Annotated in this window: 50 protein-coding genes (1 of these 50 only partly in view); 29 read left to right on the top strand and 21 right to left on the bottom strand. The window is 73.6% G+C overall.

Translation table 11 applies throughout. The features are described from left to right. The 9 genes from lanKC to ACWDCZ_RS11820 all read left to right on the top strand — a co-directional run. Positions 1-1,242, top strand: the final stretch of a protein-coding gene (gene lanKC / locus ACWDCZ_RS11860; RefSeq protein ID WP_449815857.1) for a class III lanthionine synthetase LanKC. Its footprint begins 1,326 nt before the window's first position; the window shows 1,242 of its 2,568 coding nt (coding positions 1,327-2,568); its start codon lies off the left edge, out of view; it ends in the stop codon at positions 1,240-1,242. A 2-nt stretch (positions 1,243-1,244) separates the two neighbouring features. Beyond that, positions 1,245-1,334: a class III lanthipeptide gene (locus tag ACWDCZ_RS11855; RefSeq protein ID WP_220450056.1), complete on the top strand. Its 90-nt coding sequence runs from the start codon at positions 1,245-1,247 to the stop codon at positions 1,332-1,334. 50 nt (positions 1,335-1,384) lie between these two features. Beyond that, positions 1,385-1,474 (top strand): class III lanthipeptide, encoded by a 90-nt coding sequence (locus ACWDCZ_RS11850; protein WP_198959315.1) that lies wholly within the window; start codon positions 1,385-1,387, stop codon positions 1,472-1,474. Between the two features lie 391 nt (positions 1,475-1,865). Continuing rightward, the gene (locus tag ACWDCZ_RS11845) at positions 1,866-3,815 is read left to right on the top strand and encodes an FtsX-like permease family protein (protein WP_449815856.1); all 1,950 of its coding nucleotides are present in this window, start codon (positions 1,866-1,868) and stop codon (positions 3,813-3,815) included. Continuing rightward, positions 3,812-5,086, top strand: coding sequence for an MFS transporter (locus ACWDCZ_RS11840; protein WP_049659081.1), 1,275 nt, complete (start codon positions 3,812-3,814; stop codon positions 5,084-5,086). The genes ACWDCZ_RS11845 and ACWDCZ_RS11840 overlap by 4 nt, the downstream gene beginning before the upstream one ends. Beyond that, positions 5,079-7,214 (top strand): prolyl oligopeptidase family serine peptidase, encoded by a 2,136-nt coding sequence (locus ACWDCZ_RS11835; RefSeq protein WP_449815855.1) that lies wholly within the window; start codon positions 5,079-5,081, stop codon positions 7,212-7,214. Before ACWDCZ_RS11840 ends, ACWDCZ_RS11835 begins: the two co-directional genes overlap by 8 nt. 35 nt (positions 7,215-7,249) lie before the next feature. Further along, positions 7,250-8,077 carry an ABC transporter ATP-binding protein gene (locus ACWDCZ_RS11830; RefSeq protein ID WP_079271858.1) on the top strand — a complete coding sequence of 276 codons (828 nt, stop codon included), beginning with the start codon at positions 7,250-7,252 and terminating at the stop codon, positions 8,075-8,077. A gap of 41 nt (positions 8,078-8,118) precedes the next feature. Then, complete coding sequence (locus ACWDCZ_RS11825; protein WP_449815854.1) at positions 8,119-10,161, top strand: thioredoxin domain-containing protein; 2,043 nt, start codon at positions 8,119-8,121, stop codon at positions 10,159-10,161. Between the two features lie 109 nt (positions 10,162-10,270). Then, positions 10,271-11,131 (top strand): GNAT family N-acetyltransferase, encoded by an 861-nt coding sequence (locus ACWDCZ_RS11820; RefSeq protein WP_449815853.1) that lies wholly within the window; start codon positions 10,271-10,273, stop codon positions 11,129-11,131. 5 nt (positions 11,132-11,136) lie between these two features. Here the strand turns inward: ACWDCZ_RS11820 and ACWDCZ_RS11815 are convergent, their stop codons facing one another. Next, positions 11,137-11,505 (bottom strand): hypothetical protein, encoded by a 369-nt coding sequence (locus ACWDCZ_RS11815; RefSeq protein WP_387821713.1) that lies wholly within the window; start codon positions 11,503-11,505, stop codon positions 11,137-11,139. Between the two features lie 68 nt (positions 11,506-11,573). Here ACWDCZ_RS11815 and ACWDCZ_RS11810 point away from each other — a divergent pair, with 68 nt between their 5' ends. Together ACWDCZ_RS11810 and ACWDCZ_RS11805 are read left to right on the top strand one after the other, a co-directional pair. Beyond that, the gene (locus ACWDCZ_RS11810; protein WP_449815852.1) at positions 11,574-13,301 is read left to right on the top strand and encodes an alpha/beta hydrolase; all 1,728 of its coding nucleotides are present in this window, start codon (positions 11,574-11,576) and stop codon (positions 13,299-13,301) included. Between the two features lie 29 nt (positions 13,302-13,330). Next, complete coding sequence (locus ACWDCZ_RS11805; RefSeq protein WP_449815851.1) at positions 13,331-13,918, top strand: hypothetical protein; 588 nt, start codon at positions 13,331-13,333, stop codon at positions 13,916-13,918. A 12-nt stretch (positions 13,919-13,930) separates the two neighbouring features. Here the strand turns inward: ACWDCZ_RS11805 and ACWDCZ_RS11800 are convergent, their stop codons facing one another. Next, positions 13,931-14,863: a hypothetical protein gene (locus tag ACWDCZ_RS11800; RefSeq protein ID WP_049658495.1), complete on the bottom strand. Its 933-nt coding sequence runs from the start codon at positions 14,861-14,863 to the stop codon at positions 13,931-13,933. 283 nt (positions 14,864-15,146) lie between these two features. Between ACWDCZ_RS11800 and ACWDCZ_RS11795 the strand changes: the two genes are divergently transcribed. From ACWDCZ_RS11795 to ACWDCZ_RS11785, 3 genes are all read left to right on the top strand, one after another. Beyond that, positions 15,147-15,887 (top strand): papain-like cysteine protease family protein, encoded by a 741-nt coding sequence (locus ACWDCZ_RS11795; RefSeq protein ID WP_449815850.1) that lies wholly within the window; start codon positions 15,147-15,149, stop codon positions 15,885-15,887. A gap of 8 nt (positions 15,888-15,895) precedes the next feature. Further along, positions 15,896-16,816 (top strand): hypothetical protein, encoded by a 921-nt coding sequence (locus ACWDCZ_RS11790; protein ID WP_449815849.1) that lies wholly within the window; start codon positions 15,896-15,898, stop codon positions 16,814-16,816. Between the two features lie 283 nt (positions 16,817-17,099). Then, positions 17,100-17,741: a hypothetical protein gene (locus tag ACWDCZ_RS11785; protein WP_074001321.1), complete on the top strand. Its 642-nt coding sequence runs from the start codon at positions 17,100-17,102 to the stop codon at positions 17,739-17,741. 90 nt (positions 17,742-17,831) lie between these two features. Here the strand turns inward: ACWDCZ_RS11785 and trhA are convergent, their stop codons facing one another. Next, positions 17,832-18,506, bottom strand: a complete 675-nt coding sequence (gene trhA, locus ACWDCZ_RS11780; RefSeq protein WP_049659028.1) for a PAQR family membrane homeostasis protein TrhA — start codon at positions 18,504-18,506, stop codon at positions 17,832-17,834. Between the two features lie 284 nt (positions 18,507-18,790). Here trhA and ACWDCZ_RS11775 point away from each other — a divergent pair, with 284 nt between their 5' ends. Next, positions 18,791-20,617, top strand: a complete 1,827-nt coding sequence (locus ACWDCZ_RS11775; RefSeq protein ID WP_049659026.1) for a phosphoenolpyruvate carboxykinase (GTP) — start codon at positions 18,791-18,793, stop codon at positions 20,615-20,617. A gap of 191 nt (positions 20,618-20,808) precedes the next feature. Here the strand turns inward: ACWDCZ_RS11775 and ACWDCZ_RS11770 are convergent, their stop codons facing one another. After that, positions 20,809-22,023 (bottom strand): pyridoxal phosphate-dependent aminotransferase, encoded by a 1,215-nt coding sequence (locus ACWDCZ_RS11770; RefSeq protein ID WP_074001322.1) that lies wholly within the window; start codon positions 22,021-22,023, stop codon positions 20,809-20,811. Positions 22,024-22,281: 258 nt separating this feature from the next. On the opposite strand from ACWDCZ_RS11770, the gene ACWDCZ_RS11765 reads away from it, so the two are divergent. Continuing rightward, a complete protein-coding gene (locus ACWDCZ_RS11765; protein WP_079271861.1) occupies positions 22,282-23,001 on the top strand; it encodes a hypothetical protein in 720 nt (239 codons plus the stop codon). A gap of 241 nt (positions 23,002-23,242) precedes the next feature. Here the strand turns inward: ACWDCZ_RS11765 and ACWDCZ_RS11760 are convergent, their stop codons facing one another. Then, positions 23,243-24,856: a chitinase gene (locus ACWDCZ_RS11760; protein WP_074001323.1), complete on the bottom strand. Its 1,614-nt coding sequence runs from the start codon at positions 24,854-24,856 to the stop codon at positions 23,243-23,245. Between the two features lie 421 nt (positions 24,857-25,277). Between ACWDCZ_RS11760 and ACWDCZ_RS11755 the strand changes: the two genes are divergently transcribed. The 4 genes from ACWDCZ_RS11755 to ACWDCZ_RS11740 all read left to right on the top strand — a co-directional run bounded on the left by ACWDCZ_RS11755 (position 25,278) and on the right by ACWDCZ_RS11740 (position 30,955). Continuing rightward, the gene (locus ACWDCZ_RS11755; protein ID WP_181970663.1) at positions 25,278-26,072 is read left to right on the top strand and encodes an isoprenyl transferase; all 795 of its coding nucleotides are present in this window, start codon (positions 25,278-25,280) and stop codon (positions 26,070-26,072) included. A 309-nt stretch (positions 26,073-26,381) separates the two neighbouring features. Further along, positions 26,382-27,716, top strand: a complete 1,335-nt coding sequence (locus ACWDCZ_RS11750; protein ID WP_049657856.1) for a PhoH family protein — start codon at positions 26,382-26,384, stop codon at positions 27,714-27,716. 449 nt (positions 27,717-28,165) lie between these two features. Beyond that, the gene (locus ACWDCZ_RS11745; protein WP_049657857.1) at positions 28,166-28,906 is read left to right on the top strand and encodes an aggregation-promoting factor C-terminal-like domain-containing protein; all 741 of its coding nucleotides are present in this window, start codon (positions 28,166-28,168) and stop codon (positions 28,904-28,906) included. Positions 28,907-29,401: 495 nt separating this feature from the next. Beyond that, positions 29,402-30,955, top strand: a complete 1,554-nt coding sequence (locus tag ACWDCZ_RS11740) for an AI-2E family transporter (protein ID WP_387968473.1) — start codon at positions 29,402-29,404, stop codon at positions 30,953-30,955. Positions 30,956-31,051: 96 nt separating this feature from the next. Here ACWDCZ_RS11740 and ACWDCZ_RS11735 read toward each other — a convergent pair whose 3' ends face one another. Next, complete coding sequence (locus ACWDCZ_RS11735; protein WP_049659817.1) at positions 31,052-31,594, bottom strand: alkyl hydroperoxide reductase; 543 nt, start codon at positions 31,592-31,594, stop codon at positions 31,052-31,054. A 3-nt stretch (positions 31,595-31,597) separates the two neighbouring features. Beyond that, the gene (locus ACWDCZ_RS11730; RefSeq protein WP_074001325.1) at positions 31,598-32,149 is read right to left on the bottom strand and encodes a peroxiredoxin; all 552 of its coding nucleotides are present in this window, start codon (positions 32,147-32,149) and stop codon (positions 31,598-31,600) included. A gap of 191 nt (positions 32,150-32,340) precedes the next feature. Here ACWDCZ_RS11730 and ACWDCZ_RS11725 point away from each other — a divergent pair, with 191 nt between their 5' ends. Beyond that, the gene (locus ACWDCZ_RS11725) at positions 32,341-33,291 is read left to right on the top strand and encodes a LysR substrate-binding domain-containing protein (RefSeq protein WP_082346232.1); all 951 of its coding nucleotides are present in this window, start codon (positions 32,341-32,343) and stop codon (positions 33,289-33,291) included. A gap of 13 nt (positions 33,292-33,304) precedes the next feature. On the opposite strand, the gene ACWDCZ_RS11720 is transcribed toward ACWDCZ_RS11725, so the two are convergent. Further along, entirely contained in the window at positions 33,305-33,964 is a 660-nt protein-coding gene (locus ACWDCZ_RS11720; RefSeq protein ID WP_449815848.1) for a TetR/AcrR family transcriptional regulator, read from the bottom strand. 124 nt (positions 33,965-34,088) lie between these two features. On the opposite strand from ACWDCZ_RS11720, the gene ACWDCZ_RS11715 reads away from it, so the two are divergent. Beyond that, a complete protein-coding gene (locus ACWDCZ_RS11715; protein WP_449815847.1) occupies positions 34,089-36,272 on the top strand; it encodes an MMPL family transporter in 2,184 nt (727 codons plus the stop codon). Between the two features lie 52 nt (positions 36,273-36,324). Here ACWDCZ_RS11715 and ACWDCZ_RS11710 read toward each other — a convergent pair whose 3' ends face one another. The 3 genes from ACWDCZ_RS11710 to ACWDCZ_RS11700 all read right to left on the bottom strand — a co-directional run bounded on the left by ACWDCZ_RS11710 (position 36,325) and on the right by ACWDCZ_RS11700 (position 42,518). Beyond that, entirely contained in the window at positions 36,325-38,049 is a 1,725-nt protein-coding gene (locus ACWDCZ_RS11710; RefSeq protein ID WP_416876265.1) for an ATP-binding SpoIIE family protein phosphatase, read from the bottom strand. Positions 38,050-38,318: 269 nt separating this feature from the next. After that, the gene (locus tag ACWDCZ_RS11705) at positions 38,319-38,990 is read right to left on the bottom strand and encodes a class I SAM-dependent methyltransferase (RefSeq protein ID WP_380737674.1); all 672 of its coding nucleotides are present in this window, start codon (positions 38,988-38,990) and stop codon (positions 38,319-38,321) included. A 573-nt stretch (positions 38,991-39,563) separates the two neighbouring features. After that, the gene (locus ACWDCZ_RS11700; protein ID WP_049651713.1) at positions 39,564-42,518 is read right to left on the bottom strand and encodes an AfsR/SARP family transcriptional regulator; all 2,955 of its coding nucleotides are present in this window, start codon (positions 42,516-42,518) and stop codon (positions 39,564-39,566) included. 214 nt (positions 42,519-42,732) lie between these two features. Here ACWDCZ_RS11700 and ACWDCZ_RS11695 point away from each other — a divergent pair, with 214 nt between their 5' ends. Next, a complete protein-coding gene (locus ACWDCZ_RS11695; RefSeq protein ID WP_449815846.1) occupies positions 42,733-43,017 on the top strand; it encodes a hypothetical protein in 285 nt (94 codons plus the stop codon). 253 nt (positions 43,018-43,270) lie between these two features. Here ACWDCZ_RS11695 and ACWDCZ_RS11690 read toward each other — a convergent pair whose 3' ends face one another. Beyond that, positions 43,271-43,474 (bottom strand): hypothetical protein, encoded by a 204-nt coding sequence (locus tag ACWDCZ_RS11690; RefSeq protein ID WP_049651715.1) that lies wholly within the window; start codon positions 43,472-43,474, stop codon positions 43,271-43,273. 137 nt (positions 43,475-43,611) lie between these two features. Between ACWDCZ_RS11690 and ACWDCZ_RS11685 the strand changes: the two genes are divergently transcribed. After that, positions 43,612-44,370 (top strand): GntR family transcriptional regulator, encoded by a 759-nt coding sequence (locus ACWDCZ_RS11685; RefSeq protein ID WP_049651716.1) that lies wholly within the window; start codon positions 43,612-43,614, stop codon positions 44,368-44,370. Positions 44,371-44,394: 24 nt separating this feature from the next. On the opposite strand, the gene ACWDCZ_RS11680 is transcribed toward ACWDCZ_RS11685, so the two are convergent. The 3 genes from ACWDCZ_RS11680 to ACWDCZ_RS11670 form a co-directional block, all read right to left on the bottom strand. Beyond that, positions 44,395-44,655 carry a Txe/YoeB family addiction module toxin gene (locus tag ACWDCZ_RS11680; protein WP_380778971.1) on the bottom strand — a complete coding sequence of 87 codons (261 nt, stop codon included), beginning with the start codon at positions 44,653-44,655 and terminating at the stop codon, positions 44,395-44,397. Beyond that, positions 44,652-44,924, bottom strand: coding sequence for a type II toxin-antitoxin system Phd/YefM family antitoxin (locus tag ACWDCZ_RS11675; protein WP_387968461.1), 273 nt, complete (start codon positions 44,922-44,924; stop codon positions 44,652-44,654). Before ACWDCZ_RS11675 ends, ACWDCZ_RS11680 begins: the two co-directional genes overlap by 4 nt. 150 nt (positions 44,925-45,074) lie before the next feature. Next, complete coding sequence (locus ACWDCZ_RS11670) at positions 45,075-46,742, bottom strand: fumarate hydratase (RefSeq protein ID WP_049651719.1); 1,668 nt, start codon at positions 46,740-46,742, stop codon at positions 45,075-45,077. Positions 46,743-46,888: 146 nt separating this feature from the next. On the opposite strand from ACWDCZ_RS11670, the gene ACWDCZ_RS11665 reads away from it, so the two are divergent. Beyond that, positions 46,889-47,659 (top strand): DUF1707 SHOCT-like domain-containing protein, encoded by a 771-nt coding sequence (locus ACWDCZ_RS11665; RefSeq protein ID WP_234348375.1) that lies wholly within the window; start codon positions 46,889-46,891, stop codon positions 47,657-47,659. A gap of 316 nt (positions 47,660-47,975) precedes the next feature. Further along, a complete protein-coding gene (locus ACWDCZ_RS11660; protein WP_049651731.1) occupies positions 47,976-48,353 on the top strand; it encodes a WhiB family transcriptional regulator in 378 nt (125 codons plus the stop codon). Positions 48,354-48,484: 131 nt separating this feature from the next. On the opposite strand, the gene glpX is transcribed toward ACWDCZ_RS11660, so the two are convergent. Further along, a complete protein-coding gene (gene glpX / locus ACWDCZ_RS11655) occupies positions 48,485-49,525 on the bottom strand; it encodes a class II fructose-bisphosphatase (RefSeq protein WP_049651720.1) in 1,041 nt (346 codons plus the stop codon). 215 nt (positions 49,526-49,740) lie between these two features. Between glpX and ACWDCZ_RS11650 the strand changes: the two genes are divergently transcribed. Continuing rightward, positions 49,741-50,277 carry a DUF4245 domain-containing protein gene (locus ACWDCZ_RS11650; protein WP_310593165.1) on the top strand — a complete coding sequence of 179 codons (537 nt, stop codon included), beginning with the start codon at positions 49,741-49,743 and terminating at the stop codon, positions 50,275-50,277. A 105-nt stretch (positions 50,278-50,382) separates the two neighbouring features. On the opposite strand, the gene ACWDCZ_RS11645 is transcribed toward ACWDCZ_RS11650, so the two are convergent. The 4 genes from ACWDCZ_RS11645 to ACWDCZ_RS11630 form a co-directional block, all read right to left on the bottom strand. After that, entirely contained in the window at positions 50,383-50,985 is a 603-nt protein-coding gene (locus tag ACWDCZ_RS11645) for a malonic semialdehyde reductase (RefSeq protein WP_449815845.1), read from the bottom strand. Between the two features lie 110 nt (positions 50,986-51,095). Then, the gene (locus tag ACWDCZ_RS11640) at positions 51,096-51,353 is read right to left on the bottom strand and encodes an exodeoxyribonuclease VII small subunit (RefSeq protein ID WP_049651723.1); all 258 of its coding nucleotides are present in this window, start codon (positions 51,351-51,353) and stop codon (positions 51,096-51,098) included. 32 nt (positions 51,354-51,385) lie between these two features. Further along, positions 51,386-52,600, bottom strand: coding sequence for an exodeoxyribonuclease VII large subunit (gene xseA, locus ACWDCZ_RS11635; protein WP_375874164.1), 1,215 nt, complete (start codon positions 52,598-52,600; stop codon positions 51,386-51,388). 99 nt (positions 52,601-52,699) lie between these two features. After that, positions 52,700-54,076, bottom strand: a complete 1,377-nt coding sequence (locus ACWDCZ_RS11630; RefSeq protein ID WP_449815844.1) for an APC family permease — start codon at positions 54,074-54,076, stop codon at positions 52,700-52,702. Between the two features lie 120 nt (positions 54,077-54,196). Between ACWDCZ_RS11630 and ACWDCZ_RS11625 the strand changes: the two genes are divergently transcribed. Both ACWDCZ_RS11625 and ppgK read left to right on the top strand, forming a co-directional pair. Next, positions 54,197-55,171 (top strand): 4-hydroxy-3-methylbut-2-enyl diphosphate reductase, encoded by a 975-nt coding sequence (locus ACWDCZ_RS11625; RefSeq protein WP_049651726.1) that lies wholly within the window; start codon positions 54,197-54,199, stop codon positions 55,169-55,171. A gap of 148 nt (positions 55,172-55,319) precedes the next feature. Next, positions 55,320-56,066, top strand: a complete 747-nt coding sequence (gene ppgK / locus ACWDCZ_RS11620) for a polyphosphate--glucose phosphotransferase (protein ID WP_074001336.1) — start codon at positions 55,320-55,322, stop codon at positions 56,064-56,066. A gap of 99 nt (positions 56,067-56,165) precedes the next feature. On the opposite strand, the gene ACWDCZ_RS11615 is transcribed toward ppgK, so the two are convergent. Beyond that, positions 56,166-56,601, bottom strand: a 436-nt coding sequence (locus tag ACWDCZ_RS11615; RefSeq protein WP_449815843.1) for a DUF6542 domain-containing protein, incomplete at its 5' end; no start/stop codon positions are given.

Raw genomic sequence — 56,601 nt, 5'->3', positions numbered from 1 at the left:
GGCGGGCTGCTGGACCTCGTCGCGGAGTGCTTCCCGACGGTGCCCGCCGGCTTCGCCGAACGGATGACGGGGCGGCTCGCCCTCTCCCCGGCACTGCGCCCCCACCTCGGGGCCCGGCCCGCGGCCGGTGCCCGGGCGGAGCTCACCGCCGCGGCCCTGCTGCGCGGCATCGACGCGGCGGCGACCCCGGAGCGGGAGGACCGCCTCCACCCCGGCGACGTGGCCGGGCTGCGCCCCGGCGGCGCGCTCGGGCTGGCGTACGGTTCCTCCGGCGTGCTCCTCGCCCGGCACCTGGCCGGGGCCGCACCGGGCGGGGAACAGCTGGACTGGCTCGCCGCCGCCGTGCGGCGCGCCCCCGCGGACACGCCCGTCGGGCTGTACGACGGGTTGGCCGGAGCCGGCTGGCTGTTCCACCGGCTCGGGCACCCGGACGCCGCGAACGTGGTGGACCGGCTGCTGGCCGGCCCGCCGCCCTCCTCGCTCGGCCTGTACGGCGGCCTGACGGGCGTCGCCCAGCTGCTGCTGGAGGCCGGAGCGACGGACGAGGCGCTCGCCCTGGCCGCCAAGGCCGCCGGGCGGATCGGTGAGGCCGGGCTGCTGGACCGCCCGGGTCTGCTGCGCGGCTGGTCCGGACCGGCGGTGCTGTTCGCCCGCTGCGCCCGCCTCACCGGCGACACGGCCTGGGCCGAGGCCGCCGAACGCGCCGTCCGCTGCGACCTGCGGCACGGCCGGCTGGTCGACGACATGCTGCAGACGTACAGCTCGGGCCGGCTGCTGCCGTACCTGGCGGAGGGCTCGGCCGGAGTGGCGCTCGCCGTCCTGGCCCTGCCCGCCGCGCAGGCCGAAGCCCTCGACGCCGAGCGGGTGCTGGAGGCCGCGGCCCGGGCCGGCGCGGTCCGCGTGGTCGTCCAGGGCGGGCTGTTCAACGGCCGCGCCGGGCTCGCCTACACCCTGTTCCAGGTCGCCGCCCGCCTGCCGCGCTGGCGGGCCGAGGCGGAGGAGCAACTCCGGCTGGTGGACCTCCACCTGGCCCCCCATCAGGACGGCAGCGTCCTGCACGGGGACCAGCTGATCCGGCTCTCCACCGACCTGGCCACCGGCTCCGCCGGCGCCCTGCTGGCGCTGGCCGCCGCCAAGAGCCCCGGGCAGTGCCTGCTCCCTGGCGCCCACCCCGTCCACGGGTGGACGCCGGAGCGGGCCGAGCCCGGTACCCCGTCCCGGCGAGACGACGAGGGGAGGTGACTGTGATGGCCAACATCCTGGCGCTTCAGGAGCTCGACGAGGAGATCGTCGTCGACGCCCCGTTCAGCTCGGTCAGTGCGTTCAGCTGCTGATGTCCGTGGCCTGGTGCCGCGTTCCGGCGAGACGACGAGGGGAGGTGACTGTGATGGCCGACATTCTGGCGCTTCAGGAGCTCGACGAGGAGATCGTCGTCGACGCCCCGTTCAGCTCGCTCAGCTACTGGAGCTGCTGATCCCGGCAGCCCGGTGCCGTGTACCGGCGAGGCGGTGAGGAGGAGGTGATTGTGATGGCCGACATCCTGGCGCTTCAGGAGCTCGACGAGGAGATCGTCGTCGACGCCCCGTTCAGTTCGTACAGCGCGTTCAACTGCTGACCCCTGTGGCCCGGTGCCGCGTTCCGGCGAGACGGTGAGGAGGAGGTGATTGTGATGGCCGACATCCTGGCGCTTCAGGAGCTCGACGAGGAGATCGTCGTCGACGCCCCGTTCAGCTCGTACAGCGTGTTCAGCTGCTGACCCCCTGGGTCCGGCAGTACCGGGTGACAGAGAGGGGAAGGCCGCGGCACATGCGGCCTTCCCCGGCTCTGCATTCTGTTTACCGTTTTGGGGTGAGTTAACCGTGGCCGTGGCATCAGAACCGACTACCCGTCCGAGCGGACCGCTCGGCGCGCTGCGACTGTGCGTCGCCGAGGTACGGGCGTACCCGGGGCGGGTCATAGGTGTCGCGGTCGCCTGCGCGCTCACCGCCACCGGCGTGGGCGCCTGCCTGCTGCTGCTCGCGGCGGTCAGCGGCCCGTCCTACCCGGAGGGTTCGTCCGCCGCGGCGGCGGCCAAGGACGCGCAGAACCTGCTGGGCCTGCTGCTGACGATGCTGCTGATGTCGGCGGTGCTGGTGACGGGGTCGACGGTCGCGCTCTGGACCAACCAGCGGCTCGGGCAGTTCGCCGTGCTGCGCGCCCTCGGGGTGACGGCCGGCCGGCTGCGGGCCCTGGTCGTCGCGGACGTCGCGCTGGTCGCGCTGGCCCCCTCCGCCGTCGCCGCGGTGGCCGGGACGGTCCCGGTGGCCGGGTTCGGCCGGCGCCTGCTGATCGAGCGCGAGCTGTTCCCCGCCGCGGTCGACCTGCCCTCCGCCGGGCAGACCTGGGCGATCGCGATCGGCGCCTGCCTCGGCACCTGCGCGGTCGCGGTGCTGGCCGCGCTGGCCAGCGTGCTGGCGGCCGGCCGGGTCCAGCCGATCGACCTCCTCAAGGACCAGTCGCTGGCCCTGGCCCCGCCCCGCCGCAACGTCGGCCGGCTGGTGGCGGGCATCGCCATGGTCCTGATGCTCTGCGGGCCGCTCGTGGCCCTGATGGTCGTGATGGACCTGCCGCCGGTGCTCCAGGGCGCGCTGGTGATGGGCCTGGCCACGGCCGTCATCCCCACGCTCGCGGTGCTCGCGCCCTGGTTCGTGCCGCTGCTCGTCGGCCCCTGCTGCGCGGTGCTGCTGCTGCTCGACCGCAAGGCCGGCCGGATCGCCGCCGCGGGGCTGCGGGCCGCGCCCGCCCGGACGGCCGCGATCGCGGTGCCCGTCCTGCTGGCCGTCGGCACCGTGGTCTGCCTGCTCGGTTCGGGGGCCACCATCGGGGCCGCCGTGCAGCAGCAGACCGAGCAGGCGCTGCGGGCCGACGCGGTGGTGACGGCCGAGCCGGGCCACCAGCTGCCCGCCCGGCCCGCCGGCCTGCCCGGCGGGACGGCCGTCGCGCCGATCGCGACCAAGGTGACCGCGCCGCCCAGCTTCTACGACGACAAGCCCAAGCCCACCCGCGCCTGGGGCGTCGACGGGGCGGCCCTGCGGAGCGCCCTGGACCTCGGCGAACAGCAGGGCCGGCTGGACGAGTTGGCTCCCGGCACGTTCGCCGCGGGCAGCACCGAGGCCACCGCGCGCCACTGGAAGCTCGGCCAGGACGTCACCTTCACGCTCGCCGACGGACAGCAGGCGCAGCTGCGGCTCGTCGCCGTCTACCAGCGGGACCTGGCCTTCCCCTCGTACGTCCTCCCCGCCGACCTCGCCCTCGAACACACCCCGGCCCCGTACGCCGACCGGGTGCTGCTCCGCGGTGACCCGGGCGCCTGGGAGCTCCGGCCCGGCCAGCGGCTCGCCACGCGGGCCGACTACCTGGCCCACCTGCGGCCGCGCAACGTGCAGGACGACATGGCCTCCCGGCTGATCGTCGCCGTGGTGGGCGGGTACGCGCTGCTCGCCCTCGCCAACACCTGCGCCATCGCCCAGCGGGACCGCCGTTCCCAGCGCGCCCACCTGCGGGCCCTCGGCCTCGGCCGCGGGCAGCTGCTGCGCTGCGTGGTGTACGAGGTGCTGGCCTCGGCGCTGGTCGGGACGGTCCTGGCGGTGGCGACGGCCGGGATCTGCCTGGTGCCGCTGGCCCGGGCCGTCGGGCAGGGGGCGCTGCCCGCCCTGGACGTGCCGTGGACGGTCGGCGTCCTGGTCGGGGTGCTGGTCGCCACCGCCGTCCCGGCGGCGCTGGCGGCCCGTCCGCTGCGCGGCATCCGGCGACAGTTCGCGACGGGGTCGGCGTGAGCGCGGCGGCCGCCGGAGGGCTGGGGCGGTCGTTCTGGCTGCTCTACGGCGGCGAGTCCGCCTCGGCCCTGGGCACCGCCGCCTCGGTGATCGCCCTCCCGGTGGTCGCGCTGCGGGCCGGCGGTGACATCCGGCAGGCCGGACTGGCCGGTACGGCGCTCTCCGTCGGGGTGCTGCTGGCCCGGCTGCCGGCCGGCGTCCTCGCCGACCGCCGCGAGCGGCGGACGGTGCTGCTGACCGGCAACGCGGCCGGCGCACTCGTCCTGGCCGCGCTGGCCCTGTCGGCCTCCGGCGGCATGCCGCCGCTGTGGGCGGTGCTGGTCGCCGCCCTGCTGCTCGGCGCGGTGGGCAGCACCCTGGCACCCGTCGAGAACGTGGTGGTGCGGTGCTTCGTGCGGCCCGAGCACCTTCCCCGCGCGGTCGGCCTGCTGCAGAGCAGGACGGCCGTCGCGGCGATGGCCGGCCCGGTGGCCGGCGGTGCGCTGCTGGCCGTCCACCCGTCCTGGGTGTTCGCCGTCGACGCCGGCAGCTACCTGGCGGCCGTCTGCTGCGTGGCACTGCTGCCGAAGGGGAGGCGGGAGCGCCCCGGGGACGAGCCGGCCGCGCCCGGCGTCCGGGCCGCGCTGGCCGAAGGCGTCCGGTTCATCTGGCGGGTGCCCTTCCTGCGCTACGCGGTGGTCAACGCGGCCGTGCTCAACCTGGTGTTCAACGGGCTGCTGATCGTGGTGGTGGCCTCGGGCGGGGGCGCCGTGCACATCGGGGTGCTGACCGCGGCCCTGGGCACCGGCGGGCTGGCCGGATCGCTGCTCGCACCGGCGCTGGCCCGGCGGCTGCCGCCCGCCCGGGGCATCGCCCTCGGCACGGCCGTGGTCGCGCTCGCCCTGCCCGGCTTCACCCTGGCCCAGGGGCACTGGACGGCGGTCCTTCCGCTGGCCCTCGCCGCGGCCGCCGGGCCGGTGGTCACCGTGCTGATCGCGGTCACCCAGATGGAGGTGACCCCGCCGGGTCTGCAGGGCCGGGTGCACAGCGGCATCGGCTTCCTCGCCCAACTGGTCGCGCCCGCCGGGCCGACCCTCGCGGGCCTGTGCGCCCACGCGTTCGGACTGACCGGCACGGTGGCCGGCGCGGCCGTGGTCGTGGTGGTCCTCGCCGCGGTCGGGCTGGCCGCCACCGCGGGCCGGACCGGTGGTGGGCCCGCCGCCGGTCCGACCGGGGCCGGGGGTGCCCCGGAACGACGGAACGACAACCCCGCGGAGGCCGTCCATGGCTGACCTCGACCACCGGGCCGTGCCCCCCGGGCCGGCGGCGCCGAACCCCGTGCCGGCGGACCTGCACCTCACGCCGGCGGACCCGTACCGCTGGCTGGAGGAGGCGGACACCCCGCGCACCCGGGCCTGGCTCACCGAGCAGCGGCGCCTGCTGGCCGCCCGCCCGCAGCGCTCCGACGAGCCCGCCTGGGCCGCCCTGCTCGACCGGGTGGAACGGGAGACGCCCGACCGGACGCCCACCCCGCCCGCCGAGGCCGGCGGCCTGCTCTTCCGCCACGAACGCGGCCCGGACGGCGACGTCCTGACCGTCCGGCACCCCGACGGCACCCGTCGGACGCCCACCGAGGGCGTCGTCGGCCCCGGCGACCGGATCGCCGGCTGGCAGCCCGAGCCGCACGGCCGGTTCATCGCCGTCCAACTGCACCGGGACGGAGCCGAGAACGGCGGCCTGCACCTGCTCCCCACCCGCCCGGGCGACCGGCCCCACCACCTGCCCGACGCGGCCCCGTACGCCACCCTCGCCTTCACCGGCGAGGCGCTGGTGTACACCGCCGGCACCCGCACCGAGCACACCCTGGCGGCCCGCCACCCGGACGGCGGCCCGGCCCGTCGGCTCGCCCTGCCGGTGCCCGGCCCGGTCCGGCTCACCCTCCACGGCGGTCCCGGCGGGAACCTGCTGCTGCGCACCCGCCCGCAGCCGTCCGGCCCGGCGCGCTGGTGGGCCACCCGGTGGACCGGCCGGGCGGTGCCCGACTGGCAGCCGCTCGACCTCGACGGACGGCGGGTCACCGCCCTGGACCTGAACGAGACGGTCTGCTTCCTCGCCGCCGACGAGCTGCTCGCGCTGGACCTGGACGAGCTGGCCCGGGGCGCCACCGGGCGGCCCGCCGTGGTCGCGCCGCCCGCCGTCGGTGAACCGCCCGCCGTCGGTGAACCGCCCGCCGCCGGTGAAGCACAGGCGGGCCCGGTCACCGCCCTGCGGGTGCTCGGCCCCGGCCGGAGGCCCGGCCTGGCGCTGCTCCGCCGGCTGGGGACCACCCACCGGCTCGACCTGCACCGGCCGGGCGGTATACCGGGTGGGGAACCCGGCGGGGCGCCGGTTGAGGTACCTGGCGGCGGCGCCACCGCACTGCACTGGCCCGCCCGGCTGCGCCTCGGCGCCACCCCGTACGACCGGCACGGGCGGGTCGGCGGGTCGGTCTGGCTGCTCGCCGACGACCCCCGGTACGGCACCTGGACCAGGAGCCTGGACGGCTCCGGCCCGGTCGAACCCCCCGAGCGCCGCGCCGCGCTGCGCACCCTCACCGCCATCGGCCGGGACGGCGCGCCCGTCCCGGTGACGGTCTGCGACCCCGGGCCGCGGGACCGCGGCCGTCCCGCGCCGACCCTGCTCACCGTCTACGGGGGCTTCGGCCTCCCGCTGGAACCCTCCTGGGACCCGGCCATGGAGGCCTGGCTGCGGGCCGGCGGCCGGATCGCCTGGGTGCACGCGCGCGGCGGCGGCGAGCTCGGCCCCGCCTGGGCGGCCGCCGGCCGGGGCCCCGGCAAGAGCGCCACCGTGGACGACTTCCGGGCCGCCGCCGCGATGCTGGTCGAACACGGCGAGGCCCCGGCCGGCGGGCTGGGCGCACTGGCCGCCAGCAACGGGGCGCTGGTGGTCGCCGCCGCGCTCACCCGGGAGCCCGGTCTGCTGTCCGCCGCGGTGTGCGTGGCCCCGCTCACCGACCTGGCCCGCTACCAGGTCGGCGGCCTCGGCCGGCTCTGGGCGGAGGAGTACGGCGATCCGGCCGACCCGCGGGCGCTGCGGGCGCTGCTCGACTACTCCCCGTACCACCGGGTGGTGCCCGGGACGGCCTACCCGGCGGTGCTGCTCGCCACCGGGGCGAACGACGCACGGGTGCCGCCCTGGCACGCCTGGAAGCTCTGCGCGGCGCTCGGACGGGCCTCCACCGGGGCGGCACCGGTCCTGCTCGACCACCACGACAGCGGCGGCCACCAGGGCCGTCCGGCCGCGGCCGGACGGGAGCTCGCGGTCCGCTCCCTCGCCCTGCTGGCCGCCGGCACCGGCCTGCTGCCACCCGCCGACCTGCCCGCCGGTCCGCCCGGCCCCCGGCCCAGACCGCAGTCCTGACCTCAGCCCGTGTCCAACCGAGGAGAGCACCACCGATGACCGAGCCCCAGTCCCTCGCGGGAGGCCCGTCCCGTCCCGGAGGCCCCCGGGCCGCCGCGAACCACGCCCCGGCCGCCGCGTCGGCCGTCGACCTGACCAAGGTGCACGGGTCGGGCGACGCCCGGGTGGTGGCACTGGAGCGGGTCTCGGTGTCCTTCCGGGAGGGGGAGTTCGCGGCGATCATGGGCCCGTCCGGCTCCGGCAAGTCCACCCTGCTCCAGTGCCTCGCCGGACTGGAGTCCTGCACCTCGGGCGCCGCCCGGATCGGCGACACGGACCTCACCCGGCTGAGCGACGGCCAGCTGACCAGGCTCCGCCGCGACCACGTGGGCTTCGTCTTCCAGGCCTTCCACCTGATCCCCACCCTGACGGTGTCGGAGAACATCGCCCTGCCGCTGACGCTGGCCGGCCGCACCCCCGACCGGCAGTGGCTGGACACCCTGGTCGAGGCGGCCGGCCTCGGCGCCCGGCTCGGCCACCGCCCGGCCCAGCTCTCCGGCGGCCAGCAGCAGCGCGTCGCCTGCGTCCGGGCGCTGGCCGGCCGGCCCCGGATCGTCTTCGCCGACGAACCGACCGGCAACCTGGACTCCCGCTCCGCCGCCGAGATCCTCGCGCTGCTGCGCCGGTGCGTCCGGGAACTCGGCCAGACCGTCGTGATGGTCACCCACGACCCGGTGGCGGCCTCGTACGCCGACCGCGTCGTCTTCCTCGCCGACGGCCGCATCGTCGACGAACTCCTCGGCCCGACCCCCGACCAGGTGCTCGGGCGGATGCGCACCTTCGACGCCAACCTCGGCATCAGCTACTGGTCCGGACCGGCCTGACCTGCCGCGCGCCGACCGCCGGATGCGCGAGGATGGGGGGCATGCCGAACCGTCTCGCGGACGCGACCTCGCCGTACCTGCTCCAGCACGCCGACAACCCCGTGGACTGGTGGCCCTGGACGCCGGAGGCCTTCGACGAGGCGCGGCGCCGCGGTGTGCCCGTTCTGCTGTCGGTCGGTTACGCCGCGTGTCACTGGTGTCATGTCATGGCTCACGAGAGCTTCGAGGACGCCGGGCTCGCCGAGTACCTCAATGAGCGGTTCGTCGCGGTCAAGGTGGACCGGGAGGAGCGGCCGGACGTCGACGCCGTGTACATGGAGGCGGTGCAGGCCGCGACCGGGCAGGGCGGGTGGCCGATGACGGTGTTCCTCACGCCCGACAAGGAGCCGTTCTACTTCGGCACCTACTTCCCGCCGCAGCCCCGGCACGGGATGCCGTCCTTCCGGCAGGTGCTGGAGGGTGTGGAGGCCGCCTGGCGGGACCGGCGGGAGGAGGTCGGTGAGGTCGCCGGACGGATCCGGGCCGATCTCGCCCAGCGGGCCGCCGTGTACTCGGCCGGTGCCCACAACCCGCCCGGCGAGGCGGATCTGCACCAGGCGCTGGTGGCCCTCAGCCGGGACTTCGACCAGAGCCGTGGCGGCTTCGGCGGCGCGCCGAAGTTCCCGCCGGCCATGGTGCTGGAGTTCCTGCTGCGCCACCACGCCCGGACCGGCTCGGAGGCGGCCCTGGAGATGGCCGTCCGCACCGGTGAGGCGATGGCCCGCGGCGGCATCCACGACCAGCTCGGCGGCGGCTTCGCCCGGTACGCGGTGGACGCCGGCTGGGTGGTGCCGCACTTCGAGAAGATGCTGTACGACAACGCCCTGCTGCTGCGCGCCTACCTGCACCTGTGGCGGGCCACCGGATCGGCCCTGGCCCGCCGGGTCGCGCTCTCCACGGCGGACTTCCTGCTGCGCGAACTCCGCACGCCCGAGGGTGCGTTCGCCTCGGCCCTGGACGCCGACAGCCTGGACGAGGAGACCGGGCAGTCCGCCGAGGGCGCGTACTACGTGTGGGAGCCCGGCCAGCTGGTCGACCTGCTCGGCCCCGCCGACGCGGCCACCGCCGCCCGGCTGTTCACCGTCACCGCCGAGGGCACCTTCGAACACGGCACCTCGGTGCTCCAACTCCTCGCCGACCCCGAGGACTTCGCCGAGTACGAGACGATCCGGGCGCGGCTGGCCGAGGCCCGGGCGGCCCGCCCCGCCCCGGCCCGGGACGACAAGGTGGTCGCCGCCTGGAACGGCCTGGCCGTCGCCGCGCTCGCCGAGACCGGCGCGCTGCTGGACCGCCCCGACCTGGTCGAGGCCGCCGAACGCGCCGCCGACCTGCTGCTGGCCGTCCACCTCACCCCCGACGGCCGGCTGCTGCGCACCTCCCGGGACGGCCGGGCCGGTGCCAACGCCGGCGTGCTGGAGGACTACGCGGACACCGCCGAGGGCTTCCTCGCGCTGTACGCCGTCACCGGCGACGCCTCCTGGCTGCAGCTGGCGGGCGGCCTGCTCGACACCGTGCTCAAGCACTTCACCGACGAGGCCTCCGGCGCGCTGTACGACACCGCCGACGACGCCGAGGAGCTGATCCGCCGCCCGCAGGACCCGACCGACAACGCCACCCCGTCCGGCTGGACGGCCGCCGCCGGCGCCCTGCTCACGTACGCCGCGTACACCGGCTCCGACCGGCACCGCACGGCCGCCGAACGGGCCCTCGGTGTGGTCGGCGCCCTCGCCGGCCGGGCGCCGCGGTTCATCGGCTGGGGCCTCGCCGTCGCCGAGGCGCTGCTCGACGGGCCGCGCGAGGTCGCCGTGGTCGGCCCGGACGGCGACCCGGCCACGGCGGCGCTGCGACGGGCCGCGCTGCTCGGGACGGCGCCGGGAGCTGTGGTCGCGGTCGGCGCGCCCGGGGAGCCCGAGGTGCCGCTGCTGGCCGACCGGCCGCTGGTCGGCGGCGCCCCCGCGGCGTACGTCTGCCGGCACTTCGCCTGCGACGCCCCGACCACCGATCCGGCGGAACTGGCCGGGAAGCTGGGCGTGGCGGTCGAGTAGCGGGCGCCCCGGCGGGGGCGGGCAAGCCGTCGACGGTGGGGCGGGCAGGGGTTCGACGGCGGTCGGATAATCGTTGGCGAGCGGGGTCCGGCCAGGGCCACCATGGGCCATGGCCTGGACTTTCAGCACCTCCCTCGACGAGTTCCGCGACCAGGCGGGCGCCTTCCTGGCCGCCCGCCCCGCCGAGAACACCGTCCTGCTCACCATCGCGCACCGGCTGGCCGAGTCCGGCCTGACGGTGTTCGGCGAGCCGCCGGTCTTCGGCTGGTGGCGGGCCGAGCAGGGAGGTCCGGTCGCGGGCGCCTTCCTCCAGACGCCGCCGTTCGCCCCCCGGCTCTCCTTCATGCCGCCGGCCGCGGCCGCCGAGCTGGCGACCGGCCTGGCCGCCGCCGGAGCCGGCTTCACCGCGGTGACCGGGGTCGGCGGGGGAGCCGAAGCGGTCCGCGCCTTCGCCGCCGCCTGGACGGCGGCCACCGGCACCGAACAGTCCGTCCGCGTCGACGAACGGCTCTACCGGCTCGGCGAGTTGACCGACCCGCCGCGCCCGCCCGCAGGCCGCCACCGGCTGGCCGAACCGGCCGACCGCGAACTGGCGATCCGCTGGTACCAGGAGTTCCTGGCCGAGGTCGAGGTCGAACTCCCCGACGTCCCAAGGGCGGTGGACGAGCGGACCGCGAACGGCTGCCTGCACCTGTGGGAGGACGACGGCCGCCCGGCCGCCCTGGCCGGCAGCAGCCCGGTGCTCGCCGGCATGTCCCGCATCGGCCCGGTCTACACCCCCGCCGAAAGCCGCGGCCACGGCTACGGCACCGCCGTCACCGCCGCCGTCTCGGCCCACCTCCTCGCCCACGGCGCCACCGAGGTCCTGCTCTACACCGACCTCGCCAACCCGACCAGCAACTCCATCTACCAGCAGATCGGCTATCTGCCGGTGGAGGACTCCCTGATCGTGGACTTCCGGCCCCGGTAACGGAGTTACGCGTCCCTGGTCAGATGCACACCCGCCACCCCGGCCACCTTCGTGCCGAAGGGATCGGTGGCGGCCGCCGCGGTGGCGGGCGCGGGCAACCGGTCGGCGCCGAGGTACGTCTGCGCGCAGGTGAGAAGGTTGCCGCCGGCCGACTTCATGTCGCCGGCGAGCCCGTCCAGCAGCGACTTCCAGGCGGTGCCGCACCCCTGCAGCGCCGCCCCGCTCTGCCACCCCGCCAGCCCCCCGGCCGCCTTGTCGCCTGGCTCCGCGAGCTTCGCCGTCTCCTCCGGAACCTTCCCGGCCACCGCCAGCGCGTTGTTCCCGGCGGCGGTCAACTCGCCTGGTTTGACAGTGAATCCCTTGCCGTCACCCATCGCTCTTCCCCCAATGCCGCTGTGGCAGACGTGGGTTATGGTAGCGGTGAGTATCGGGGGGAGCACTCATGGCTGATCCGGATCAGCGGGCCGGCGCGGGCCGACTCGACTTCGCGAGCCTGAAGAACGCCAGACCGGGGGACCTCCACGCGGCCGGCGACGCGTACGACGCACTCCACAAGGCGTTCGCGCAGCACACCGCCGACTGGAAGCGCGGCACCACCGACCGGGTCCACGGGTCGGGCTGGAGCGGACCGGCCGCCGACGCCGCGATCCCCTCACTGGACGGCACGACCACCCAACTGCACGCCGCCGAAACCGAACTGGCCGCACTCGGCCAGACCCTGCGGGACTACGCCGACCTCTTCGGACTCGCCCAGTCGAAACTCCGGCAGGCCGTCGTCGACGCCGGTGCCAAGGGCCTGACCGTCAGCGACAACGGCACGGTGAGCTGGCCCGCGCCCACCGGCCCGGTGGACGCGAACTGGGAGACCAAGCAGAAGGCGGCGGCCGAGGAGATCGCCAAGCGGATCACCGCCGCCCTCACCGAGGCCGGCACGGCCGACCAGACCCTCGCCGGGCTGCTCAGGGGCTTCACCCAGCACGCCACCAGCAAGTCGGGCCTGACCCTCGCGGTCGCCGAGGCCGACCAGCGGACGGCGAACGGGTCGGGAGCCCCGTACCTGAGGGACATGCCGGCCGTGGGAGCGCCGCCCACCGAGGTCAACAGCTGGTGGAACGGCCTCGACCCGGCGGGCCGGCAGTGGTTCATCGACCACCACCCGGAGAAGGTCGGGAACCTGGACGGGATCCCGGCGGACGTGCGGGACCAGGTCAACCGGAGCTACCTGGACAAGCGGCTGAGCGAGCTCAAGGGCAAGCAGCGGACGAAGGAAGAGGAGGCGGAGCTCAAGAAGCTGCAGCCCATCTGGGACCGCCTCGATCAGGACGGCGGGGCGACGGACGGTCGTCCCCGCACGTATCTGATCGGTATCGGTGCCGAAGGCCAGGGACGCGCGATCCTCTCCTACGGGAACCCGGACACCGCCACCGACATCGCCGCCTATGTTCCCGGCGTCACCACGGATCCCAGTTCTCTCGGCCCGGCCAAGCACGGGGACACGCCGGGCACCAACGAGTCGGAGAACGCGCTGAACGTCTGGCGCGAGGCCAACAAGAAGGTCAAGCCCGGCGGTTCGGTGGCCTCGATCGTCTGGCTGGGCTACGACCCGCCCGGCGAGGACCTGAACGCGGCCGACCCGAAGGCGGCGGTCAAGGGCGCACCCGACTACGCGAGGTTCGTCACCGGGCTCCGGACGACCAACAGCAGCGGCCAGTGCCCGCACATCACCTCGATCGGACACAGCTACGGCTCGGTCGTGGTCGGACTGGCGACGAAGGCGGCCACGCACCAGGGGAACTACACGCCACCGGATGATGTGGTGTTCATCGGAAGCCCCGGCACCGGTGTGGATCGCGCCTCGGAGCTCCGGCTGCCCGGGCACGTCTGGGCCGGTGCGGCGGACAACGACGTCGTCACCCACGCCTCGTCGCCCCGAGGTCTCGTCCCGTGGCCCCTCGGCGCTCACCCGGACGAGAACTGGTACGGACGGGATCCGGCGAGCGAGTCCTTCGGTGGCAAGCGCTTCACGGTCTCCGAGTACAGCCAGGGGGCGAACCTCGTGGGTGCGCACACCAAGTACCTCACCCCGGAGTTCGGTGGCCCCTCGCTGGGCAACATCGCCTCCATCGTCACGGGCAAGGGCGGCGACGTCCATGTGACGGGTGGCCGATGAGGGCCCGCTGGAAGCTGGTCGGATCGGTCGTGCTGGCCTTCGCCGTCGTGGTGACCGCCTGTTCGGTGCTGTTCTTCAACGGGTACGGACCGCTGGCGTTGGCCGATCGGCGGTCGCGGCTGTCACCCGGAGCGGCGAAGGTGCGGATCGACCATGCCCTGCGCACCACGATGGGGGCGGTCTCTCCGTCGTTGGCCTTCGCGGGTGCCTATTTCGAGGTGCGCAGGGAACGGGACCGCTGGGACGGCGAGCCGAGCATGGTGTCGGCGGTCACCGAGGTCGTCGTCGGTCGGACCGCGGTCGCGAGTACGAGGCTGCCGGCCCTGATGGACCAGGTGACTCAGGCCTGGCAGGGACTCGGAAGCACCGTGGTCCATCGGTCGAACCCCTCCGACGAGATCCAGTCCTTGCACGGGGTCGGGGAAGCGGGCGGCGAGACGTTCCTCCTGTTCCTTGCGGCGGCACAGCCGGACTCGACGTACCGGGTGAAGTTCCTGGTGGAGGCCTACGGGGTGCTGTACCAGCCCGCCCACGAATACGAGCCGGTGTCCCCACTCGCCAGGACATCGCTCGCCACGATGGGCGACCCCGTCGACGACCCGTACTGGTCGCACTGACCCCCCACCCCCTCACTCCCAGTCCCACCGGATCCCCAGGAGGCACGGCCGTACCGCCGTCGCCACCAGGTGGACGCAGTGGTGCCCGTCGAGGGTGAGTTCCTCGGTCTCGTACGGGGCGGCGCCCGGCGAGTGCAGGGCGAAGCGGTGGCAGCGGACGGGGAGGGCGGCGGGGTGGAAGGTGACCTGGAGGACGTACTGGCCGGCGCCGGAGTTGAAGCCGCGGACGTATTCGCAGCTGGGGTCGGGGGAGGGGGCGTCGTCGAAGCCGTAGCCGAGCAGGTGGGTGTCGCCGGCGCGTAGGCGGCGGTCGAGGAGGAGTTCGGCGGCGAGCAGGTGGTGGGCCTGGTCGCGGCGGATGCGGCCGGGGCGGCAGTTCTCCTCGGCGCGGACGCCGACGCGGGTGATGTCGCTGCCCGGGTCGCCCTGGTAGAGGGCGAGGTAGCGGTCGATGCCGTCGCGGTGGGCGCGCAGGGCGTGCTGGGAGTCGCGGCGGGCGAGTTGGCGGTCGGGGCCGACGCGGATGCGTTCGATGTGGGTGATGGTGTGCAGTCCGGTGTCGCGCGGGCCGGCGAGGGTGGCGAGCAGGTCGTCGACGGCGACGGCGGGGGAGATGAGGTCGCGGTAGGGGCGGACGGGCGGGCCGGCGGGGGCGGGGCCGGCGGCGCGGCGGGGGCCGAGCAGCCGGGTGAGGGAGTGCTCGGGCAGGTCGAGGACCTCTTCCAGGGCGGCGACGGCGCGCAGTGACTCGGTGCGTTCGGGGCGGCGGCGGCCCTGCTGCCAGTAACTGAGGCTGGTGAGGCCGACGGTGACGCCGCGCAGGGCGAGGTGGCGGCGGATGCGGTGGAGGGCGAGGCCCCGGGCGGAGATCGCGGTGCGCAGGGCGAGGTGGAAGGGGCCGGTGCGCAGGGCGGCGGCGAGGTCGGCTGGGTCGCTCTTGTGGATGGCGGCCTCCTGGGGGACGGGCGGACCGGCGTGCGGGCGGCTCGGACGGAGCGGCGTTTGACCGTGAATATTCACATCGGTGCGGTGGTTTGTCACCGGTCCGGGCCTGCTGCGCGGTGGTTCTCCGGGCGCCGTTCACATCCGCGTCCGCCCGTTCACACCTCAGTCGGGCCCCGCGGAGGGCCGTTGACCTGTCCCTGACGAGGCGCGATGCTCGGGGCGCGATCCGGACCGCGCCCCCACACAGCACCTCGCTCCACTCGTGCAAGGAGGCTTTCCCGCCATGCCAGTTCCACGAATACGGCTGCGCCGCGCGGTCTCGCTGCTCGCCCTCGGCGTGCTGGGCCCGGCGCTCACCGCCGCGGTGGCGGCGCCCGCGATCGCCGCCCCGGCCGGGCAGCCGGCCCCGTACCAGGCCCAGGCCCAGGCCCAGTACCAGGACCAGGACCGGACCCAGGCCCAGACTCAGGCCGAGGCCCAGGACCGGGCCGCGCACCAGGTCCGCCAGGCCGCCGCGCCCGGCAGCACGGCCGACCTGGCCGGCACCTTCAAGAAGCTCAACATCACCATGCAGCAGCAACAGCAGACCAACTGGTGCTGGGCGGCGAGCGGGAACACCATCGCCACCTGGTTCGGCTACAACTACAGCCAGAACCAGTTCTGCAACGCCGCGTTCGGCCGCTCCGCCAACTCCAGCTGCCCCAACAGCCAGGCCACGCTGGGCGACGTGCAGAACGGGCTGAACTGGGTCGGCATCAACCCGGGCTCGTACGTCAACGGGTACCTGAACTACGGCACCGTGCAGTCCGAGGTGAACGCGGACCGCCCGATCGAGACGCGCATCCAGTGGAGTTCGGGCGGCGGCCACATGCACGTCCTGTACGGCTACGACACGTCGAGCAACTGGGTCTACTGGGGCGATCCGTGGCCCTCCAACTACCGCTACAACTGGGCGGACTACGGGTACTACGTGAACAACAACACGTTCTCGTGGACCCACTCCCTGTACCGGATCGGCGCGTGAGGGCGGCCATGACCGAGACCAAGAACCGCCGTCGGGCCGCCACCGCGACCGCCACCGCCCTGCTCGCCGCCGGCCTCGCGCTGGCGCTCGCCCCGGCCGCGCACGCGGACTCCCCGTCCGCCCCGGCCCCGGTGCCCGCCGCCGAGCTGGCGCAGGCCCGCGGCGCGGTCCAGGACCCGGCCGTCCTCGACAAGGTCGGCCACTTCTTCGCCCGCAAGGGCGTCCCGCCGACCCGGCAGCTGACCATCGGCGCCGCCGAGGAGGCCCGGGCGGCGGGCGAGGCCGCGCCGCGGCTGGTCGGCGACACCGTGCCGGTGTACGTCCTGGACCCCGGCTTCGTGGCCGGTACCCCCGGCGCACCGGTGGCGACGCCGGAGTTCACCGCCAGCAAGGTGGTCGCGGCGGACGGGCAGAGCGCCTCGGTCTGGACCGTCCGACAGGGCGGCGGCTGGAAGGTGGTGAACATCGCCTCGGGCGGTGACGAGAGCGACTACGCGGCGAAGGCGGCGGGCAGCGGCGGAGGCACCGCCTTCCGCGAGCCGCAGGTCAACGCCTGGTACGTGCTGCGTGACGGCCGGGTGCTGCCGCTGGACGACGAGGCGCGGCGCTCGGTGGGCGCGGGCGGGGTCACGCTGGCCGCGTACCAGCAGCTGGTGCACCAGCGGTACGGGGACAAGCTGCCCGGCTCGGCGTACGACCGGGCGGGCAAGGGCGGCGGCTACGAGGCGGACGCCGCGCCGGAACTCGCGGCCGCGCCGCGGTCCGGGACGGCACCGCAGCCCGGGGAGGGCCCGCAACTCGCGGTCGCACCGCGACCCGCGGGCGGCGGTTCGGCACTGCCGGCCGTGACGGCGGCGGCCGCCCTGGGGGCCACCGCCCTGGTGGGCGCGGGTGCCGTGCTGCGGCGGAGGGGCGTCCGCCGCGGCTGACGGCGGGCGGGGTCGCGAGAGGTTCACAGAGGCGCTCGGCCGGGTTCTCCCGGCCGGGCGCCTTGCCGTGGTCACGTTCCGTGATGTGTCCTGGAAGTGCTGCTTCCGCACAAGGAATTGACGCAACGTTGATCTGTCGTTCGCCGCCTGGGGGCGGTTGGCCATGACTGACGGTAGATACGATGTGGCAATCGGTCAGTGCTGGCCGACGCGTGCCGAGAGCGGAGAAGAGGTGGGGCGGCGGGAGCCGACCACGAGCCCGGCACCGGGAAAGGGGACCGAGGTGGCCGACGCGGACGACAAGCAGATGAGCTCCCAGGTGTGGGGCTCGGCGGTGGTGGTGGGCTCTGCGCTGGCCGTGGTGGCGGCCTATCTGATCAAGGGTGCCCCACTGGTCCTGGCGGTCGCCGGGGTGGAGACCCTGCTGCTGATGGTCTACGTCGCCCGCCGCTGGCGCGCGATGCGCGGCGGGCCGGCCCCGGTGCGGCACCGTCCGCGCCGCGGCATCCCGGACGCCGCGCACTGCGAGCGCTGCCGCCGGGCCCGCGAGGCGTTGGACGCCCGGCAGGCGCGGGGCCGTGCGGTCGGCGCGGTGCGGTGGCCCGAGCCCGAGGCGCTCCCGGCGCCGGCCTGGCCGCCGCGCGAGCCCCACCGGGAGTCGCACGGGGAGCAGCACCACGCGCACGGCGGGCAGCAGCACCACGGGTACGGCGAGCAGCACCACGCGCACGGGCCGCTGCAGGATCCGGGCCCGCAGCCGGAGGCCGGCGCGGCCGACCACGCGGCCTACCCGCGCCGCCCGCAGCTCCGGGCCCCGTACGAGCGGCCCTGGACGGCGGAACGGGCGGCCGTCCGGTCCGTGGACCGTTCGACCGCCCGTCGGGGTGCGCCGGGATCGACCGGCCGTGCCGTACGCCACCAGTGATCACCCGACCGTGCCGTACGCCACCGGTGGCCGACCGGCCGTGGCGTACGGCATCGGTGTTCACCCGGTCATGCCGTACGGCACCGGTGGTCACCCGGTGGTGCTGTAGGCCACCAGCGAGACGCCGACGTACTGGACGATGAACGCCCCCAGGGTGAAGGCGTGGAACACCTCGTGGAACCCGAACCAGCGCGGTGAGGGGTTGGGCCGCTTGAGCCCGTACACCACGCCGCCGATGCTGTAGAGCACCCCGCCGACGATCATCAGCACCAGGACGGCGACCCCGCCGGCGCGCAGGAAGTCCGGCAGGAAGAAGGCGGCGGCCCAGCCCAGCGCGAGGTACACCGGTGTGTACAGCCAGCGCGGCGCGCCGACCCAGAACACCCGGAACGCGATCCCGGCCAGCGCGCCGCCCCAGGCCACCCAGAGCAGGACCTGCTGGTCGGCGCCCTTGAGCAGCAGCATCGTGAACGGCGTGTAGGTGCCCGCGATGATCAGGAAGATGTTCGCGTGGTCCAGTCGGCGCAGCACGGCGTCCCCGCGCGGCCCCCAGTTGAAGCGGTGGTACACCGCGCTGACCCCGAACAGCAGCCAGGCGCTGACCGAGTAGATCGCGCAGGCGATCTTGGCGGGGGTGGAGTCGGCCAGGCAGATCAGCACGATCCCGGCGGCCACCGTGGCGGGGAACATTCCGGCGTGCAGCCAGCCGCGCCACTTCGGCTTGCTCTCCGTGAGTGCACTCTCCGCGAGCGCAGCAGCAGTCATGCGCAGCATGCTACCCGCTACCTACGGCTCCGTAGGTTACTCACGCGTAGGAAGTGGCGATCGTCACTCTTAGACGTTTTGGAGTATTTGGAGTGTGGCGCCGCGCACTCCGTCGCGGGGTCGGTCGACATGTTACCGATGAGTAATCATACTGGCTGTAGTAAAGGGTGCGTCAATTTCGACGCTTCGCCGCGTTCCGGCCTTGAGTCCGGAGCTACGCTGCAAGCACCCTCAGACCCCCGCGACGCCATCTCCACGCCGAGATGGCGTGAAACGGAGCGATCGTGTCGTACGAGATCTCTGCTCTCAGCGCATCCGCGCCCACCCGCCACAAGCAGCTGCTCGCTTGGGTGAGCGAGATCGCCGAGCTCACCCAGCCGGACCGCATCGAGTGGTGCGACGGTTCCGACGAGGAGTACCAGCGCCTCGCGGACCTGCTGGTGGCGCAGGGCACCTTCAAGAAGCTCAACGAGGAGAAGCGCCCCAACTCCTACTACGCCGCCTCGGACCCGTCCGACGTGGCGCGCGTGGAGGACCGCACCTTCATCTGCTCCGAGCAGGAGAAGGACGCCGGACCGACCAACCACTGGAAGGCCCCCGCCGAGATGCGGGAGATCTTCCAGGGCGAGCAGGGCCTCTTCCGCGGCGCGATGAAGGGCCGCACGATGTACGTCGTGCCCTTCTCGATGGGCCCGGTCGGCTCCCCGCTGGCCGCGTACGGCGTCGAGATCACCGACTCCGCCTACGTCGCCGTCTCGATGCGCGTGATGACCCGCATGGGTCAGGCCGTGCTGGACCAGCTCGGCGAGGACGGCGACTTCGTCAAGGCCGTGCACACCGTCGGCGCCCCGCTCGCCGAGGGCCAGGCGGACGTGCCGTGGCCGTGCAACAGCACCAAGTTCATCTCGCACTTCCCGGAGACCAAGGAGATCTGGTCCTTCGGCTCGGGCTACGGCGGCAACGCCCTGCTCGGCAAGAAGTGCTACGCGCTGCGCATCGCCTCGACCATGGCCCGCGACGAGGGCTGGCTGGCCGAGCACATGCTCATCCTGAAGCTCACCCCGCCGAGCGGCGAGGTCAAGTACGTCGCGGCGGCCTTCCCCTCGGCCTGCGGCAAGACCAACCTGGCCATGCTCCAGCCGACCGTCCCGGGCTGGAAGGTCGAGACGATCGGCGACGACATCGCCTGGATGCGCTTCGGCGCCGACGGCCGCCTGTACGCCATCAACCCCGAGGCCGGCTTCTTCGGCGTCGCCCCCGGCACCGGCGTGGACACCAACGCCAATGCCATCGAGACGCTCTGGGGCAACACCGTCTTCACCAACGTCGCCCTCACCGACGACGGCGACGTGTGGTGGGAGGGCCTCACCGACGAGCCCCCGGCGCACCTGACCGACTGGCGCGGCAACGACTGGACCCCCGAGTCCGGCACCCCGGCCGCCCACCCGAACGCCCGTTTCGCCGTCCCGGCCGCGCAGTGCCCGACCATCGCCCCGGAGTGGGAGGACCAGGCGGGCGTGCCGATCTCGGCGATCCTGTTCGGCGGCCGCCGCGCCACCGCCGTCCCGCTGGTGACCGAGTCCTTCGACTGGCAGCACGGCGTCTTCCTGGGCGCCAACATCGCCTCCGAGAAGACCGCCGCCGCCGAGGGCACCGTCGGCGAGCTGCGCCGCGACCCGTTCGCGATGCTGCCGTTCTGCGGCTACAACATGGGCGACTACTTCGCCCACTGGCTGAAGGTCGGCGCCCAGGCGGACGCCGCCAAGCTGCCGAAGATCTACTACGTCAACTGGTTCCGCAAGGACGCCGAGGGCAAGTTCGTCTGGCCCGGCTACGGCGAGAACAGCCGCGTGCTCAAGTGGATCGTCGAGCGCCTGGAGGGCACCGGCGAGGGCGTCGAGACCCCGATCGGCGTGCTGCCGACCGTCGAGGGCTTCGACCTCGGCGACCTGGACCTCTCCAAGGAGGACCTCGACCTGCTCTTCACCGTGGACGCCGACATCTGGCGCCAGGAGGCCGCGCTCGTGCCGGCCCACCTGGAGACCTTCGGCGACCACACCCCGAAGGAGCTGTGGGACGAGTACCGGAACCTCGTCGCGCGCCTCGGCTGAGCCTGAGCCTCAGTCGCGGTAGCGGCGGGGCGCGCGGCACGAACCGCGCGCCCCGCCGAGCGGCAGGACGGCCGGAGTTCCGCCGGGCGATTTTCCCCCGACCAAGGAGATCGCCCGGGCCGGAACTCCGGCCGTAGTGTTTTTCCGGGAGCCGTCCCAGGAGCCGTCCCGGGTGTCGTCGGGCCCGGTGGCTACGGCTGGACGTAGCCGCTCAGGAAGTCGCCGATCCGGGTCACCGCGTCGGTGATCTCCTCCGGCCGGGGCAGCGTGACCAGCCGGAAGTGGTCCGGCTCGGGCCAGTTGAAGCCGGTGCCCTGGACCAGCAGGATGCGCTGGGAGCGCAGCAGGTCGAGCACCATCCGGGCGTCGTCCTTGATCTTGTGGACCTTGGGGTCCAGCCGGGGGAAGGCGTACAGCGCGCCCTTGGGCTTGACGCAGCTGACCCCGGGGATGTCGTTGAGCAGCTTGTACGCGGCGTCGCGCGAGGCGTGCAGCCGGCCGCCGGGCAGCACCAGGTCGCGGATCGACTGCCGCCCGCCGAGCGCGGCGGCCACCGCGTGCTGCGCGGGCATGTTGGCGCAGAGCCGCATCGAGGCGAGCACGGTCAGGCCCTCGATGTAGCTGCGGGCCCGGTGCCGGTCGCCGGACAGCACCATCCAGCCGGAGCGGAAGCCCGCGACCCGGTACGCCTTGGACAGCCCGTTGAAGGTGACGCAGAAGAGGTCCGGGGCCAGGGTGGCCAGCGGGACGTGCTCGGCGTCGTCGTAGAGGATCTTGTCGTAGATCTCGTCCGCGTAGACCACCAGGTCGTGCCGGCGGGCGATCTCGGCGATGCCCTCCAGCACCTCGCGCGGGTAGACCGCGCCGGTCGGGTTGTTCGGGTTGATCACCACGATGGCCCTGGTGCGGTCGGTGACCTTGGCCTCGATGTCGGCGAGGTCCGGGTACCACTCGGACTGCTCGTCGCAGCGGTAGTGCACGGCGGTGCCGCCGGCCAGCGAGACCGAGGCGGTCCACAGCGGGTAGTCCGGGGCCGGGACGAGCACCTCGTCGCCGTCGTCCAGCAGCGCGGTCATGGCCAGCTGGATCAGTTCGGAGACGCCGTTGCCGAGGAAGACGTCGTCGACGGAGAGGCCGTGCAGCCCGCGGTCCTCGTAGTGCATGACCACCGCGCGGCGGGCGGAGAGCAGGCCCTTGGAGTCGCCGTAGCCGTGCGCGGTGGCGAGGTTGCGCAGGATGTCCTGGAGGATCTCCGGGGGCGCCTCGAAACCGAAGGTGGCCGGGTTGCCGGTGTTGAGCTTGAGGATGCGGTGGCCCTGTTCCTCCAGCCGCATCGCCTCGTCGAGTACCGGTCCGCGGATGTCGTAGCAGACATTGGCGAGCTTGCTGGACTGGATGACCTGCATGTCCGCCTACTTTAGGGGTACGGAGGGGCCGTGCGGCGGGTCTCCGCGGGGGTGCTTCGGAGGGTCGGAACGGCCCCCTTGGATCGGCAGGCGAGGGCGGCGGGCGGCCTTGTGAACCGGCAGTCGAATGTCCGGAATGCTCCTGTATGCGAGGAGCGCCGCCGCGCCGTTCCGTGGAACGAGACGGACGGCACACGCCCGGCGCGGGAGGATGTGGCCGGTCGTGTCGGTCGTGTCGGTCGAGGAGGGGGTGCGCCGGTGGTCCCGGTCGTGGTCGCGGCGGTGCTGGTCGGTCTCCTGGCGGCTCCGCCGCTGCGCGGGCGGATCGCCCGCTTCGCGGTGCCGGAGGGCGAGCCCTGGTGCGAGGCCTGCCCGTCCTGCGGGCGCGCGGTGCGCTTGCTGCCGCCGACCGGGCGCTGCCCGGGCTGCCGGGAGCGGCTGGGCGCCGGCCCCTGGACGGTGGAGGCGGTCGCGGCGGCGGTCGCCGTCGCGGTGGCGTACGCGGCGGACCGCCTGGTGGTGGTGACCCTGGCCCTGGGCTGGGCGGCGGCGCTCGGCGTGGCGCTCGGCTTCGTCGACGCGCGGGTGCGCCGGCTGCCGTACGGGCTGACCGTGCCGCTGCTCGGCGGGGTGGCGGCGCTGCTGCTGGTCGCGGCGCAGGCCGAGCGGGACCCGGGCGCGCTGCTGCGCTGCCTGCTGGTCGCGCTGGCGGTCGGGGGCGTCCTCGAACTGGCCGTCTGGCTGGGCGCGTTGGGCCCCGGGGACTCCCCGCTCGGGCTCGCCCTGGGCGGGCTGCTCGGCTGGTTCGGCTGGTCGGTGGCGCTCGGCGGGCTGTTCGCCGCGATGGTGCTCGCCGGGCTGTGGGGCACCCTGCGGGCCGCCGCCGCGCTGGCCCGCCGCCGCCCGGTGCGCGGGCTCGACCTCCCGGTCGGCCCGTTCCTGCTGCTCGGCGCGCTCACCGCGGTCCTGGCGCGGTGAGCGGAGCCGTACCAGGCGCCAACCGGGAGCCGCCCCGGCCTCCGGTCCACCCTGCTCCCGGCCCCGGAGGACCCCGCCACCGCCCCCGCCGGACCCCGCCCCTAATAGAGGGGACAGGGGAAACGGAAGGGCCCGCCGTACCGGTCGGTACGACGGGCCCCGCCGCCGACGCGCAGGCCCCACCCTCAAGGAGCGGCGCGCCGGGGGAGTTGGGCTCTAGGGGGTCACGGCCTCCCGGCCGTCACGGCATCTTGTGGACGAACGGGCCGACCGTGTTGGAGAACGCGTTGCCGTTGTTGGCGTCCCAGTTGGTCGACCAGGTCATCGCGCCGCGGATGGTCGGCCACTTGGCCGGCGGCACGAAGCTGCCGCAGTTGTTACCGGTGGCCAGGCAGTCCAGCGCGTTGTTCACCACGGTCGGCGAGACGTAGCCGCCGCCCGCCGCCCGGCTGGAGGCCGGGACGCCGATGCCCACCTGGTCCGGCCGCAGGCCGCCCTGGATCTGGGTGCAGACCTGCGCGGTGATGAAGTCGATGGTGCCCTGGTTGTAGACCTTGCCGTCGCAGCCGTTCATGCCGCCCGAGTTGTAGAACTGGGTGTTGACGACGGTGAGGATGTCCTTGGTCTTCAGCGCCAGCTGGAAGTAGGCGCCGGAGGTGTTGTACATCCCGATGGTCTCGGGGGCCATGGTCAGGACGAAGCCGGGGCCGACCTTGGCCTGCAGGGCGTGCAGCGCGTCGCCGAGCGGACCGGCCTGGACGCCGTTCTCCAGGTCGACGTCGATGCCGTCGAAGCCGTAGTCCTTGATGATCGCGTAGGCGCTGTTGGTGAAGTTGGCGCCGGCGGTGGCGTCCCCGACGGTGATCGCGCCGTTCTGGCCGCCGATGGAGAGGATGACCTTCTTGCCGGCCGCCTGCTTGGCCTTGACGTCGGCGCGGAACTGGGCGTCGGTGTAGCCGCCGAGGGCCTTGGACAGGCCCGGGTCCAGGGTGAAGCTGATCGCGCCGGTCCTGGTCGGCACGGCATCGGCGAAGGACACCGCGATGATGTCGTACGCGCTCTGGACGTCGCTCAGCCGCTGCGCGGTCGAGCCGTTGTCGAAGTTCTGCCAGTAGCCGGTGACCGCGTGGGCGGGCAGGCCGGTGACCGGCGGGGTGGTGCTGGTCGGCGTGGCGGTGGGGGTCGCCGTCGGGGTCTGGGTGGGCGTCCCGGTGGGGGTCGGGGTCGCCGTCTGGGTGGGCGTCGCGGTGGCCGTGGGGGAGGCGGTGGCCGTCGGCGTCGGGGTCGGCGTGGGGGTCGCGGTCGGCGACGGGGTGCCGGTGCCGCCGGGGCCGACCAGTGCGACGTCGTCGGCGAGGTAGGCGCTCTGGCCGTACCAGCCGTGCAGGTAGACGGTGACGCTGGTGGCGTTCGCCCCGGTGGTGAAGGTGGTGGACAGCTGGTTCCAACTGTTCTGGTTCGACCACACGGACGGGTCGGTGCCGCCGGTGCCGCGCGCGCCGAGGTAGACGTACGGGCCCTGGACCCACGCGCTCAGCGTGTAGCTGGTGTTGGGCAGCACGCTGATGGTCTGGGCGCACTCGGCGGTGTCGCCGGCGCCCGGGGTGGCCTGGAGCGCGCCGGTGCCGGAGTGGACCGGGGAGGACACCGTGGTCGCGGCGCCGGTGCAGGTCCAGCCGCCGAGCCCGCCGTCGAAGCCGCCGTTGGCGACCAGGTTGCCGACCGCCGCGCTGGCACCGCCGGCGAAGAGGGCGAGGCCGCCGCCGGCCAGGGCGAGGGCGGTGGCGCCGGCCGCGACGGCCGGGAGGGGGCTGCGCCGGCGCTTGTGCGAAGGCTGGTTCAGCGTACGGGCCATGGGGTGACGCTCCTGGGGGAGGAGCGGCCGCCGCGGTGGGGGGCGCGGCGGCCGCGTGTGGGGGAGGGGAGGTCCGAAGTGAGCCTGCGGGGCGGAGCAGGAGGATCGTTCCGTCCCGGATCAAAAGCTGGACTAGACCATTGCTGGTCGTCAAGCATCGGAAGAACGGCTTACGGTTCCGTTAAGGATTCGGAGACCGTTCCGTGTCCGCGCCCCGGAGGCCCCGCGGCGGCCCCGCGGAGGCCCCGCGGAGGCCCCGCCACCCGTCCGGAGGACCCCCGACACGCCCGTCGGGACAGACTTCGTACAGGACCGTGACCAGACCGCTACCTGCGGCTTTACTGTGCACCTGCGCGCCGGAGTAGGCTGCGCCGGGGGCGGAGACGCACCAGTTGCAACGAGCACGGAGGGGCCGGGAAACATGGGTCTGCGCGATGTCGCCGAACGGACGCCGGGGCTGCGCACCCTGCTCGGCGGGATGTACGGGCTCTACGGGCGACGGGTCGAGGTCCACCTCGCGAGCACCCCGCGCCACATCGGCGTGATCCTGGACGGCAACCGCCGCTGGGCCAAGGCGGCGGGCGGCTCCACCGCGTACGGCCACCAGCGCGGCGCCGACAAGATCAGCGAGTTCCTCGGCTGGTGCGATGAGACCCACGTCAAGGTCGTCACCCTCTGGATGCTCTCCACCGACAACCTGGACCGCCCGGCCGACGAGCTCGTCCCGCTGCTCGGCATCATCGAGGACGCCGTCACCGGCCTGGCCGCCGCCCGCCGCTGGCGGGTCAACCCGGTCGGCGCGCTGGACCTGCTGCCCCAGCACACCGCCGACGTGCTCAAGCGGGCCGCCGACCAGACCGCCGACATCGACGGGATAACGGTCAACGTCGCGGTCGGCTACGGCGGTCGGCACGAGATCGCCGACGCCGTCCGCTCGCTGCTCCAGGAGCAGGCCGGACGCGGCACCTCGATCGAGGAACTGGCCGAGGTCCTGACCGTCGAGCACATCGCCGAGCACCTGTACACCCGCAACCAGCCCGACCCGGACCTGATCATCCGCACCTCGGGCGAGCAGCGGCTGTCCGGCTTCCTGCTCTGGCAGAGCGCGCACAGCGAGTTCTACTTCTGCGAGGCGTACTGGCCGGCCTTCCGCAAGGTCGACTTCCTGCGCGCGCTGCGCGCCTACGAGCAGCGCCACCGGCGGCTGGGGCTGTAGTCCCGGATCGGCCGGTTCCGGCCCGGCGTCCCCGGGGCCGGTGCCCCGCGCCCTCTGGGGCGGTGACCCCGTGTCCGGGGGCCGTCGTCCCAGGTCCGGCCGTCCGGAGGAAATGACCGCCGTAGGCCTGGCCTACCCGGCGCCCGGGCGAGGCCAAACGTTCACCGGCAATGATCCGTCAGTTCGCCGGGGGCGCGAATGCACCGTTCCCCGCCTGGGAATACTCCAGTCAGTCCGGTCCCGAGGCCACCGGGGCAGCGGGGGCCGGCTTGCCGCGGATGACGCAGGGTCATCCGCTCTGGAGGCCTAGTGGTCAGTTCCAAGAGCCGCCGGACACCAGACCGGCGCACGTACGTTCTCGACACCAGCGTGCTCCTGGCGGACCCGCTCGCCATGACCCGCTTCGAGGAGCACGAGGTCGTCCTCCCGGTGGTGGTCGTCACCGAGCTGGAGGCCAAGCGGCACCACCCGGAGCTGGGCTACTTCGCCCGCCAGGCGCTGCGGCTGCTCGACGACTACCGCATCCGGCACGGTCGGCTCGACGAGCCGATCCCGGTCGGCGAGCTCGGCGGCACCATCCGGGTCGAGCTCAACCACTCCGACGTGTCGATACTGCCGGTCGGCTACCGGGCCGGCGGCGGTGAGGCGGACACCCGGATCCTCGCGGTCGCCCGCAACCTCCAGGCCGAGGGCTACGACGTCACCGTCGTGTCCAAGGACCTGCCGCTGCGGATCAAGGCCAGTTCGGTGGGCCTGCTCGCCGAGGAGTACCGGGCCGAGCTGGCGATCACCTCCGGCTGGACGGGCATGACCGAGCTGCACGTCCCGGCCGATCAGGTGGACGCGCTCTTCTCGGTCGGCCACGACGCGGGGGTGGACGTCGACGGGGCCGCCGAGCTGCCGGTCCACACCGGACTGGTGCTGACCTCGGAGCGCGGCCGCGCGCTCGGCCGGGTGACCGGCGACGGCCGGGTGCGGCTGGTGCGCGGGGAGCGCGAGGCGTTCGGGCTGCGCGGGCGCAGCGCCGAGCAGCGGGTGGCGCTGGACCTGCTGCTCGACCCGGAGATCGGGATCGTCTCGATGGGCGGCCGGGCCGGCACCGGGAAGTCGGCGCTGGCGCTGTGCGCGGGGCTGGAAGCGGTGCTGGAGCGGAGGCAGCACCGCAAGGTGATGGTCTTCCGGCCGCTGTACGCGGTCGGCGGGCAGGAGCTGGGCTATCTGCCCGGTTCCGAGGCGGAGAAGATGGGCCCCTGGGCGCAGGCGGTCTTCGACACCCTCTCCGCCGTCACCACCCCGGACGTGATCGAGGAGGTCATCTCCCGCGGGATGCTGGAGGTGCTGCCGCTGACCCACATCCGGGGGCGCTCGCTGCACGACGCCTTCGTGATCGTGGACGAGGCGCAGTCGCTGGAGCGGAACGTCCTGCTGACGGTGCTGTCCCGGATCGGCCAGGGCTCGCGGGTGGTGCTCACCCACGACGTGGCGCAGCGGGACAACCTCCGGGTGGGCCGCTACGACGGCGTGGTGGCGGTGGTGGAGAAGCTGAAGGGTCATCCGCTCTTCGCCCACATCACGCTCACCCGCTCGGAGCGTTCGCCGATCGCGGCGCTGGTCACGGAGATGCTGGAGGACATCCACCCGTGATCCGCCCTCCGAGGGCATAGTCGGACAATACGGTCAACTCATGGCCGGGGGCCCGCTCCTGAGGGAGCGGGCCCCGTCCGTTTCATCACATCGAGTGCTTTCCGTCCGGGGAACTGCCGTGCGGTGAATGTGACATGCGCCACGCGGGCGGGAATTGCGTCGACCGTACCCGGTGCGGCATGGTGAGGGTTCTGTCAGGCCCCGCGTACGGCGCGGCAGGGCTTCCGGCCACCGGAGGTCAGGCCCCGGAAGGTCCACCAACTCCGGTCGGTGGACGCACAATTGAAGAACGTTGAGCCGTACGCCGCCCGATTCCAACGCCTGGTCGACTCACCTCGGCCGGACGCCGGGCCAGCACCTCCCGTGACCAGTGCACCGTGCGGAGGTCAGTGTCAAGGGGCATGTTGCGCCCGTACGGTCACGCGTGGGCGATGCTGGAAGGAATCCATGTGACTCGGATCTCGGTCCGGGGAGTCGCTGTGGCCTCCGCCACCGCCGTCACCGCTGTCGGTGCCGTCGTGGGCATGGCCTCGGGCAGCGAGGGCAAGACGACGCAGACGGTCGACGTCGCGGGCGCGACCCTGCTTGCCGAAGTCCCCTCTGGCGCCCAGGCGCAGACCATCAGTGACAACATCGGCCAGCAGGCATCCGCCCAGCAGGCCTCCGCCGACGCCGCCGCCAAGGCCGCCGCGGAGCAGAAGGCCGCCGAGGAGGCCGCGCGCCAGCAGGCCGCCGCGGACGCCCAGGCGAAGGCCGACGCCCAGGCCAAGGCCGACGCGGAGAAGGCCGCCAAGGCCGCGGACGACAAGCGCAAGGCCGACGAGGCCGCCGCGAACCGTTCCAAGTCCCGCTCCGCGATGAGCGCGGTGGAGGACAGCGCGCCGCCCGTCTCGGTCAGCCCCGGCTCGGTCCAGGACCTGGCCCGGCAGATCGTCGGCAACGACGCGCAGTTCCAGTGCTTCAGCCAGATCGTGAAGCGCGAGAGCGGCTGGGACTACACCGCGACCAACAAGAGCTCCGGCGCCTACGGTCTGGTCCAGGCGCTGCCCGGCACCAAGATGGCCTCGGCCGGTGCCGACTGGCGCACCAACCCGGCCACCCAGATCAAGTGGGGCGTCGGCTACATGAACTCCCGCTACGGCAGCCCCTGCGGTGCGTGGTCGTTCTGGCAGGCGCACAACTGGTACTAGGAAACGGCTGCCGCTCCGGCGGCGCGGTTCCACCCGGCCCCCGGCCGTTCGCCCTCCTCGGGCGAGCGACCGGGGGCCGTGGCGTTCTCCGGCCCGGCTGTTCTCTCCGGTTCGCGGCGAGGGGGCGGACCGCGCCGCCCGGGCGGCGCTGACCAGTGCGCCCTCGGGCGGTGCGGCCCCGGTTGCGGACGCGGGGCGCGGGGAGGGGTCCTGGTTGCTCCCCGCACCGGCCGGTCCGCCGGCAGTTGGCCGTGGGGCGACCTCGGCGGTTGGGCTCCGGGGTCTCGTCCCGACTCCTCCCCGATGAACCGTGTCCGAAACCGCATGGAACCTTGCGTTTTGTCCGGTTCATCGGGATGGACGGTTCAAGTCGAACGGACCGGCGACCGGACTCGCCGCTCCTCCGGCGGGTAGCGTCATCCCTGACGGCCGCGGCAGGACCCGCGGCGTACCGCCGGACACGGCGGGTTCGGCAGGGGAGCGGTGGTAGCGAGGATGGCGCGGGGCGGAAAGGCCTTCAAGGCCGTGGCCAAGGGCATGGCCGTGGTGGCGAGCGCGGCCGCCGTGATCGAACGGCGCCGGCGTGCCGCGATGGCGGCCGACCCGCACGAACCGGCACTCCCGGCACTGGCCGAAGGGCCGGTGCCGGCGCTCGTGGACGGGCACGTCCCGGCACTCGTCGAGGCGCCGGGCCCCGTCCCGGTCCCGCGGGCCGTTCCGGTGCCGCAGGCCGACCCGGCCCCGGCGGCCGAGCCGGTCCCGCCGTCCGCCGCGCCCGCCCCGACGGCTCCGGCGGCCCAACCGGCCCCGGCCGCCCCGGCCGCGCACGTCGGGCTCGGGCGGGAGTACCACCCCGGCCGCCCGGCCACGCCCGCCGAGGCGGTGCCGTGGGGCCTGCGGGTGGCCGCCGAGTCGACCTGGCGGCTGCTGCTGCTCGGTGCCGCGCTCTACGTCGTCTTCTACGTGGTCGACATGCTGCGGCTGGTGGCCTTCTCGGTGCTGGCCTCGCTGCTGATCACCGCGCTGCTGGAGCCCTCGGTCTCCTGGCTGCGCCGGCACGGGGTGCCGCGCTCGCTGGCGGCGGGCGGGGTCTTCCTGAGTGGTCTGGCCGGGATCGGGCTGGTCGGCTGGTTCGTCGTCTGGCAGGTGTCGACCAACCTCTCGGACGTCACCACCCAGGTGAAGACCGGCGTCAACCAGCTGCGGGACTGGCTGGTCACCGGGCCGCTGCACCTGACCCAGCAGCAGATCACCGACTTCGCCAACCAGATCACCAAGGCCATCACCACCAACACCGATCAGCTCACCTCGGCCTCGATCACCGGCGCGCAGATCGCCGTCGAGGTGCTGACCGCGCTGCTGATGACCTTCTTCACCACCTTCTTCTTCCTCTACGACGGCGCGAAGATCTGGAACTGGGCGCTGCGCGGCCTGCCCCGGCACTCCCGGTTCGCGATGGCCGGGGCCGGCCCGAAGGCCTGGGCGACGCTCACCGCCTACGTGCGCGGCACGGTCTGCGTGGCCTTCATCGACGCGCTCTGCATCGGCATCGGCGTCGACCTGCTGGGCGTGCCGCTGGCGCTGCCGCTGGCCGTGATCATCTTCCTGGGCGCCTTCGTCCCGCTGGTCGGCGCGCTGATCACCGGCACCGTGGCGGTGCTGATCGCGCTGGTCACCCAGGGGCCGTGGACGGCGCTGATGGTGCTGGTGGTGCTGGTCGCGGTGATGCAGGTGGAGAGCCACATCCTCCAGCCGCTGATCCTCGGCCGGGCCGTCCGGGTCCACCCGCTCGGCGTCGTGCTCGGCGTCGCGGCCGGCGGCATCATCGGCGGCATCGGCGGCGCGGTGGTCGCCGTCCCGCTGATCGCCGTCACCAACACCGTGGTCGCCCACCTGCGCCGTCGCAACGAGGCCGGCCAGGCCGTCTTCACCGCGCTCGAAGCCGCCCGTGAGGCCGCCGAGCGCACGGCGGGGCGCACGGCCGAACCCGCCGCCGAGCGCACCGCGGCCGCCCACCCCGCCCCGTCGGCCGCGCCCGCCACCGACTGACCCCCCGCCGTGCCGGGGCGACCGGTGCGGGAGAACGACGACGGGCCCCTCCCGGACATGGTGTCCGGGAGGGGCCCGTCGGGGTGCCGGGGTGCGTCAGGCGGTGACGTCCGCCAGGGCGGCCTCGGAGTCGAGGACGCCGGCCACGGCCTGGAGGACGGCGGCGATCTTCATCGAGGCCTGGACGACCTCGCGCTCGACGCCGGCCTTGCGCAGCACGGCCTCGTGCGAGTCGAGGCACTGGCCGCAGCCGTTGATGGCCGAGACCGCGAAGCACCAGAGCTCGAAGTCGACCTTCTCGACGCCCGGGGTGCCGATGATGTTCATCCGCAGACCGGCCCGCATCGTGCTGTACTCCTTGTCGGAGAGCAGGTGCAGCGTCCGGTAGTAGACGTTGTTCATCCCCATGATCGCGGCCGCGCCCTTGGCGGCGGTGTACGCCTCCGGGGAGAGGTTGGCCTTGGCCTCGGGCTCCAGCTCGCGCAGCAGGCCGGGGCTGCGGGTGGCCATCGCGCAGGACAGCACGGTGCCCCAGAGCTGCTGGGCGGGGAGGTCGGAGTTGCCGATGACCGAGCCCAGGTTGAGCTTGAGGTCCTTGGCGTAGTCCGGGAGGGCGGCCTTCAGGTCGTCGAGAGCCATGGGTCAGCCCGCCAGCAGGGCCTGGGCGTCGAGGGTGTCCTCGCCCTTGTTCCAGTTGCACGGGCACAGCTCGTCGGTCTGCAGGGCGTCCAGCACCCGCAGGACCTCCTTGGGGTTACGGCCGACGGAGCCGGCGGTGACCATGACGAACTGGATCTCGTTGTTCGGGTCGACGATGAAGACGGCGCGCTGGGCGGTGCCGTCCTCGCCCTCGACGCCGCAGGCGCGCATCAGCTCGTGCTTGATGTCGGCCAGCATCGGGAAGGGCAGGTCGCGCAGGTCCTTGTGGTCCTTGCGCCAGGCGTGGTGCACGAACTCGGAGTCGCCGGAGACGCCGAGGATCTGGGCGTCGCGGTCGGCGAACTCGTCGTTCAGCTTGCCGAACGCGGCGATCTCGGTCGGGCAGACGAAGGTGAAGTCCATCGGCCAGAAGAAGACGACCTTCCACTTGCCCTCGTAGGACTTGTGGTCGATGTCGGCGAAGGCGCTCGCGGCATCCAGGTCGACACAGGCCTTGAGGTCGAACTCGGGGAACTTGTCACCGATCGTGAGCACGTTCGCTTCTCCTGAAGTGAGATGAGGGGAGCTTTGTCCGGAATCCGGACACCGCTCACAGTTCCACATCGTGGACTGATCAGGGAAATAGCTACACTGGATGTGTCTGATCGGAGATTGTTATCAGTAACGAATCCCCCACGTCGCGGCCGGGTTCCCGCAGGAACGGCGGCACGAAGGCCGACCCGACTGTGGCGAGCGCCACAGTCCGCAGTCCTCGCACCCCGACCGTCGCCCAGCTGCGGGCCTTCGTCGCGGTGGCCGAGCACCGGCACTTCCGGGAGGCCGCCGCCGCCACCGGGACCAGCCAGCCCGCGCTGTCCGGGGCGGTCGCGGCGCTGGAGGAGTCGCTGGGCGCACAACTGGTCGAGCGTACGACGCGCAAGGTGATTGTCACCCCATTGGGGGAGCGCGTGCACCAGCACGCCCGCCGGGTGCTCGCCTCGCTGCAGGCCCTCACCGAGGAGGTCGAGGCCGCCCGCCGCCCGTTCACCGGGCCGCTGCACCTGGGCGTCATCCCGACCGTCGCGCCCTACCTGCTGCCCACCGTGCTGCGGCTGGTCCGCGACCGCTTCCCGGACCTGGAGCCGCACGTCCACGAGGAGCGCACCCCCTCGCTGCTGGAGGGCCTGGCCGCCGGCCGGCTGGACGTCCTGCTGCTCGCGCTGCCGGCCGGCGGGACCTCGCCGACCAGGGACATCCCGCTGTTCGACGAGGACTTCGTCCTGCTCACGCCGCCCACCCACCCGCTCGCCGGTCGGATCGACGTACCGCGCGACGTGCTGCTCGACCTGGAGGTCCTGCTGCTGGAGGAGGGCCACTGCCTGCGCGACCAGGCGCTGGACATCTGCCGCGAGGTCGGTGCCGACCCGGCGGGCTCGACCACCCGGGCGGCCGGCCTGTCCACCCTGGTCCAGCTGGTCGCCGGCGGCCTCGGGGTGACCCTGCTGCCCGCCACCGCACTGGACGTCGAGGCCGGGCGCACCGACCGGCTGGCCGCCGTCCGCTTCGCCGCCCCGGCGCCCGGCCGCCGGATCGGGCTGGCCGTCCGGCCGGGCTCGGCCCGCAGCGCCGAGTACGAGCGCTTCGCGGCCGCGCTGCGCGAGGTGCTGGTCGAGCTGCCGGTCCGGATCGTGTCCTAGAGCCCGTCCCGGCTCAGCGCCCGTCCTGGTCCCCGTGCCAGCCCGGCTCGGGGCGGGCGGCCGGGGTGCCCAGGCAGAGCCCGACCGTCGTGGCGACCAGCAGCTCCAGCGCCTCCAGGGTGTCCGGGTCGGGCCGGTCGCCGGGGTTGCGCAGGGTCAGGTGGCGGGCCGTCAGGCCGTCGAAGCCGCCGAGGAAGTGGACGGCGATCCGGCGGGCGGGCAGTGCCAGGGTCAGGCCGTGGGCGGCCGCGAGGGCGTCGAGCATCTCGACGGCGGTGCCCTCGATGTCGTGCTGCATCTCCAGCATGATCTCCCGCATGTCCGGGTCGCGCAGCGCCAGCGCCCCGAACTCGCTCAGCAGCACGCAGTGCCCGTGCTCGCCGGTGGCGGCCTCCCAGAGCGCCTGCACCAGGGTGCGGACCTGCTCGCCGAACGCGCCGTCGCCCGGGGAGGCGGCGCGCACCTCGCCGACGAAGTCGGAGGTCAGCCGCTCGACGATCGCCCGGTAGAGGTCCTTCTTGGTGCCGAAGGTGTAGTGCACCGTCGCCTGTGCCACGCCCAGCTCGGCCGCGATCGCGCGGGTGCTGCCGGCCGCGATCCCCTCCCTGGTCATCAGGTCGATGGCGGCCTGGACCAGTTGCGGTCGGCGTTCGGAGGCGGGGACGTGTGCCATCCCGCCAGGGTAGCGCCATGGTCGGGCAACTGCGTCGCACGATCTTGTCGGCCAACTTTGTCACCCGACAAAGTTCGGTCTACGGTGGGACGCGACCTGCCCTGACCGACCCGAGGGACCGCCGATGGCCACGTACCTGTACCGACTGGGCCGCTTCTGCTTCCGGCGACGGCGGGCCGTCGTCGCCGTCTGGATCGCCCTGCTCATCGCCGTCGGCGGGGCCGCGGGCGCCTTCGCCGGCAAGACCACCGACGAGTTCAAGGTCCCGGGCACCGAGGCGCAGGCCACCCTGGACCGGATCAAGGACACCTTCCCGGCGCAGGGCCACGGCTCCGCGCAGGTCGTCTTCGCCGCCGGCGCCCCCGGCGGCATCGGGACGCCCGAGGCGGGCCGGGCGGTCGGCGAGGCCGTCGCCCGGATGGCCCAGGTGCCGGGCGTGGCCGCGGTGCCCGACCCGTACGCCACCGGCGCGCTCTCGCCGGACGGGAAGGTCGCGATCGCCCTGGTCTCCTTCGACCACAAGCTCGCCGACGTCACCGACGGGCAGCGCGAGGCCGTGAAGGCCGCCGCCGAGCCGGCCCGTGCGGCCGGCCTGGAGGTGGCCTTCGGCGGCGACGCCTACAACACCATGGCCCAGATCGAGGGCGCCAGTGAGGCGATCGGCCTGGCGGTGGCCGGGGTGGTCCTGGTGGTCACCCTCGGCACGCTGGTCGCCGCCGGGCTGCCGCTGCTGACCGCGCTGGTCGGCGTCGGCGTGACGATGGCCGGCCTGCTGGCGCTCACCGGCTCCTTCGAGATCATCACCACCGCGCCGGTGCTGGCCCTGATGGTCGGCCTCGCGGTCGGCATCGACTACGCGCTGTTCATCCTCTTCCGGTACCGCCGCCACCTGGACGAGGGCCTGGCGCCGGAGGAGGCCGCCGCCCGGGCCACCGCGACCGCCGGCAGCGCCGTCGTCTTCGCCGGTCTGACCGTGGTCGTCGCGCTCGCCGGGCTCTCCGTCGCGGGCGTCCCCTTCCTCACCGTGATGGGCCTGGCCGCCTCCGCGGCCGTCGTGGTGGCCGTCCTGGTCGCGATCACGCTGCTGCCCGCCGTGCTGGGCTTCACCGGCCGCGCCATCGACCGGCTGCCGGTCTGGAAGCGGGCCCTGACCACCAACGGCCGCACCACCCTGGGCGAGCGCTGGGGCCGCTTCGTGGTCCGCCGCCCGCTGCCCGTCCTGCTGGTCGGGCTGGCCGGGCTGGGCGCCCTGGCGGTGCCCGCCGCGAGCCTGAACCTCGGCCTGCCGAGCGGCGGTTCGCAGGCCGCCGGGACGGACGCGCGCAAGGCGTACGACCTGGTGGGCGAGGGCTTCGGGCCGGGCTTCAACGCGCCGCTGGTGGTCGTGGTGGACGCCCACGGCGCGCCGCGGCCCGAGCAGGCGGTGCAGGGCGTGGCCGCGAAGCTCCAGACCCTCGACGGCGTGGCGACGCTGCTGCCGCCGACCGTCGACCAGGCGAGCGGCACCGCGCTGGTGACCGTCATCCCGCGGACCGGCCCGGACCATGAGGACACCAAGGCGCTGGTCAACGAGATCCGCGGCCAGAAGGCGGAGCTCAGGGCGGCGACCGGCGCGGACATCGCCGTCACCGGCACCACCGCCGCCAACATCGACGTCTCCACCAAGCTCGGCCAGGCGCTGCCGCGATTCCTCGCGGTGATCGTCGGGATCGCGCTGGTGCTGCTGGCGCTGGCGTTCCGCTCGGTGCTCGTCCCGCTCAAGGCGGTGGCCGGCTTCCTGCTCAGCATCACCGCCTCGCTCGGCGCGGTGGTCGCGGTCTACCAGTGGGGCTGGCTGGACGGGCTGATCGACGTGCCCAAGGTCGGGCCGGTGGTGAGCTTCGTGCCGATCCTGCTGATCGGCGTGCTGTTCGGGCTGGCGATGGACTACGAGCTGTTCCTGGTCTCCGGGATGAAGGAGCAGCACGTCCACGGGGCGGCGCCGCGCGAGGCGGTCGTCGGCGGGGTGAAGAACGGGGCCCGGGTGGTCACGGCGGCCGCGCTGATCATGGTGGCGGTGTTCGGCTCGTTCGTCTTCGGCCACGACCCGATCGTCCAGCCGATCGGCTTCGCCCTCGCGGTGGGCGTGCTGGTGGACGCCTTCGTGGTGCGGATGGCGCTGGTGCCGGCCGCGATGGCGCTGTTCGGCCGGGCCGCCTGGTGGTTCCCGAAGCGGCTGGAGAAGGTCGTGCCGAAGGTCGACATGGAGGGCGAGCAGCTGATCGCCGAGCTGGAGAAGGGGCCGGCGCGGGAGCCCGCCCGGGTCTGAGACCCGGGGGCAGGTCCGGGCGTCCGGCGGGACCCGTTCCCGCCGGGCGCCGTCAGGTCTGGACGGGCAGCCGCTGCTCGAACCAGACCACCTTGCCGGTGCCCAGCCTGGTCGCGCCCCAGCGGTCCGCGCACCGGGCGACTATCTGCAGCCCGCGCCCGCGTTCGTCCTCCGGCCCGGTGCGGCGCGGGCGCGGCAGCAGCGGGCTGTCGTCGCCGACCTCGCAGCGCAGCCGGGTGGTGCGCACCAGGCTCAGGGTGACCGGCCGGGTCGCGTGCTGGACGGCGTTGGTCACCAGCTCGCTGACCATCAGCTCGGTCGCCTCGCTGAGCTCGTCCAGCCCCCAGCGGCGCAGCGTGTGCGCGGCCAGCCGGCGGGCCCGGCCCGGCGTCTCGTTGCGCGGCTGGAGGTACCAGTGCGCGACGTCCCCGGCCGGGATGCCGTCGAAGCAGGCGCCGAGCAGCGCGATGTCGTCGCCCCGGTCGCCGGGCGGCAGGATCCGCAGCGCCTCCTGGCACAGCTGCTCGGGGGACTGCCAGCGGGCGGCGGCGATCCGGGCGCGCAGCACCTCCAGGCCGTCGCTGATCGGGCGGGTGCGGGTCTCCACCAGGCCGTCGGTGAACAGCAGCAGCGCCGAGCCGGGCGGCGCGGGCAGTTCGACGGAGTTGAAGTCCACCCCGCCGACGCCGATCGGCGCCCCGGAGTCCAGCTCGACCAGCTCGGCGGTGCCGTCCGGGCGGACCAGCACCGGCGGGACGTGCCCGGCGTTGGCCATCACCACCCGGTTGGCGATCGGGTCGTACACCGCGTAGACGCAGGTGGCCAGGTGCTGTTCGCGGCCGAGCCGCTGGGCCTGCTCGTCCAGGTGGTAGAGCACCTCGTGCGGCGGCAGGTCGAGGGCGGCCAGGGTCTGGGCGCTGGTGCGCAGCTGGCCCATGATGGCGGCCGAGGTGAGCGAGTGGCCCATCACGTCGCCGACGATCAGGGCGACCCGGTTGCCGGGCAGCGGGACGGCGTCGTACCAGTCCCCGCCGACCTGCGCGCCGCGCTCACCGGGCAGGTAGCGCTGGGCGATCCGGACCCCGTGCGACTGCGGCAGGCGCAGCGGCAGCATGCTGCGCTGGAGCTCGTTGGCGATCTCCCACTCGCGGGCGTAGCGCAGCGCGGTGTCCACGGCCAACCCGGCCTGGGTGGCGAGGTGCGCCGCGGTCGCGGTGTCCGCGGCGTCGAAGACCGGGCGGCCGGTGCGTTCGGGAGGGCGGCGGATCAGTATCAGCAGCCCGAGCACGGCCTTGCGGCCGCGCAGCGGCAGGGCGAGGACGGAGGTGCCGGCGGCCAGCCGGGCCACCCCGCGGGTGCCGTACAGCTCGCGCAGCAGCGTCTCGGCGCGCTCGGCGGAGGGGGTGCCGAGGACGGCGGGGTCGGCGGGGCGGCGGCTCAGCAGGGCGTGGGCGAGCGCCCCGCCGCGGGTCACCGGGGTGGCCGGGCCGCCGTCGGCGGTCGAGCGGGCGCCGTAGCGGGAGCGGCGCCGGTCGTCCATGCCGCTCGGGCGGCCGCGGCGGCCGATCCGGGTGCCGGTGCTGTGGTGTATCCGCAGCTCCTCCGGGAACCCGGGCTCGCGTTCGACGTTGGGCAGCGGGTCGCGCAGGTGGATGACGGCGGCGTCGGCGAGCGTCGGGACCAGCACCCGGCCGATGTTGCGCAGCGTCGCGGCGAGGTCGAGGGCGCTGTTGATCCGCCGGGTCGCCGAGTCGAGGTACGCCAGGCGGTCCGCCATCTCGGTGCGCTCCGGTCGTGCGCCCGTCCGTCGCGCGGCGGCCGGGGCCGCTGCCAGGGCCGGGACCGGGGCCGCCGTCAGGCCCGGGGCCGGCGGTGTCGGGCCCGCTGTCGCGGCCGGGACCTGGCGGCGCTGGCCCGGGACGGCGGGCGGCTGCTCCGCCTCGGTCTTGAGCTGGTCGCGCACGGCTGCCTGTCCTGGATTCGGTGTGGTCGGTGAGCTGTTCTGTTGCGTCGGCCACGGGTGCGGCCGGTCCTGTCCCGGTTCGATCAGCCGACGCGTCGACAGCACAGGAACAGCTGTTCCTCCGGCGGCAGCGAGGTACTGGCCGGTGCGTACGGATGCCCCGAGCACTCCTCGACGGCGAAGCCGGCCGAGACCAGAACCCGCTCCAGATCCTCCCTCAGATACCCACTGATCCGCAGCTCTCTGCCAAGGAACGGAAGCGGAACGTGATCCAGGTCCGCCTCGACCATACCGAGCGCCAGCAGTCCGGCCGGCCGCAGGAGTTCGCGCAGCTGCCCCAGCACGGTCGGGATCTCGTCCTGCGGCAGCAGGATCAGCGAGAAGAACGCGGTGATCGCGGCGAAGCGGCCCCGGCCCTCCGACCCCAGGTCGGGGGCGTTCCAGACCCGGTCCGCCCGCTCGGTGGCCAGATCGTACAGGTCGATCCGATGGAACACTGGCGCAAACCCGCCCGGGAAGACGGTCCGCCGGGCCAGCGTGAGCATCCCGTCGGAGAGGTCCGCGCCGGTCACCCGCAGACCGGCCGCGGCCAGCTGGCGGACGGTCGGGTCACCGGTGCCGCAGCCGACGTCCAGCACCCGGGCGCCCGGTTCGAGCTCGGCGACCAGCCGACGGCCGCAGGCCAGCTGGCCGTCCTTGGCCGGGAAGGCCTCGCCGTACCCGGCGCCGATGGTGTCGAAGGCGACCGCCTGCAGCGCCCGGGCCGCCCGCCGCCGCCGTACCTCGGGCTCGTCGTCGCCGGCGTCCTCGCCGACGGGGAACGGGTCGGATATCTGTCCGGTCGTCACGTTGCGAGGCACCCTTCCACCCGTGGCCTCCGGTGGCTCCTCCGCGGCCCCGGGGGCCGCTGCCGGTGGCGGTACGTCACGCTCTCCGCACCACACGGACGGACTGCACCCCGACGCGTTTCCGGCCGACACTCGTGTGCGTACTGGCATCTGAGAATATGCGTGATCACTGCGCCATGGGGTCCGTTTCCGGCCAACTCGCCGTGCTTGGGCCGTTGTGGCCCGGGTTGCGGAAGCACGAGGGTGCGGACGGGGTTGTGCGCGCGGCCCCGCACGCCGGACGATGCGCCCGGGGAAGGTCGATGACCTGCGGTTTTGTCCATCCGCGGGCTGACTATCGGACGTTTATCGAACGTCAATCGGCGCGGTGCACAGTGGAGTCCAGCGCCGGGGAAGCGTTGAGGGCGCTCCCGCAGCCGGGGGGCTGCGGGGGCGCCGACGCGCGGAACGGGGGAGGTTGTCCGTGGGGGAGCGGAAGCCTTACGGCGCGGGGGGAGAGAAGGGCTCGGTGTGCTGCTGGGAGATGAGGTCCGCCACGGGGGAGGCCTCAGGCACACCGAGCCGTGTGAAGATCGCATGGGCCTCTTGGAGGCAGGCGAGTCCACGAGCCGGCTGGGCGAGCGCCAACAGGGCCTCGCCCAGTGCGGCGTTCGCCAGGCCCTGGCAGTAGGCGGAGTCCATCTCCTGCCCGAGCGCCAGTGACTCGCCGGCCGCCGAGGCCGCCTCGGCGTGCTGGTCGGCGACGAGCAGGGCGGAGGCCAGCCGGGCCAGGGTGAAGCCCTCCCAGAGGGGGTTCTGCTGCGACCGGTAGAGCCGATGCGCCTCCCGCAGGTGCGGGACGGCCTCGCCGCCGGCGAGCACCACGCCCAGCTGGTAGAGGGTCTGGGCGAGCAGCGGGCCGCTGTTGGACTGCCGCGCGGCGGCGACGCCCTCGCCGGCTGACCGGATCGCCGTCTCGGTCATGCCGAGCCGGTGCTGCACCCGGGCCATGTTGCTGACGACCCGGGCCTCCAGGATCGGCGCGGCCACGGCCCGGCTGGTGGCACGGGCCTGTTCGAGGAACTGCAGGGCCTCGGCCGGCCGGTTGCCGAGGTTCAGGATCACGCCCAGCATGTTGGCGGTGGCCAGCAGCAGGAAGGTCGGCTCGTCCGGGGCCTGGTGCTCCAGGCTCCGGCGGAAGGACTGCTCGGACCCCTGGAAGTCGCTGGTGACGGACTGCAGGGTGCCGAGGGCGACGTGGACCCGGGCGAGCGCGGCGCGGTCGCCGCAGCGCTCCGCCTCGCCGCCGATGGTCTCCAGGATCTGCCGCCCCTGAGGGCCGTGGGTGGGGTCCGGGCCGAGACCGTACAAGAGGATCATCAGGTCCATCGCCGCGTGCCGTGAGGCGCGGGGGCCGTCCGCCGCCGCGGCCGCGGCGCTGAGCAGCAGGGCGCCCTCGGTCCGGAGCCAGTCCTGGGCGGAGCCGCTGGTCGGCAGGCCGATCCCGGCCGAGACGGGGGTGGTGAGCAGCTCGGGCAGCGGGTCGTCCGGCTCGATGAGCTGGGTCGCGGTGCGGAGGGTCGGGATCAGCAGGTCGAGCAGCCGTCGGACGGCGCGCTCCTGCTCCTCGGTGTCGCCGATCCGCTCGTTCTGCCGCTGGGCGTAGAGCCGGAGCAGGTCGTGGTACCGGTAGCGGCCGGGCGTGAAGCACTCCAGCATGTTCGCCTCGACCAGCGCCTCGGCGAGGTCCTCGGCGGTGTACTCGTCCACCCCGAGCAGCGCGGCGGCGGACGCCAGCGGGATGTCGGGGGAGTCGATCAGGGCGAGCAGCCGAAAGGCGCGGGCCTCGGGCACGGACAGCTGTCCGTACCCGAGCCCGATGGTGGTCTCGACGGCGAGGTTGCCGAGCTGGAGCTCGTCCAGGCGACGGCGCTGGTCGGCTAACCGACTGGCCAGGTCGGAGACGCTCCACCGCGGCCGGCTGGCCAGCCGGGCGGCGGCGATGCGGACCGCCAGCGGCAGGAAGCCGCAGGCGGTGACGACCGCCATGGCCGCCTCCGGCTCGGCGGCGACCCGCTGCTCCCCGACGATGGCCGAGAACAGCGCCAGCGCCTCCTGCGGGGTCAGCTCCTCGACGTCGAACAGCTGGGCGCCGGGGATGCCGGCCAGCCGGGACCGGCTGGTGGCGAGCACCGCGCAGCCGGAGACCCCGGGGATGAGCGGTCGGATCTGGTCGGCGTCGCGCGCGTTGTCCAGCAGGATCAGCATCCGCCGGCTGGCGAGCAGCGAGCGGTAGAGGGCGGCGCGCTGCTCCAGCGAGTCGGGGCTCTCGGTGACGCCGAGCGCGTGCAGGAAGTCGCCCAGGACGCCCACCGGGTCGGCGGGCGAGGCACCGGCTCCGCGCAGGTCGACGTACAGCTGCCCGTCCGGGAACTCGGCGCGGACGCGGTGGGCGACGTGCACGGCGAGGGTGGTCTTGCCGACCCCGCCGATCCCGGCCAGCGAGGTCACCACCACGGCCTGGCCGGTGGCGTTCATCAGGACCGTCGAGAGGTCGCCCACCAGCTCGGTGCGACCGCTGAAGTCCGAGACGTCCGCCGGGAGTTGGGCCGGAGGCGCGGCCGGACCCTCCTCGCGGGCGGCCGGAGCGGACACCGCGGGAGGGGCCAGGTCGGGATCGGCGGCGAGGATGCGGGTGTGCATCGCGGACAGCCCCGCGCCGGGTTCGACCCCGAGCTCCTCGATCAGCAGCTTGCGGGTGTCGGTGTAGACGCCGAGCGCCTCGGCCTGGCGGCCGCAGCGGTACAGCGCCAGCATCAGCAGTTCGCGCAGCCGCTCGCGCAGCGGGTGCTCGGCCGTCAGGTTGTTGAGCTCGCCGACGATCTCGGCGTGCAGGCCGATGTCGAGCGCGGCGGCGCACAGCTCCTCCGCGGCGGCCACCTGGCGTTCGGCCAGCCGGAGCCGCTGGGCGTCGGCGTAGGGGCCCGGGATGCCGGTGAGCGGACGGCCGCTGAACAGGTCCAGCGCCCGCACCAGCAGACGGTGCGCCTCGCGCTTGTCGCCGGCGGTCCGGGCGGCCGCGGCCTCGCCGGCGAGCCGCTCGAAGACCGTCAGGTCGAGGGCCTCGCCCGGGATGCGCAGCGCGTAGCCGTCGGCGACCGAGACCAGCAGCTCGGCGGGCCGGCGCACCTCGCGCCGGGGCTCGATGACGGAGCGCAGGCGGGAGACGTACGTGCGCAGCGCCGCCACCGCCTGGGCCGGGGGCCGCTCGCCCCAGAGCGCGTTCACGAGGTCCTGGGTGGTGACCGGGCGTCCGGAGTGCAGCAGGAGCGTGGTCAGAACGGCTTGTTGCTGGGGGGATCCGAGGGACAGGGGTTTCCCGTCGAGCCAGGCCTGGACCGGACCGAGGACTTGGAAGCGCAGCGCAGGGTTCTGCGGCGTCTCCAGAAACTCCATGAAGTCCCCCGATGGCCTGTGGTGTCGATTCCGTGAAAGGGCGCTCGGCGGTCCGCCGCGGTGGTTCAGCTTAGGCGGACGCCCGACTCTGCCGGACGGTGCCGCAAGTCGCACGATGTTTATCGGACATTTAATCAACCCTACGATACTGTCCGCGCGCCCGTGCCACAGAGGTCGGGCTGAAGACAATTGATGACCGAAAGGCGGCCTCCCAATGGCCAACGACCAGAGCGAGACCCCGGCGCCGTCCACGCCCGAGAACGCGGCGAAGACCGAGGCCCCGGCCGCCGCTGTGGAGGCGGGCAAGGCTGTGGAGGGCGCGGTGGCCGCGTCCTCGAACCCGACCGAGTACACGGCGCCGACCGACGCGGAGAAGGACGCGTTCGAGAACGCCGCCTTCGGTGACGAGGGCCAGTACATCGAGGAGCCCGACCACCGGGCCGGTGGCAAGCCGGGCGGCCCGTACGAGCCGGAGACCCTCGTCGGCGGCCACCCGTAAGCCGTTCCGACCGTGCGCCCCCGTGCCCCCGTCCGGGCGCGGGGGCGCTGTTGGTTATGCGCGCGCCAATTCGTGTGCGGGTGCATCGCGGTGGCCGATTCCCGCCCATGGTGCACGCATGGTGACCGGCGTTATCCGTAACGTGCCCGGCGTCGGGCGCCGCGCGTTCCGGAATTCCGGATTCACCAGGGGGATTGCCCGGTCCTGATTGTTGTGGTTTGCGTGGATTTTTCCGCAATTCCCGATGCCGATCTCAATCAGCCGAATCGCGGGTCTCGGGGGCGGGGGCGACGTGGTGCGGTTCCGCGGCCCATTCCCGGCCGCCGCCCTCGGGGCGCAGGTAGTGCTCGCCGCCGATGGTGTCCATGTAGATGCCGGTGCGTCCGGTCCTCCGGTCGAGGACGAGTTCACCCACGTGGGGCCGGTAGGCCGGGGCGTTGCGCTGTCGGGTGCTCACCGTGCTGCTCCTCGCTCTGGTCGGCGACTGGCCAGCATCTCTAGAGAAGCTAATATCTCTAGAGATGTCAACGGTCGTATCTCCTTACCGGCGACCGCGGGCACGCCTACGATTTGTCCCAGGCAGAGGGAGCGGCGATGACCGGCAGCAATGGCGACAAGCAGCCCAAGTACCAGCGGATCGCCGAAGCGCTGAAGGAGGCCATCGACACCGGCCGGTACCGCGCGGGCGACCGCCTGCCCGGCGAGAACGACCTCATGGACGAGTACGGCGTGGCCCGGATGACCGCCCGCCAGGCGCTGGGCGTGCTGCAGAGCGAGGGCATCGCCGAGGCGCGCCGCGGCGCCGGGGTGTTCGTCCGGGACTTCCGGCCGCTGCGCCGGCGCGGCATCCAGCGGCTGGCGCAGGGGCAGTGGGGGTCCGGCCGGTCGATATGGTCGGCGGACATCGACAACCGCAGCCTGGTGGTCGACCAGGTGTCCGTCACCGAGCGGGGCGCGCCCGAGCACGTGGCCCGGGTGCTCGGGGTCGACCCGGGCGCCCCGATGTGCGTGCGGCACCGCCGCTTCGTCCTGGACGGCAAGCCGGTGCTGCTCTCGACCTCCTACCTGCCCGCCGTGCTGGTCTCCGGCACCGCCATCACCCGCGAGGACACCGGCCCCGGCGGCACCTACGCCCGGCTCGCCGAGATCGGCGCCAAGCCCGTGCACTTCCGCGAGGAGGTCCGCTCCCGGATGCCCGGCGCCGACGAGTCCGCCCGCCTGGAGCTGTCCGCCGGCACCCCGGTCATCCTGATCTGCCGCACCGCCTTCGCCGACGAGGGCCAGGTCGTCGAACTCAACGAGATGATCCTGGACGCCGCCTCCTACGTTCTGGAGTACGACTTCGACGCCTGAGCCGGGTAGGTCGGCCCGCGGTTGCTACTGGTAGTGGTAGCGGGCCTTGAGGATCTTCACCTCCTTCTCGTCCGCCCGGTACACCAGCCGGTGTTCGTCGTCGATCCGCCGCGACCAGTAGCCGGCCAGGTCGCCCTTCAGCGGCTCGGGCTTCCCGATGCCGTCGAAGGGGTCCCGCTGGATCTCGCCGATCAGGCGGGTGATCCGCTGAGCCATCTTCCGGTTGGACCCGAGCCGGAACAGGAAGTCCTCCCAGCCGTCGGGGTCGAAATGGACGCTCCTCACACCTCACCCGCCAGCGCTTCCAGTTCCTCCATGGTCCTGGTGACGCCGGGGTGGCCGGCCCTGTCGCGGGCGACGGCCTCCATGAGCCGCTGCGCGTTGGCGGGGGAGCGCAGGAGGTAGATCGTCTCCTGCCAGGAGTCGTAGTCCTCCGCGGACATCAGCACGGCGTCCCCGCCCTTGGAGGTGATCCTTATCGGCGCGTGGTCGTCGTTGACCTTCTTGATCAACGGGAAGAGCTGCGTGCGCGCCTCGCTCGCACTGATCGCCATGGGACGGCCTTCCACTCGGGTACCGGATGTCCGTACCGCAATGGTACGAGTCTCCGGTACCGGATGCCATGCGACAGGCGAACGAAGACCGCCCCGGGCGCGGGGCGGCCGGGGCGGTTCGGGGGCGTGCGGGGTTGGTCCCGCGCGGGGTTACTCCTTGGAGCGGACGCGCAGGCTGGTGATCAGCGGGCCCTCGGTGGTCTCGCGGAAGAAGTCGTTGCCCTTGTCGTCGACGACGATGAAGGCCGGGAAGTCCTCGACCTCGATGCGCCAGACCGCCTCCATGCCGAGCTCGGCGTACTCCAGCACCTCGACCTTCTTGATGCAGTCCTGGGCGAGGCGGGCGGCCGGGCCGCCGATCGAGCCGAGGTAGAAGCCGCCGTGCTGGGCGCAGGCGTCGGTGACCTGCTTGCTGCGGTTGCCCTTGGCGAGCATGACCATCGAGCCGCCGGCCGCCTGGAACTGGTCGACGTAGGAGTCCATCCGGCCGGCCGTGGTGGGGCCGAAGGAGCCGGAGGCGTAGCCCTCGGGGGTCTTGGCCGGGCCCGCGTAGTAGACCGGGTGGTCCTGGAGGTACTTGGGCATGCCCTGGCCGGCGTCCAGGCGCTCCTTGATCTTGGCGTGGGCGATGTCGCGGGCGACCACCAGGGTGCCGGTGAGCGAGAGCCGGGTCTTCACCGGGTACTTGGAGAGTTCGGCGCGGATCGCGGACATCGGCTGGTCGAGGTCGACGCGCACCACGTCGTCGTCCAGGTGCTCGTCGGTGGTGTCCGGCAGGTACTTCGCCGGGTCGGTCTCCAACTGCTCCAGGAAGACGCCCTCGGCGGTGATCTTGCCGAGCGCCTGGCGGTCGGCGGAGCAGGAGACCGCCATCGCGACCGGCAGCGAGGCGCCGTGGCGGGGCAGGCGGACCACGCGCACGTCGTGGCAGAAGTACTTGCCGCCGAACTGGGCGCCGATGCCGATCTTCTGGGTCAGCTCGGTGACCTTGGCCTCCAGCTCCAGGTCGCGGAAGCCGTGGCCGGTCTTGGCGTCGCCCGAGGTCGGCAGGTTGTCCAGGTAGTGCGCCGAGGCGTACTTGGCGGTCTTCAGCGCGAACTCGGCGCTGGTGCCGCCGATCACGATGGCCAGGTGGTACGGCGGGCAGGCCGCGGTGCCCAGCGAGCGGATCTTCTGCTCCAGGAACGAGAGCATGCTCGCCTCGTTCAGGATGGCCTTGGTCTCCTGGTACAGGTACGACTTGTTGGCGGAGCCGCCGCCCTTGGCCATGAACAGGAACTTGTACGCGTCGCCGTCGGTGGCGTACAGCTCGATCTGGGCCGGCAGGTTGTTGCCGGTGTTCTTCTCGTCCCACATGGTCACCGGGGCCATCTGGGAGTACCGCAGGTTGAGCTTGGTGTAGGCGTCGTACACGCCGCGCGCGATGGCGGAGTCGTCGCCGCCGGAGGTCAGCACGTTCTGGCCGCGCTTGCCCATGACGATCGCGGTGCCGGTGTCCTGGCACATCGGGAGGATGCCGCCGGCCGAGATGTTGACGTTCTTCAGCAGGTCGAGCGCGACGAAGCGGTCGTTGGGGCTGGCCTCCGGGTCGTCCAGGATGCGGCGCAGCTGGGCGAGGTGGGCGGGGCGCAGGTAGTGCGAGATGTCGTGCATCGCCTCGGCCGTCAGCAGCCGCAGCGCCTCGGGCTCGACCTGGAGGAAGGTGCGACCGCCGGCCTCGAAGGTGGAGACGCCCTCGGAGGTGAGCTTGCGGTACGGGGTCGGGTCAGCGCCCAGGGGGAGCAGGTCGCTGTACTCGAAGTCTGGCGTGGGAGCCATCGGGGCGGTCCTTAGGGGTCCAGTGGTGCGGCTGCGTCGGCGAAGCACCATCCAGGGTAGGACCCGCCGGAAGTCGGCATGCGGACAGGGCAGCCTTGCGTGACCGGGCTCACTCGCGCAGGAGTGCGAGCGACTAGGCTGACCCCGTGGACAACTCGCCGTCGCACGACGATTCGGGGCAGCCGCCGGTGCCGGCGCCCGTACCGATGACCAAACCCGAACCCAAGTCAGAGAGCAGACCCGAACTCAGGCCCGAGGCCGGGGCCGCGGCGCGGCCGCACGCGCCGGCCGCGGAGGCGGAGCTGCGCGTCTCCGACGCCGACCGCGAGAAGGTCGCGGAGCTGCTGCGCGACGCCTACGCCGAGGGGCGCCTGGACGCGGACGAGCACGCCGAGCGGATCGAGGCCGCGTACGCCTCGAAGACCTTCGGCGACCTCGCGCCGCTGACCCGGGACCTGCCGGCCCGCCCGCTGTCCTTCGAGAAGCAGCCGTTGAGCGCCCCGCAGGGGCCGCCGCCGCAGCAGCCGGCGCGCCAGGAGGCCCCGACGGTGGTGGCGATCTTCGGCGGCGCGTCCCGCAAGGGCCGCTGGCGGGTGGGCTCGCACCTGAGCGCCTTCACCGCGTTCGGTGGCGTGGACATCGACCTGAGCGACGCCGTGTTCGAGTCCCCCGAGGTGGAGATCACGGTGACGGCGATCTTCGGCGGGGTCCAGATCCGGGTCCCGGAGAACGTGAGCCTCCAGGGGTCCGGCATCGGCATCTTCGGCGGTTTCGACGTCCGCGAGCAGACCGCGGCGGACCCGTACGCTCCGGTTGTCCGGGTCAAGGGCCTTGCGCTGTTCGGCGGTTGCGAGGCCAAGCCGCGCCGCGGCAAGAAGCTGAAGGAGTGGGTGCGCCGTCAACTCGGCACCGACTGACCGCCGTTGACCTGCACAGTGCCCGGCCGGGAGCCAACTCCCGGCCGGGCGCTCGGCGTTGCGGCCAGTGCTCTGCGTAGTCGATTGCGTGCAGTGTGCATGAATCGCGGCCGAGCGGGGTAGTTCCTTCCGCACATCGCTTCTTGGACGGCTGCGCACCGGAGGCGGCCGAGCGGCCGTGCCGGGGTTGGACAGCGGGGGCTCGCAGCCGGCGGGGGAGCGAGGGGTCCCCGTGTCCGAGAGCCTCGTCAGGAGTACGGCCGTGCTGCATCCGATCGAGTCCCGCACCACCTCGCCAGTCGCCGCCGCGCAGGTCCTGGAGCGCCGCCCCGGCGTCCGGCCGCAGCCGCAGCCCCCGGGCGGCCCGGCGGGTTCCCCCGCGGGCGAGGACAATCCCTGGCACACCGGTGCCGCGTGTCGGCGGGACGAGGTGGGGCTGTTCTTCGCGCCCTCCAAGGAGCCGACGGCGGCCCGGCTGTCGCGCGAGGAGCAGGCCAAGCAGGTCTGCGCCCGCTGCCCGGTGCTGCTGGAGTGCCGCGAGCACGCGCTGGCCCAGCCGGAGCCGTACGGGGTCTGGGGCGGGCTGACGGCCGCCGAGCGGCGGGTGGTGCTGGCCCGGCGCCGCCGCCGGGACGCGGAGCTGCGCGAGGCGGCCCGGGTGACGGCGGCCGGTCGGCGCCGGATAGCCGGGTGAGGGCGGGCCCGAGAGCGGGAGGACGGTGCGCCGCGGCCCCGGCGGAGGGGGATTCCGCCGGGGCCGCGAAGCGCGTCGCCGCGGGGCCCGGTAGGCGGTAGCCCGGCGGACCGGGCTACCGCCTACCGGGCTCAGTTGGCGCGGTCGAAGTCGATCGCGCTGTACGCCCGCAGCTTCGAGAGCTTGTGGGTGGAGTTGATCTCGCGGATGGTGCCGCTCTTGGAGCGCATCACCAGCGAGCTGGTGGTGGCGGTCTCCGAGCGGTAGTGCACGCCGCGCAGCAGCTCGCCGTCGGTGATGCCGGTGGCGACGAAGAACACGTTCTCGCCGCTGACCAGGTCGTCCGTGGTGAGCACCCGGTCCAGGTCGTGGCCGGCGTCCAGGGCCTTCTGCCGCTCGGCGTCGTCCTTGGGCCACAGCCGGCCCTGGATCACGCCGCCCATGCACTTCATCGCGCAGGCCGCGATGATGCCCTCCGGGGTGCCGCCGACGCCCATCAGCAGGTCGACGCCGGTGCCCTCGCGGGCGGCCATGATGGCGCCGGCCACGTCGCCGTCCGAGATGAACTTGATCCGGGCGCCCGCCTCGCGGATCTCCCGGACCAGGCCGTCGTGGCGCGGGCGGTCGAGCACCACGACGGTGACGTCCTCGACGGCGCTGCCCTTGGCCTTGGCGACCCGGCGGATGTTGACCGCCGCCGGGGCGGTGATGTCGACGAACTCGGCCGCCTCCGGTCCGGCCACCAGCTTGTCCATGTAGAACACGGCGCTGGGGTCGAACATGGTGCCGCGGTCGGCGACGGCCAGCACGGCCACCGCGTTGTTCATGCCCTTGGCGGTCAGCGTGGTGCCGTCCACCGGGTCGACCGCGACGTCGCACTCGGCGCCGGTGCCGTCGCCGACCCGCTCGCCGTTGTAGAGCATCGGGGCTTCGTCCTTCTCGCCCTCGCCGATGACGACGACGCCGTTCATCGAGACGGTCGAGACGAGGGTGCGCATCGCCTTCACGGCGGCGCCGTCCGCGCCGTTCTTGTCACCCCGGCCGACCCACCGGCCGGCGGCCATCGCGGCCGCCTCGGTGACCCGGACGAGTTCGAGCGCGAGGTTCCGGTCCGGAGCCTCGGGCGCGACCTCCAGGGCACTGGGAAGCTGGTGCGGGTACTGCGTGGACATCGTCGTTACCTCTCTGTACGCGACGACCAGTGAGCGCCCGACTACTGCCAGGTCGAACGCCGTGGTGAGGGTATTGCGATCGTATCTGCCCACGAGATGACTGTCTGTGGCGCGGGTCGCTGCTCTGTGGCGGAAAACGCCTGTTCATCCCGTTTCACCCGGACGTGAATACCCCTGGTGACCGCCCCGGGATGTGGATGAGTCACCATGTGGGGGTGGCAGCAGACAACAAGGGCATGAGGGGCCGGCAGACCGTACGGGACATGGTCCTGTCGATGCTGGTGGTCGGTTTCGTCGTCTGGATCGGGTACCTGTTCCTCCCGCACGACGCCAACGGCGACCCGGTGCACGAGGTCGCGTACAAGGTGGAGACCTCCACCGCCAGGCGTGCGGCGCCGTACCCGGTGCTCTCCCCGGAGGGGCTGTCCGACAAGTGGCGGGCCACCTCGGTCAGCTACAAGCCGGCCGACCAGAACAACGGCAGGGGCAACGCCTGGCACCTGGGCTTCGTGACCCCCTCCGGCCAGTACGCGGCCGTCGAGCAGAGCGACGTGCCGCGCGACTCCCTGCTGGCCGCCTACGTGACGGGCGCCAAGCCGGACGGCACCGCCGAGGTGGCCGGCCGCGCCTGGGAGCGCGTGCAGGGCGAGAAGGCCCGCGCGCTGACCGTGCAGACCGGCCCCGGGACCACCCTGCTCACCGGCACCGCCTCCTACGAGGAGCTGGCCGAACTGGCGCAGGCGCTCAAGTAGCCCGCCCCCGCTCCACCCCGCCCGGCACGCGCCGGAGCATCCTGGACGACGCCGAAGGGCCCCGCACCGGACGAACCGGTGCGGGGCCCTTGCGCGCGGGGCGGATCAGACGGTGGTGACGACCTCGTCGTAGGCCAGGCGCGGCGAACGCGGGAACCAGGCGTCGTCGCCCGGCTTGCCGATGTTGACCACGGCCAGCACCGAGTGCTCGCCGTCGCCGAAGAACTCCTTGTTGATGCCCTCGGCGTCGTAGCCGGTCATCGGGCCGGCGGCCAGGCCGGCGGCGCGCACGCCGATGATGAAGTACGCGGCCTGCAGGGCGCCGTTCAGCGTGGCGGACTGCTCACGGACGCTGCGCTCCGAGAAGAAGACGTCCTTGGCCTGCGGGAAGTGCGGGAACTGGGTCGGCAGCTCCTCGTGGAACTCGTTGTCCGCGGCGAGGACGGCGACCAGCGGGGCGGCGGCGGTCTTGGCCTTGTTGCCGTCCGCGAGGTGCTGGACGAGGCGCTCGCGGCCCTCGGTCGAGCGGACCAGGACGACGCGCAGCGGCTGCTGGTTGAAGGCGGTCGGGCCGTACTTGACCAGCTCGTAGATGGCCTGGACCTGCTCCTCGGTGACCGGCTCGTCGGTGAAGGTGTTCGCGGTGCGGGCCTCGCGGAACAGCAGGTCCTGGGCGGCGGCGTCGAGTACCAGGGCGTCGGTGGTCATGCTTCTGCACCTCATGCGAAAGGGGGTTCGTCGGTATGATCGGCCGCAGCCGGTCACTTCATCCAACATAGGTGAAGTTTCAACGATTCCCCAAGCGAATGTGACCTGCCTCACTCCCCGCCCGGGCCCGCGCCCTCCTCGGCGGCCAGGGCGGCGTCCAGCCGGGCCCGGGCGCCGTCCAGCCAGCGCTGGCACACCTTCGCCAGCTGCTCGCCGCGCTCCCACAGGGCCAGCGACTCCTCCAGCGACGTCCCGCCGTTCTCCAGCTGCCGGACGACGTCCAGCAGCGCGTCCCGGGCGTGCTCGTAGCCCAGCGCGTCGTCCGGGTTCGGCGCCGCCGCGTCCTGCTGCTCCTGCTGCTCTGCCATGCGTGCCAGCGTAGGGGGTGCGGGTGACAGCGTCAGCCTCCGTCGGCCGCCGTGACGTCGAAGCCGCCACCCGCCACCCGGGCGTGCAGCCCCTCGCCGGGCGCGACCTGCGCCGGGTCGGTCACCACCGTGCCGTCCGCCCGCTGGAGCACCGCGTAGCCGCGCTCCAGGGTGGCCGCCGGGGAGAGCGCCACCACCCGGGCCAGGGTGTGGCCGAGGTCGCTCTGCGCGTGGTCCAGCCGGTGCCGCAGGGTGCGCCGGGCCCGCTCCAGCAGGCCGTCCACCTCCTGCCCGCGCCCGTCCAGCATCCGGTGCGGGGCGGCCAGCGCCGGGCGGCTGCGCACCCCGTCCAGTCCGTGCTGCTCGCGGTCGACCCGGGACAGCACGTGCCGGCGGGCGCGGTCGCGCAGCTGACGGACCTTGGCCAGCTCCTCGCCGACGTCCGGAACCACCCGTTTGGCCGCATCGGTCGGGGTGGAGGCGCGCAGGTCGGCCACGAAGTCCAGCAGCGGCTGGTCGGGCTCGTGCCCGATCGCGCTCACCACCGGCGTACGGGCGGCCGCGACCAGCCGCACCAGCCCCTCGTCCGAGAACGGCAGCAGGTCCTCCACGCTGCCGCCGCCGCGGGCCACGATGATCACGTCCACCTCGGGGTGCTCGTCCAGCTCCCGCACCGCCGCGCTCACCCGCTCCACCGCGCTGACCCCCTGCACCGGGACGTTGCGCACCTCGAAGCGGACGGCCGGCCAGCGCCGCCGGGCGTTCTCCAGCACGTCCCGCTCGGCGGCCGAGCCGCGCCCGGTGACCAGCCCGACGCACTGCGGCAGGAACGGCAGCGGCCGCTTGCGCTCGGCCGCGAACAGGCCCTCCCCGGCGAGCCGCCGCTTCAGCTGCTCCAGCCGGGCCAGCAGCTCGCCGAGGCCCACCGGGCGGATCTCCGAGGCGCGCAGCGACAGCTGCCCGCGCGCCGCGTACCACTCCGGCTTGGCGTGCACGACGACCCGCGCGCCCTCCTGCACCACCTCCGCGACCTGGTCGAACACCGAGCGGAAGCAGGTCACCGTGAGCGACACGTCGGCCTGCGGGTCGCGCAGGGTCAGGAACACCACGCCCGCGCCGGGGCGCCGGCTGAGCTGGGTGATCTGCCCCTCCACCCAGACCGCGCCGAGCCGGTCGACCCAGCCGCCGATCAGCGCGGAGACCTTGCCGACCGGGAGCGGCGCTTCGGGGGAGCTGGTGTTGGCCATGCGTACGAGGCTAGCGGCGCGGGCCGACACGGCCGAGACCGCGTCGTCGCGGGTCGGTACGGCCGAGGCCGCGCCCGGCCCCGCGCGGCCCGACGGCGGTCACCGGGGAAGCCGTCCAGGGCGCCGCCCGTCGGCCCCGCCGCGGGCGGCGCCCTGGACGGCGAGCACCACCAGGCCGACCGCCAGCCAGACCAGCCCGACGATCTGCGCGGTGGGCGAGGCCTCGTACACCACCGCCCCGATCACCGCGATCCCCAGCGCCGGGACGACCACGTGCCGCAGCCACCGCCGCGAGCCGTGCCGCACCGCGTACCAGCCGATCACCGAGGCGTGCAGCAGCGCGAAGGCGGTCAGCGCGCCCACGTTGACCACCGAGGTGAGCTGGTCCAGCCCGTCGTCCCGGTCGGCCGCCCAGACCGCCGCCGCCATCGTGATCACCGCGGCCGCCAGCAGCGCCCGGCGCGGCACCGCGCTGCCCGGGTCGACCGAGCCGAGCAGCCGCGGCAGCCGGCCCTCCCGGCCCATCGCGAAGACCAGCCGCCCGGCCGCGGCCTGCCCGGCCAGGGCCGCGAAGGCCGCGCCGATCGCCTTGCTGGCCGCCACCAGCACGTGCAGCCAGTGCCCGACGCCGCTCTCCACGGTGTCGTAGAAGGCCGAGCCCTGCGCCGCCGGGTCGGCGGCCAGCTGCTGCGGGCCCAGCGGCTCCAGCAGCGCCGCCAGGTAGGTCTGGGCGACGAACAGCACCCCGGCCAGCGCCAGGCACCAGAGCACCGCCCGGGCCACCGCCGCCGAGGCGCCGACCGCCTCCTCCACGAAGGTGGCGATCGCGTCGAAGCCCAGGTAGGAGAGCACCGCGACGGACACCGCGGAGACCACCGCGGTCATCGAGAAGGCCCCGACGGCGGTGAACGGGGTGTCCCAGCCGCGCTGGGCCCCGCCCTGGGCCAGCGCCACCACGGCCGCGGCCACGAACACCGCCAGCACCGCGATCTCCATCGCGAGCACCGCGAAGCCGACCACCGCCGCCGTCCGCACCCCGACCAGGTTGAGCGCGGTGGTCACCACCACCGCGAGCGCCGTCCAGACCCAGCGCGAGACGTCCGGGACCAGGGAGTTCAGCGCGATCCCGGAGAACAGGTAGGCCACGGCGGGGATCAGGAGGTAGTCGAGCATCGCCATCCACCCGGCGATGAAGCCCGGCCCCTCGCCCAGTCCGGCCCGGGCGTAGGCGAACACCGAGCCGGTCTGCGGCACGGCGCGCACCATCTGGGCGTACGAGAAGGCGGTGAAGCCCATCGCCACCGTCGCGGCCAGGTACACCGTGGCGACGGCGCCGTGGCTCTTGGCGTCCAGCACGCCGAAGACGCCGACCGGGGCCATCGGGGCGATGAACAGCAGTCCGTAGACCATCAGATCGCGGACGCCCAGGCTGCGGCGCAGGCCGCTCGGCGTCACCTGCTCGCTCACAGAGCTCATAGACACCATATTTTGAGCGCTGTTGACCGGGTCTGCACGGAATGTGTCCGCCGTCGGCGCGGCTTCGCGCCGGGGGCCCGGCGGGCGGGCGCCGCTCGCGGCCGCCCGTACGATGGAGCCATGTCCAAGACCGCGCAGCGCCGTGTCCTGCTCGCCGCCCCCCGGGGCTACTGCGCGGGAGTCGACCGCGCCGTGATCGCCGTGGAGAAGGCCCTGGAGCAGTACGGGGCGCCCATCTACGTCCGCAAGCAGATCGTCCACAACAAGTACGTGGTGCAGACCCTGGAGAAGAAGGGCGCGATCTTCGTCGACGAGACGGAGGAGGTGCCCGAGGGCTCGATCGTCGTCTTCTCCGCGCACGGCGTCGCCCCGGCCGTCCACGACGAGGCGCGGGCGGGCCGGCTGGCCACCATCGACGCGACCTGCCCGCTGGTCACCAAGGTGCACAAGGAGGCCGTGCGCTTCGCCGACGAGGGCTTCGACATCCTGCTGGTGGGCCACGAGGGCCACGAGGAGGTCATCGGCACCATGGGCGAGGCCCCGGACCGGATCCACCTGGTGGACGGTGCCGAGGACGTCGCCAACGTGCAGGTCCGGGACGAGTCCAAGGTCGTCTGGCTGTCCCAGACCACCCTGTCCGTGGACGAGACCATGGCCACCGTCGGCGAGCTGAAGAAGCGCTTCCCGGGGCTGGTCAGCCCGCCCAGCGACGACATCTGCTACGCCACCCAGAACCGCCAGGTCGCGGTCAAGCAGCTGGCCCCGGAGACCGACCTGCTGATCGTGGTCGGCTCCAAGAACTCCTCCAACTCCGTCCGCCTGGTCGAGGTCGGCCTGGAGTACGGCGCCAAGGCCGCCCACCTGGTGGACTTCGCCGAGGAGATCCGCGAGGAGTGGCTGGAGGGCGTCACCACGGTCGGCCTGACCAGCGGCGCCTCGGTGCCGGAGATCCTGGTCGACGGCGTGCTGGAGTTCCTGGCCACGCGCGGTTACGACACGGTCGAGACGGTCAAGACCGCCGAGGAGCACCTGACCTTCTCGCTGCCCAAGGAACTGCGCCGTGACCTGCGCGCCGAGGCGGCTGGCAAGCTCTGACCCCACCCGGAAGGCCCGGCACCCCGCGCGGGGTACCGGGCCTTCCGCTGTGCGCGCCCGGGCGCGCTCTCGTAGCTTTGTGCACAGGCTGTGGACAAGGCACCGGCCGCGGACGCCCGTCCGCGGCCGACGGCGGAGGGCGGACGTGATGACGGCGGTATTCGGCGTGGACATCGGCGGCTCGGGGATCAAGGGCGCGCCCGTCGACCTCGCCCGGGGCGTGCTCGCCGAGGAGCGCCGGAAGGTGCTCACCCCGCAGCCGTCCGCCCCCGAGGCCGTGGTCGCCGCCGTCTGCGAGGTGGTCCGCCACTTCGACCACCAGGGCCCGGTCGGGCTGACCTTCCCCGGCGTGGTCGTCGACGGTCATACCAGGACGGCCGCCAACGTGGACAAGGGCTGGATCGGCCTGGACGCGGCGGGCCTCTTCCGCCAGGCGCTCGGCATGCCCGCGACCGTCCTGAACGACGCGGACGCGGCCGGGCTGGCCGAGCTGACCCACGGCGCCGGGCGGGGCGAGTCGGGCGTGGTCCTGGTGCTCACCTTCGGCACCGGCATCGGCAGCGCCCTGTTCGTGGACGGGACGCTGGTGCCCAACACCGAGCTGGGCCACCTGGAGCTGCGCGGCAAGGACGCCGAGCGCCGGGCCTCCTCGGCTGCCAAGGAGCGGCACGGGCTGGACTGGGAGCAGTGGGCCGGGCGGGTCGACGAGTACCTGGACCTGGTGGAGATGCTCTTCTCGCCGGGGCTGATCGTGATCGGCGGCGGGGTGAGCCGCAAGCACGAGAAGTTCCTGCCGCTGCTGAAGGACCGCCGGGCACGGGTGGTGCCGGCGGAGCTGCGCAACGACGCGGGCATCGTCGGGGCCGCCATGGCGGCGGCCCGGGCCGAGGGCTGAGGAGCCGGGATCGGGCCGGGGACTGAGGGGCCGGGGTCGGGGCCGGGGCTGAGGGGGCGAGGGGCGCTCCTGCGGCGCCGCCGCTCAGCGGGAGCGGCCTCAGCGGGAGCGCTGGATCCGGCGCTGGGCGACGAACCGGGCGAGCACGATCAGCGCGGCCAGCCCGGTGCCGGAGAACAGCCAGCCGGCCCGCAGCGCCAGCCCGGTCGCCAGCGAGACCACCTGGGCGGTGACGCCCGGGGAGCCCACCGGTTCGAGCAGCAGCAGTGCGAGGGCGAAGGCGATCGGCCCGCTGATCGGTGCGGCCAGCAGGTCGGCGTAGCGCACCCGGACGGCGAGCTGGAAGCAGACCACCAGGTAGCCGAGGCCGAACAGCCAGCCCAGGCCGTCGAACAGCAGCCGGTCCACGCCCGCCACCGCGAGCGTCGCCAGGACGGCGACCAGCCCGGTGCCGATGGCCGTCAGCCGGGTCGGCCGGCCGGTGCGCCGCCGCCCGTACAGCGGCTCGTCGCCGCGCCCGCGCAGCGGCAGGCGC

This window comes from Kitasatospora sp. NPDC001225, assembly GCF_053597855.1.
The sequence above is the reverse complement of the archived record's forward strand: the minus strand, read 5'-3'. Positions and strand labels throughout refer to the sequence as shown.

Coding starts and splice junctions, on each gene's coding strand:
- trhA (WP_049659028.1), bottom strand. CDS start 18,506: ATGACTGCTGCTGCGCTCGCGGAGAGTGCACTCACGGAGAGCAAGCCG.
- ACWDCZ_RS11645 (WP_449815845.1), bottom strand. CDS start 50,985: ATGACCACCGACGCCCTGGTACTCGACGCCGCCGCCCAGGACCTGCTG.
- ACWDCZ_RS11740 (WP_387968473.1), top strand. CDS start 29,402: ATGGCGCGGGGCGGAAAGGCCTTCAAGGCCGTGGCCAAGGGCATGGCC.
- ACWDCZ_RS11640 (WP_049651723.1), bottom strand. CDS start 51,353: ATGGCAGAGCAGCAGGAGCAGCAGGACGCGGCGGCGCCGAACCCGGAC.
- xseA (WP_375874164.1), bottom strand. CDS start 52,600: ATGGCCAACACCAGCTCCCCCGAAGCGCCGCTCCCGGTCGGCAAGGTC.
- ACWDCZ_RS11755 (WP_181970663.1), top strand. CDS start 25,278: ATGGGTCTGCGCGATGTCGCCGAACGGACGCCGGGGCTGCGCACCCTG.
- ACWDCZ_RS11695 (WP_449815846.1), top strand. CDS start 42,733: ATGGCCAACGACCAGAGCGAGACCCCGGCGCCGTCCACGCCCGAGAAC.
- ACWDCZ_RS11670 (WP_049651719.1), bottom strand. CDS start 46,742: ATGGCTCCCACGCCAGACTTCGAGTACAGCGACCTGCTCCCCCTGGGC.
- ACWDCZ_RS11790 (WP_449815849.1), top strand. CDS start 15,896: ATGACCGAGACCAAGAACCGCCGTCGGGCCGCCACCGCGACCGCCACC.
- ACWDCZ_RS11835 (WP_449815855.1), top strand. CDS start 5,079: ATGGCTGACCTCGACCACCGGGCCGTGCCCCCCGGGCCGGCGGCGCCG.
- ACWDCZ_RS11720 (WP_449815848.1), bottom strand. CDS start 33,964: ATGGCACACGTCCCCGCCTCCGAACGCCGACCGCAACTGGTCCAGGCC.
- ACWDCZ_RS11735 (WP_049659817.1), bottom strand. CDS start 31,594: ATGGCTCTCGACGACCTGAAGGCCGCCCTCCCGGACTACGCCAAGGAC.
- ACWDCZ_RS11760 (WP_074001323.1), bottom strand. CDS start 24,856: ATGGCCCGTACGCTGAACCAGCCTTCGCACAAGCGCCGGCGCAGCCCC.
- ACWDCZ_RS11675 (WP_387968461.1), bottom strand. CDS start 44,924: ATGGCGATCAGTGCGAGCGAGGCGCGCACGCAGCTCTTCCCGTTGATC.
- ACWDCZ_RS11830 (WP_079271858.1), top strand. CDS start 7,250: ATGACCGAGCCCCAGTCCCTCGCGGGAGGCCCGTCCCGTCCCGGAGGC.
- ACWDCZ_RS11795 (WP_449815850.1), top strand. CDS start 15,147: ATGCCAGTTCCACGAATACGGCTGCGCCGCGCGGTCTCGCTGCTCGCC.
- ACWDCZ_RS11820 (WP_449815853.1), top strand. CDS start 10,271: ATGGCCTGGACTTTCAGCACCTCCCTCGACGAGTTCCGCGACCAGGCG.
- ACWDCZ_RS11810 (WP_449815852.1), top strand. CDS start 11,574: ATGGCTGATCCGGATCAGCGGGCCGGCGCGGGCCGACTCGACTTCGCG.
- ACWDCZ_RS11685 (WP_049651716.1), top strand. CDS start 43,612: ATGACCGGCAGCAATGGCGACAAGCAGCCCAAGTACCAGCGGATCGCC.
- ACWDCZ_RS11625 (WP_049651726.1), top strand. CDS start 54,197: ATGTCCAAGACCGCGCAGCGCCGTGTCCTGCTCGCCGCCCCCCGGGGC.
- glpX (WP_049651720.1), bottom strand. CDS start 49,525: ATGTCCACGCAGTACCCGCACCAGCTTCCCAGTGCCCTGGAGGTCGCG.
- ACWDCZ_RS11815 (WP_387821713.1), bottom strand. CDS start 11,505: ATGGGTGACGGCAAGGGATTCACTGTCAAACCAGGCGAGTTGACCGCC.
- ACWDCZ_RS11770 (WP_074001322.1), bottom strand. CDS start 22,023: ATGCAGGTCATCCAGTCCAGCAAGCTCGCCAATGTCTGCTACGACATC.
- ACWDCZ_RS11710 (WP_416876265.1), bottom strand. CDS start 38,049: ATGGCGGACCGCCTGGCGTACCTCGACTCGGCGACCCGGCGGATCAAC.
- ACWDCZ_RS11825 (WP_449815854.1), top strand. CDS start 8,119: ATGCCGAACCGTCTCGCGGACGCGACCTCGCCGTACCTGCTCCAGCAC.
- ACWDCZ_RS11630 (WP_449815844.1), bottom strand. CDS start 54,076: ATGAGCTCTGTGAGCGAGCAGGTGACGCCGAGCGGCCTGCGCCGCAGC.
- ACWDCZ_RS11715 (WP_449815847.1), top strand. CDS start 34,089: ATGGCCACGTACCTGTACCGACTGGGCCGCTTCTGCTTCCGGCGACGG.
- ppgK (WP_074001336.1), top strand. CDS start 55,320: ATGACGGCGGTATTCGGCGTGGACATCGGCGGCTCGGGGATCAAGGGC.
- ACWDCZ_RS11700 (WP_049651713.1), bottom strand. CDS start 42,518: ATGGAGTTTCTGGAGACGCCGCAGAACCCTGCGCTGCGCTTCCAAGTC.